Here is a 57,671-nt window from a genome sequence, read left to right on the forward strand (position 1 = left end):
CCCGCTGGCGCGGGGAACACATTGAAATACATTTATATTTACATTGTAAATACGGTTTATCCCCGCTGGCGCGGGGAACACTCCGTCATTTTAGCGGCTTTGCAACCTTTCCGCGGTTTATCCCCGCTGGCGCGGGGAACACTGGTGCGCTCCAGTCGACGCGTTCTGAGGTGGCGGTTTATCCCCGCTGGCGCGGGGAACACCCAGCGCCTCATTTATTCTCGCGCCGGTGTTCCGGTTTATCCCCGCTGGCGCGGGGAACACATTATTGGCTGGCTATGATGTTATGAATAAGTCGGTTTATCCCCGCTGGCGCGGGGAACACTAAATTTCTGGCACCATTGACATCGTATAAGGCGGTTTATCCCCGCTGGCGCGGGGAACACGTAGCCCGCCCGCGCCATCAATTCGATATGGTCGGTTTATCCCCGCTGGCGCGGGGAACACCTATTCAGTGTAGTGATTGATGCCTCTGACTCAGGTTTATCCCCGCTGGCGCGGGGAACACCCCGCGTAGTCGCGCTGTAATACGCCAAGCGGCGGTTTATCCCCGCTGGCGCGGGGAACACCAGCGCCTTTGCCAGCCTGGGAGAAAGGCTGGCGGTTTATCCCCGCTGGCGCGGGGAACACCGATAAAGAGTCAGAATCGAGGAATGGGATAACGGTTTATCCCCGCTGGCGCGGGGAACACGCGGCCAACGCCCATAATTGCAGCGACCGCGCCGGTTTATCCCCGCTGGCGCGGGGAACACCAGTGCATAATTCGCAAAATTCACGCTATATACGGTTTATCCCCGCTGGCGCGGGGAACACCATTGTCACCCCGCCGCCGCTGGTTTATCAAACGGTTTATCCCCGCTGGCGCGGGGAACACTACCGATGACGGGGGTTGAGTGGGCTGATAAACGGTTTATCCCCGCTGGCGCGGGGAACACATTCACATCCGATTTCGTGACATGCGTCAGCCAGGGGTAATCTCCTTTTTCCAGGAACGGAGCTTCTTGCTGACCCTCTGCGCCACGCGCAAAGGCGGCGACGAGTTTGTCGCGCTGCTGTTGGGATAACGTAGCAGAAAGCAAAATGACGCTGTTTCCGCCGCGCGCCTGCCGCTCGATCAACCCTTCAAGAATGCACGACATGTAAGCGTCACAGGCGTGGATCTCATCAGCCAGCAGGATTTTATTACTCAGCCCCAGAAGCCGCAGATTATTATGTTTGAACGGCAGCACCGCCATCATCGCCTGATCCAAAGTGCCGACGCCAATTTCAGCCAGCAACGCCTTCTTGTTACTGTCGGCAAACCAGGCCGCACATCCCTGACTGAACGTTTGTTCGTCCGGTTCTTCTGACCCGACTAAATCACCAGACCAGAGTGATTCATTAAAGCGGTCCATTAATGTGCGGGCACTGTGTGCCAGCACCAGGCTGGGGCGAGATTCTGGCGAATAGAAAGCAAGCCAGGTTTTGACCAACCGATCGTACATGGCATTGGCCGTTGCCATTGTTGGCAGGCCAAAAAACAAACCCTGTGCTTTCCCCGCAGCCATCAACCTGTGCGCCAGGATAAGCGCCGCTTCTGTTTTACCTGCGCCAGTCACATCTTCCAGAATAAATAACTGTGGCCCTGGCTGGCTGATATCCAGATCCAGCACCTTTTGCTGTAACGGTGTCGGGTGCTCAATAAAAGGAAACAGCGTATTAATTCCGGTGAAAGGTGCAGTTTTTGCTTTTGGAGGAAAGACGGTTAATGCGTTTTGAGCCTGAACTAAAGTTTTCTGCCAGTAATCTTCAATATCCATAGCACGTGCGACGCGTGGAAAAAACCGCGTTGACGACCCCGTCCAGTCTGCGAGTACGACGGTTGCAGAGATATACCAGGAAAGTTGTTTTAAAAGTTCAACTCCCTCGTCATCATCCCAGAATGCGGGGATCTCGATGAGCGGAAACAGTACCTTGATTTCAAGGAGAAAATCTCGTGCGGCAGCTTTGTCTTCAGGCAGAAAATTATCCAGTTCATCAATACGGTCAGGGGGCCGACCATGATGCCCGGTAGTCATGGGCATCCACATCTCCAGCACCCGTTTAAGTTTGCGCGGAGAGAGTGAAGAGGCAGGAGGCAATTCTTCGCATTCACTTAAATAATGATGCCACAGCCAGTAGCCCAGCGTTGAATGAGAGATCTTTTCGTAATTCTTTCTTGCGCCTTCCGGAACCTTGAGTTGTGGGTGCCGGTAAAGTTGCTGAAATGAGCGGGCAAATTTTCCAGTATCGTGCCAGCACAACAACCAGGCGAAAAATTGTGCTGCCTGCTCCGTGTCAGCGAAACCTAATTGACGAAAATAGTCAGCCAGCCCGAAGCAGTTGCTTTTAACCATTAAATAGCCCATTGCGGCTACATCAAGCGAATGCCAGCAAAGAAGGTGATAGTCGTCACCACCTTCTTTCTCGCCACGTCGGGTTTTTCCCCAGAAATCAAAGAAAGTCACAATGTTTTTATCCTTCAGTAAAACTTAAAGGATATTTACGCATATATTAAAAATTATCTGTGATATATATCGTTCAATAAAATATTTGCATTATGAATAACTCAATGATTTTCATCTGTACTATATATGAATAATAAACACAGGCATAATATTCACATGAAAAATATAAATTAAAAAAGGGTGCAGGAGACCAAACCATCACAATTCAGTACGCGGGGTTTTACCCCCGCGTGGTGGCTACTTCTTCGATTCGTAAGCGAGAACAGCCTTAAACTCCATACCACGTTCTCTGATACTCAACTCACACAACGAGTCGCCTACCATCAGCGTGAATCCCAGTACTGTACAACACAGTACGATGATTGCCGCAAGGGCATATTTTGTCAGCATGTCTTGCCTCCCTGCAAAGAAGAGACTAACATTCGAATTGTTTGGGTTCGAACGTAAGCCTCAGGTTGATAGAAATATCGCCTGGGGCTTTTGTCCATCTGGAACCTCGCGAATGCTTAACGCCAGACAGCCTCAAGCACCCAACGCCATTCTATACCTGTTAATTCTTCCAGCGGCGTTCACGTTTAAAATCAGGAATGCTGCTCGCAAAATAAAAACGCCCCCATCATTTCTGACAGAGGCGTTTAATTTATCCGGCAATATTTACCCTTCGTGTAACCCACATTCTCTTTTTAAGCCAAAGAAACGCGTTTCTTCTTCCGCCATGCCGGGTTCCCATTTACGGGTTGTATGGGTATCTCCCACCGATAAATATCCTTCGTCCCATAATGGGTGATATTTCAGGCCATGTTTTTGCAGGTACTGATAAATAGTTCGGTTATCCCAGTCGATAATCGGCAGCACTTTAAATACGCCACGCTGAATTGCCAGCACCGGTAAATTGGCGCGGCTGCCGGATTGTTCACGGCGCAGGCCAGCAAACCACGTTTGCGCATTCAGTTCTTTCAGCGCCCGGTTCATCGGTTCGACTTTGTTGATGTCATTGTATTTTTCAATGCCTTCAACGCCCTGCTCCCACAGTTTGCCGTAGCGTGCTTCCTGCCAGGCGGCGCTTTCGGTAGCACGGTACACTTTCAGGTTGAGCTTGAGTTTGTCCGTTAACTCGTCAATAAAGCGGTAAGTTTCCGGGAACAGATAACCGGTATCGGTGAGGATCACCGGAATATCCGGGCGAATCTGGTTCACCAGATGCAGGCTCACCGCCGCCTGAATGCCAAAGCTGGAAGAAAGCACATATTCACCGGGCAGATTATCCAGCGCCCAGGCAACGCGGCCTTCAGCGTCCAGTTTTTCCAGTTCGGCGTTAGTTTGGGCCAGCGCCAGAATCCGGTCTACCTTTGGCAGTTCGTTCAGGGTGTTTAGATCGAGTTTGGACATAAGTTCCTCACTGTTTGCCTTGCCTGATGCGACGCTGTCGCGTCTTATCAGGCCTACAAGACCGGGCTGATGGTTAATCCCACAGATCCCGCGCCGGGTCGAGCACCGGGCGAATGATGCCCGCACGCACCGTAAAGTCGCCGAAGCCTTCACCCGCTTCACGCTCTTTCGCCCAGCGCCCTATCAGTTCATCAAGCGACGCCAGGATTTCCGGCTCGGTGATGTTTTCTTTATACATCCGTGGGATACGTGTCCCCATGCGGTTGCCGCCAAGATGCAGGTTGTAGCGACCCGGCGCTTTACCCACCAGACCCACTTCCGCCAGCATCGCGCGACCACAACCGTTCGGGCAGCCTGTTACACGCATCACGATATGCTCATCGCTGACACCATGTTTCGCCATTAAATTATCGATGTTATCGATAAACGACGGCAGGAAACGCTCCGCTTCCGCCATCGCCAGCGGGCAAGTCGGGAATGACACGCAGGCCATTGAGTTTTCACGCTGCGGCGTGACGGCATTCATTAACCCGCTCTCTTTGGCGATCTTCTCGATCTTCGCTTTCTCGCTTTCCGGTACACCGGCGATGATCAGATTCTGGTTCGCCGTAATGCGGAAATCGCCTTTGTGGATCTTCGCGATCTCCAGCAGGCCAGTTTTCAGCGGACGCCCCGGATAATCAAGGATGCGTCCATTTTCGATAAACAGCGTCAGGTGCCAGTTATCATCAATACCTTTAACCCAGCCAATACGATCGCCTCGTCCGGTGAACTCATATGGACGGATCGGTTCAAATTTGATCCCCGCGCGACGCTCCACTTCCGCTTTAAACGTCTCAACCCCCACGCGCTCCAGCGTGTATTTAGTTTTGGCATTTTTACGATCGGTTCGGTTACCCCAGTCACGCTGAGTTGTCACGACGGCTTCCGCCACCGCCAGCGTATGCTCCAGCGGAAGATAGCCAAACTCGCTCGCAGTGCGGGCGTAGGTTTTCTTGTTGCCGTGTTCGATGGAAAGCCCACCGCCCACCAGCAGGTTGAAGCCCACCAGCTTGCCGTTTTCGGCGATCGCCACGAAGTTCATGTCGTTGGCATGCAGATCGATATCGTTCTGCGGCGGGATCACTACCGTGGTTTTGAATTTACGCGGCAGATAGGTCTGGCCGAGGATCGGTTCTTCATCGGTGGTGGCGACTTTCTCCTGATCGAGCCAGATCTCCGCATAGGCGCGGGTTCGCGGCAGCAGATGTTCAGAAATTTTCTTCGCCCATTCATACGCTTCCGCATGCAGCTGCGACTCGAACGGGTTCGAGGTGCACAGCACGTTACGGTTCATGTCGTTGGCGGTGGCTAACGCATCCAGACCGACCGAGTGCAGCATCTGGTGCGCAGGTTTGACGTTCTTTTTCAGAATACCGTGGAACTGGAACGTCTGACGGTTGGTCAGACGGATGCTACCGTAAATGGTGTTTTCCACCGCAAATTTGTCGATCGCCTGCCACTGTTTGGTGGTGATTACACCACCCGGCAAGCGACAGCGGAGCATCATCGCGTGACGCGGTTCCAGCTTCTGTTCAGCACGTTCGGCGCGGATGTCACGGTCATCCTGCTGATACATACCGTGGAAACGGATCAGCAGGAAGTTATCGCCCTTAAACCCACCGGTCAGGCCGTCATTTAAATCTTCAGCAATCGTGCCGCGCAGATAGTTGCTTTCAAGCTTCATGCGCTCGGCGTCTGCCAGTTTACCTTCGACCACTAAAGGCCCTGGATGTTTTTCGCTCATTAGTAGACATCTCGCTGATAACGGCGCTCTACGCGCAGCTCACTTAAAAATTCATCCGCCGCTTCGGTGTCCATGCCACCAAATTCGGCAATCACTTCCAGAAGTGCCTGTTCAACGTCTTTCGCCATGCGATTAGCGTCGCCGCAGACATAAATGTGGGCACCGTCATTGATCCAGCGCCACAGCTCCGCGCCCTGTTCGCGCAGTTTGTCTTGTACGTAAACTTTTTCTTTTTGATCGCGCGACCAGGCGAGATCGATGCGCGTCAGCACGCCTTCTTTCACGTAACGCTGCCATTCCACCTGGTAGAGGAAATCTTCCGTAAAGTGTGGGTTGCCGAAGAAAAGCCAGTTTTTGCCCGGCGCTTCGTCGGCGGCACGTTGCTGCATAAAGGCGCGGAACGGCGCAATACCAGTACCTGGGCCAATCATAATCACCGGGGTTTCCGGGTTAGCGGGCAGGCGGAAGTTGTCGTTATGTTCGATAAAGACGCGGACTTCGCCCTCTTCTTCCACGCGATCCGCGAGGAAGCTGGAGGCACCACCGGCACGGGCGCGACCTTCCACGTCGTAACGCACCACGCCAACGGTGACGTGTACTTCGTTCTCGACTTCCGCCTGCGAGGAGGCGATGGAATACAGGCGCGGGGTCAGCGGGCGCAGCAGATCAATCAGCGCTTCGGCATCCAGCTGTGCCGGAGAGAAACGCACCATGTCGACAATCGGCGTGGTCGCGGCGTAATGCTGCAACTTCGCTTTATCGCCCACCAGCGGCAGCAGCGTTTCGCTGCGCGTTAAGGTAGCGTAGTTCTCAACGATATTGGCGGTGTTGACGGTCAGTTCGAAGTGCCACTGTAGCGCCTCGTTCAACGGCAGGGTTTTGCCCTCAACGGTGACAGGTTCATCGCCTTTCAGCCACAGCAGTTCGACAAGTTCTTTCACCAGTGCCGGATCGTTCTGATACCAGACGCCCAGCGCGTCACCCGGCTGGTAACGCAGGCCAGAGTCACCTAAGTCAATTTCGATATGGCGAACGTCTTTTTCAGAGTTACGCCCGGTAATTTTCTGGTTAACCGAAAGGCTCGCCACCAGCGGCGCGTCTTTGCTGTACGGGCTGGTGTGGATTTCATTTACCGCGCCAGTAGCGACGGATTGTGAAGGTGCTGCGACAGGCGCGCGCGATTTAAGCGCATCAACCACGCGGGCGCGCCACTCGCTGGCAGCGGCCTGGTATTCAACGTCGGCATCGACACGGTCGAGCAGGCGTTCACCGCCCAGTTCCGCCAGCTTGCTGTCAAAATCTTTCCCGGACTGGCAGAAAAATTCATAAGAGCTATCGCCAAGGCTAAACACGGCAAACGCGGTGTTTTCCAGCTTCGGCGCTTTTTTGGAGAACAGAAACTTATGCAGCGCGACGGCTTCTTCCGGCGGTTCCCCTTCCCCTTGTGTTGACGTCACCACGATAAGCAGTTTTTCACTGGCGATTTGTTTGAATTTATAGTCGCCCGCGTTCACCAGCTTAACGTTCAGTTTTACCGCTAATAAGTCATCGCGTAACGCTTCGGCGACCCGACGCGCATTGCCGGTTTGCGAAGCGGAGATAACAGTAATACCCGGCATTTCTGCGGCGGGCGCTGGCGTCGCTGCAAGCGTAGCAGGCTGCTGATTGAGCACGCCCCAGAAATAGCCAGAAACCCAGGCAAGCTGGGTGGGCGTTAAATCGGTAGTGGCCGCCTGAAGGCGTGCCAGTTGCTCCGGGTTCAACGGAAGCAACGCGGAAGGTGGGACCTGTGTCGTCATGCGTCGTTATGTTCCAGTAAGCAAAGCTGTTTATCGGCCCTGTCAGCGCCCATAAAACAGAAGAGAAGGTAAGGTTAACGGCGCGAAGGGGGTGGATTAAAGACGGGATAGCGATAACTAATAACCAAATCGACTAACCTGTTTTAGCAATAGTCTTTAACAACAAAATAGATTTATTAACTCAATGAAAAATAAATAAATATCGACCGCAATTAAGTTAAATCGGTCATTTTGCGCAACAAACCCGTTTTTAGTAATGCGAAAAAACAGGCTTTCCGGTACTCTACGGCGGTTTTATCGTCCTGTAGAGAAATTATGATGTCCACCACGTTATTTAAAGATTTCACCTTCGAAGCCGCTCACCGTCTGCCGCACGTCCCACAGGGACATAAGTGCGGGCGCTTACACGGGCATTCTTTTATGGTGCGCCTGGAAATCACAGGGGAAGTCGATCCGCATACGGGCTGGATTATCGATTTCGCTGAACTGAAAGCGGCGTTTAAACCGACCTACGATCGCCTCGACCACTATTACCTCAATGATATACCCGGTCTGGAAAACCCAACCAGCGAAGTTTTAGCAAAATGGATTTGGGATCAAGTTAAACCCGTTGTACCGCTATTAAGTGCAGTGATGGTGAAAGAAACCTGCACTGCAGGCTGTATCTATCGCGGCGAATGATAAGAGTGTGTCGGCGGTCAATTTCCCTTAAGTAACGCTATGTTAGGGTGTTGCGCTCAGGATATCTGGAGCACACCATGGAAGATGACTGCGACATTATTATCATCGGTGCGGGTATAGCAGGCACCGCTTGTGCTTTACGCTGCGCGCGGGCAGGTTTGTCCGTTCTGTTACTGGAACGCGCTGAAATTCCCGGCAGTAAAAACCTTTCCGGCGGGCGTTTATATACCCATGCGCTCGCTGAACTCCTCCCGCAATTTCATCTGACCGCGCCCCTTGAGCGTCGCATCACCCACGAAAGTCTTTCTTTATTAACACCAGATGGTGCCACGACATTTTCCAGCTTACTGCCCAGCGGTGAATCATGGAGCGTGTTACGCCCGCGATTCGATCCGTGGCTGGTTGCCGAAGCCGAAAAAGAAGGTGTCGAGTGTATCCCTGGTGCGACGGTAGATGCGCTGTATGAAGAAAACGGCAGAGTGTGTGGCGTTATCTGTGGTGACGATATTCTCCGCGCCCGTTATGTCGTCCTGGCAGAAGGTGCCAATAGCCTCCTGGCAGAACGCCATGGATTAGTTACCCGCCCTGCTGGCGAATCAATGGCGTTAGGAATCAAAGAAGTGCTGGCGCTGGAAACATCCGCTATTGAAGAACGTTTTCATCTGGAGAATAACGAAGGCGCAGCGTTGCTGTTCAGCGGCGGAATCTGTGATGACTTTCCCGGCGGCGCATTTCTTTATACTAATCAACAAACGCTCTCGTTAGGGATTGTTTGCCCGCTCTCTTCCCTTACGCAAAGTCGTGTTCCGGCAAGCGAGCTGCTGGCTCGCTTTAAAACGCATCCGGCAGTACGTCCGCTTATCAAAAACACGGAATCGCTGGAGTATGGTGCGCATCTGGTGCCAGAAGGTGGCTTGCACAGTATGCCGGTGCAATACGCCGGTAACGGCTGGCTGCTGGTGGGCGATGCGTTACGCAGTTGCGTCAATACCGGAATCTCCGTGCGCGGCATGGATATGGCGCTGACTGGCGCACAGGCGGCGGCACAAACGCTGATAAGCGCCTGCCAGCACCGCGAGCCGCAAAATCTGTTTCCGCTTTATCATCAAAACATAGAACGCAGTCAGCTGTGGGATGTTCTACAACGTTATCAGCATGTTCCGGCGCTTTTGCAACGCCCGGGATGGTACCGTGCGTGGCCTGCGTTAATGCAGGATATTTCCCGTGATTTATGGGATCAGGGTGATAAACCTGTTCCACCGCTGCGCCAGTTATTCTGGCGTCATTTACGTCGTCACGGCTTGTGGCATCTGGCGGGCGATGTTATCAGGAGTCTGCGATGTCTGTAGCCCGTAATCTCTGGCGCGTTGCTGATGCGCCGCACATTGTTCCGGCTGACTCCGTTGAGCGTCAGATGGTACAACGGTTGATTAACGCCTGTCCGGCTGGTCTTTTTTCGCTCACACCAGAAGGTGACTTATGTATTGATTATCGCAGTTGCCTTGAGTGCGGAACCTGCCGTTTGCTGTGCGACGAAAAAACACTACAACAGTGGCGCTATCCACCTTCCGGATTCGGCATCACCTACCGTTTTGGATAAATAATAAGGATAATTTATGCCCCTCTTACACCTGCTCCGCCAGAATCCGGTGATTGCTGCCGTTAAAGATAATGCCAGCCTGCAACTGGCCATCGATTCTGAATGCCAGTTTATTTCCGTGTTGTACGGCAATATCTGCACCATCAGTAATATCGTTAAAAAGATTAAGAACGCCGGGAAATATGCTTTTATTCATGTTGATTTGCTGGAAGGCGCGTCAAATAAAGAAGTGGTGATTCAGTTTTTGAAACTGGTGACCGAGGCGGATGGAATTATCAGCACCAAAGCATCGATGCTAAAAGCGGCAAGAGCGGAAGGTTTTTTCTGTATTCATCGCCTGTTTATTGTTGATTCGATTTCGTTTCACAACATTGATAAGCAAGTTGCGCAATCGAATCCGGATTGTATTGAGATCCTGCCAGGCTGCATGCCCAAAGTGCTGGGCTGGGTGACGGAAAAAATCCGCCAACCGCTGATTGCTGGCGGGCTGGTGTGCGATGAAGAAGATGCGCGTAATGCGATTAACGCAGGTGTCGTGGCGCTTTCCACCACGAATACCGGGGTCTGGACGTTAGCGAAAAAATTGCTTTGACGGGATAACCGTAACGAATTGAATTTGTGTGATTTGTAGGCTGCACGCCAAATCTGGCATTCAGCGCCTGATGCGACGCTTGACGCGTCTTATCAGGCCTACAAGCCCGAAACCCGTCTACGCCGCATCCGGCTGTACGTTATTGGCAATCTGCGTGAATGTTTGTCACCAGTGCCTCCAGCACGGCTTTCCAGTCATCTACCACGCCAACATCTGCCTGCGAAAATACCGCCGCGCTGGCGTCATGATTAATCGCCACCACAAACTTACTATTACGTACGCCCGCCATTAACGCTGCCGCACCGGATGCGCCCGCCACAATGCAAACATCTGGCGCCAACAAATGCCCGGAAATACCAATGACCTTTTCGGCTTCAAAGCCACCGTTCATCACTCGCGCCCGACTGTAGCCCACTTCTGCCCCCAGCTTTTCAGCCAGCGTAGCGATTTCCTGGTTATCTGCCTCGCCGCCCTGCCCCACTACCAGTACTCGTCTGGCCTCAGCTAATGGGTCACGGGTAACATTTTTCAGGTTTTCTATGTTAACCAGCCACTCGGGAAGCGCTCCGGGAACAATATTCAGTTGTTGCATACCAGAGGGCAACGTGACGTTTTTCGCCGCTCCAACCTGGCGCGCCAGGGAAAGACATAGCGGGCGTTTTTCTGTTTGCAGCGTCGCCGTTAGCGCATTTCCCCAGTGGGATTTGCGCACGCTTGCGGTCGGTATATCTAATGAAATCACCTGGCAGACACAGGCTCCATGTAAACGCCAGGCCAGCCGGGTCGACAGTTCATCACCAAACGTTCCCGGCGGAAAGAGAACAACGTCCACAGGCGTTCGCTGCCACTGTTCAACCAGCGCATCCAGCACCTGTTCCGCGACCATCGGCTGCGGCTCGATTTGCCAGTGCGTTAGTGTGCTGCCGCTGAAATCCTGCTCCACCAGCCAGCCCGCCATTGCGGCATGTTCCTGATTTATTGTCACAATTGCGATATTCATGGCTGCATCCTTTGGCGTAAATAGTCCTGCCATAGCTTTTGCGCTTTTTCTGCTACCGTTTGCCCATCAATCAGCGTCGCTCTGCGTCGTTGCTCTGGCCTTGCCAGTTGCAGGCACTGCATCGCTGGCGATTCAGCAGCAACAGTTTTGCGAATAATTTCCGCTTTCCCCGCCGCCATACGCTGGCGCATTCCCGGTACTGGCAAGGCCACTTCACCGCACTGGCGCACGGCAATCACCACAGGCAAGCGGACACGACAACAGCGCAGCCCATTTTCAGTACGCTGTTCGAGGGTGATAAACGGCGCGTCGAGTGTGAAACGCTCCACCTGGGTGAAACAGGGCCAGCACAGCATTTCCGCCAGCAAAAATGGCGTTTGTCCATTCTGCCCTTCGCTGCTTTGGCAGCCGGTAATGATCAGATCCAGCGGATTCTGGTACTGCCATTCGGCAATATGGCGAGCGACAAATTCCGGCGCAAAGCGCAGATCTGCCGCCGTCTCCAGCAATATAGCTTCCTCAAACCCAAGAGCCATGAGATAGCGCAGCCAGTGCAATGCCCGTTCATCCCCCATGCTCAACGCGGCTAAACACATCGGCGTACCGTTTTTTCTCTGCGCCAACAGCAGCGCGGCAGCGGCCTGTTCATCAGCACCGAGTAAACTTCGCAGTAGCGAAACATCCGGTCCGCTATTACCCTGAGCCGCCGCCTGCCACTCTTTTTCCGCCAGCATCCCGGCATCCGGTTCGGCTTTAAACGCTAACAGTATGTTCATTCGCACCTCCTACATTTCCCGCCGCCACCAGCGGGAGGGCTTTAGTTTCTGGTGCCCATAGCCAGGTCACGACAAAACCAACTAACAACACTGCCGCCAGGAGCAATAAGGTGACTTGCATTCCCCACTGCGCCAGCACCCACGGCAGCAGGCCAGTACTTACCGCCGCGCCAAGTCGACTCATGGCGGTGGCAAAACCGACGCCCAGCGAGCGAATGTCAGTAGGAAAACTTTCCGCAGGCAAAATGCCCACCAGATTACTGACTGCCGAAATGGTGGTGCTGAAGAGAACAAAAAGCAGCAGCGTTAATGAACTGCCGGAAGGCAAACAGGCCATCACTACCAGCGTTGCCGCCAGCAGCAAAAAACTTCCCAGCAAAAATTTGCGATGTGCCAGCAGGTGCGTCAGAACTAATCCCAGCAGCGCGCCAACAATTAACAACGCATTAAGCATCAGGCTGGCGGTCAGCGCATCTTCCAGACCAATAGTCTGGGCAATGGTCGGCAGCCAGGTATAAATCACAAACCATGGGATTACGAGGCAGACAAAGAAGACGCTGTTAAACGCCGTGCGCCGCCAGTAGCGCGAAGAGAACAAGGTTTTGATGTGTTTATGGGTCGCCGTTGCCACTTCATCGCCCAGTAAAACATGGGGACCAAAATAGCGATGCACGATAGCGTGAGCTTCTGCAAAACGCCCCTGTCGCAGTAGCCAGCGTGGCGATTCTGGCGTTCCCCAGCGTAATAACGTAATCAACAACGCGGGCAGAGCTGCCGATGCCAGCAGCCAACGCCAGGCTTCCGGGTTTTCGGAAATAAAGTGATGTCCGGCAATACTTGCCAGCACATAGCCTACGGTCCACACCACGCTGAACGCGCCCAGCAAAATACCGCGGTGGCGGCGCGGGGAAAATTCAGCCAGCAAGGTGTGACCGACTGAGTAATCGCCTCCCAGACCAATGCCAATCAAAATGCGCAGTCCAATAAGATGCTCTGGCGTGGTGGCAAAAAATTGTAAAAACGAAGCAAGCGTAATCAGCAAAAAGCTGAAGGTGAAGATTTTTTGTCGCCCAATATGGTCGGAGATCCAGCCCAGCACCAGGCTGCCAAGAAACAAACCAAGGAGTGCTGAGCCGCCAATCATTCCCGCCATAAACGGCGTCAGTTGCATGGCTGGAGTAAGCTGAATAATGGCGTAACCAATGACGCCGAGGACATAACCGTCAGTCAGGTGCGCACCGAAAGTGAGCGCAGCAATGCGGCAGTGAAAACGGTTAAGCGGTAAATCATCCATTCGCACCGGTGAAGTGTTCATCTTTACCCCTTCATTGTCCGGTAATAAGAACGGCTTCTCGCCTGAGAAGCCGAAAAGGCAACGTCCCGTCATCGCGGAACGCTGCCTGACACATTATTTTTCAATCGGATAGATAGTACCCGTATTCATAATGCCGTTAGGATCAAACTGCTTTTTCAGCCCTTCCAGCAACGCCCACGCGCTGCCGTGTTCCAGCTTGCTCCAGTGAACGCGATGTTTACCAATGCCGTGGTGGTGCACCATCGAACCACCGAGGCGAATGGTTTCTTCGCAGATGATTTTGTTGAGCGGATTGTGGTACTTGTCGATTTCCTCTTCCGGCTTACAGTCAACGACGTTGTAATCGTAGACGAAGTACATGTTGGTGCCGTTCTGATAGCTATGAGAGGAGTGACCGCCCAGCATGGTGATGTCGTCGGCGTGTGGGAACTCGGTACGAATACGGTTAATAACGCTTTCGTAGATTTCGTGGATGCAGCTCCAGCAGCCGGACACTTCAGTGGTAAAGCCCATGTTGCCGGTTTTGAGGATCTGCACACGTTCGGCAGCCACTTTATCCGGTCCCCAGTTCAGGTGATTAAACCAGGTTTCGATCAGTTTGCTGTCCACGCGCTGGCATTGCGGGTAGCGGGCAACGATTTCCGCAATCCCTTCGCCCGTCGCCTTCGCAATGCGAGGGTTACCTTCAGCCATAAAGATCAGCACGCATTTTCCGTCGGCAAAATGGGTGAAGTGTTGGGTGCCATCTTCGGCGTCATACAAACGAGCGATCGACGGACGATACCCTTCCACCATGATTTCACGCAGGATGTTGAAGCCGGTTTTCATGTCTTCCAGGATATAGCCGTAGAAGAGGTTGTTTTCTGGGGTGAATTTAAAGATTTTCACTGTTACTTCAGTGATATAGCACAATGCACCTTCGTTGCCGATGATGATGTGACGAATGTCCGGGCCAGCCGCGCGACGTGGCACGTTTTTAATGCGTGTGACGGTACCATCTGCCAGTACCGCTTCCAGACCAACGACCATATCTTCGATTGCGCCGTAGAGTGTGGAGAACTGCCCGATACTGCGGGTTGCTACCAGGCCGCCCATCTGCGCCAGCGGCTTTGACTGCGGAGAATGCCCTGTGGTGTAACCTTTTTCACGCAACGCGTTTTCCAGCACCTCCAGCGGAACGCCACATTGCGCCGTCGCCTGCATATTCTCAATATCAATATTAATGATTTGATTCATGGCGGAGCCGTCGAGCACCACCGAGTTTTCCACAACGGTTTCCAGCCCACCTTCAGTGGCGGAAGCGCCGGTACGCGGCACACCGTTAATTTTGTGCGCATTCATAAAATTCAGCACACGGGAGACCTGTTCTGTGGAACCGAGTTTTACGACCGCTGCCGGAATCGGCAAAGTATAAATGCCATGAATATCCGGAAATTTACGAAAACGGTCAATACTGTTTTTCTTTAATACTGTTTCATCGGTAATTACGCGATCTGCACCAACAATTTCCTTTAGCTGGTCAACAATCGCTGCGCGAGATAAAGACATAGTAATTCCTTCCTGATAATAAAAATGGAATAATCATTAATAAGAGAAAACAGAAACCACCGTTATGGATTAGCGCACTAAATAACCGCCATCAACCACTAATAAATGTCCGTTGACATAATTCGATGCCGGACTTGCGAGGAATACGGCTGCGCCCATTAAATCCTGAGTATCGCCCCAACGGTTTGCCGGAATATGATCAAGAACGCGCTGGTTAGTTTCTGGATTACTACGGGTCGCCAGAGTGATATCGGTAGCGTAATATCCCGGGGCAATACCATTCACCTGAATATTATATTGACCTAATTCATCGCAATAGGCTTTGGTGAATCCGGCAAGAGCATGTTTAGTGGCAGAATAAGCAGGTGACCATTGTCCACCTAAGTAAGAGAACAATGAACAGATATTAATAATTTTACCGCTTTTCTGCGGGATCATAATTTTTGCCGCTTCGTAGCTTAACTCGAATGCGGCGGTCAGGTTCACATCAATCATTGGATCCCAGTCGGCACGACCGAAATCCAGCACCTTATTCAGCTTACAAATACCGGCATTGTTAACCAGAATATCGACGGTACCGAAGCGCTCACAGCAGGCAGCGATAATCTTCTGCGGTGCGCCTTCTGCGGTGATATCCACCTGCATGAAGTCCACTTCAACACCCTGTTTTTCAATCATTTCCTTTGTTTCGCCGTTATCTTTGACAAAACTTGGAATAAAAATATTTGCGCCAGCTTTGGCCAACGCCATTGCAAATGCCTGACCTAAACCGCTATTCCCGCCGGTAACAATTGCTGTTTTACCTTTCAGGGAGAAAAAATCCATTGAGAACGCATTGAGAGATTCGATTGACATAGTTAGCTCCAATTTCCGTAAGGCAAAAAAAAAGAAAGGTAACTTCCCCCGCGAGAGGGAAGTTACCTTTCTCATTATCTCTGGTAACTGGAGATAATTTTTAGCATAAGGGCATAACTGCTAATGTGATCGTAATCACAGAGTGATGTTCGTATTATCAAATAGTTTTAAAAAGCAGAAGCGTGATTACTCTCACACAACACCTTTTCTTTCCATGTTATTTCTTATTGCAATTACTAGAGAGCTGAGAAAAGTAATCCACCTGAAAGGGCGGCTTACTTTTCTCTTTTTTTTGTCTATTACAAATGGGAATACGATATGCAACACAACTCATATCGCCGTTGGATAACCCTCGCGATAATTAGTTTTAGCGGCGGCGTTAGTTTTGACCTGGCTTATTTACGTTATATTTATCAAATTCCCATGGCGAAATTTATGGGATTCAGCAATACCGAGATAGGTTTAATAATGAGTACATTTGGTATTGCGGCCATTATTCTTTATGCCCCCAGCGGCGTTATTGCCGATAAATTTTCACACCGCAAAATGATTACTTCCGCGATGATTATTACCGGATTGCTGGGCCTGATAATGGCAACATATCCACCACTGTGGGTAATGCTCTGTATTCAGGTCGCCTTTGCGATAACCACTATTTTAATGCTGTGGTCGGTGTCGATTAAAGCCGCCTCATTGCTGGGCGATCATAGTGAGCAAGGGAAAATTATGGGCTGGATGGAAGGGCTGCGCGGCGTCGGTGTAATGTCGCTGGCGGTGTTTACCATGTGGGTCTTTTCTCGCTTTGCACCGGATGACAGCGCCAGCCTGAAAACGGTCATTATCATCTATAGTGTGGTTTACATCTTGTTGGGTATTCTGTGCTGGTTTTTTGTTAGCGATAACAACAACCTGTGCAGTGCCTATAACGAAGAAAAACAATCATTCCAGCTTAGCGACATCCTGGCCGTTTTGCGTATCAGCACCACCTGGTATTGCAGCATGGTGATTTTTGGTGTCTTCACCATCTACGCCATTCTGAGTTACTCCACCAACTATCTCACCGAAATGTACGGCATGTCGCTGGTGGCGGCGAGCTACATGGGGATTGTGATCAACAAAATCTTCCGCGCACTGTGCGGCCCACTTGGCGGCATTATCACCACCTACAGTAAAGTGAAATCCCCTACCCGCGTGATTCAAATCCTTTCCATCATCGGCCTGCTGGCACTGACTGCCCTGCTTGTTACCAACTCTAACCCGCAATCGGTCGCGATGGGGATTGGCCTGATTTTACTGCTGGGATTCACCTGCTACGCCTCACGTGGACTGTACTGGGCCTGCCCCGGCGAAGCGAGAACACCGTCTTACATTATGGGCACCACGGTAGGTATTTGTTCGGTGATTGGATTCCTGCCGGATGTCTTCGTTTACCCGATTATCGGCCACTGGCAGGACACCCTGCCCGCAGCAGAAGCCTATCGCAACATGTGGCTGATGGGCATGGCGGCACTCGGCATGGTGATCGTCTTTACCTTTTTGCTGTTCCAAAAAATTCGTACTGCTGATAGCGCCCCCGCAATGGCTAGCAGCAAGTAAGCCAGGAAAATTACAGGAGAAAAATCATGTCGAAAAAATACATCATAGGGATTGATGGCGGAAGTCAGAGCACAAAAGTGGTGATGTACGATCTGGAAGGTAACGTGGTTTGCGAAGGCAAAGGTTTATTGCAGCCGATGCACACGCCGGATGCCGATACCGCAGAACATCCTGACGACGATTTATGGGCATCATTATGTTTTGCCGGTCACGATTTGATGAGTCAGTTTGCCGGGAATAAAGAAGATATTGTCGGTATTGGTCTGGGATCCATCCGTTGCTGCCGTGCGTTATTGAAAGCCGATGGCACGCCTGCTGCGCCGTTGATTAGCTGGCAGGATGCTCGCGTTACACGCCCTTACGAACATACGAACCCTGACGTGGCGTATGTCACCTCTTTTTCGGGTTATCTGACGCACCGTTTAACGGGCGAATTTAAAGATAATATCGCCAACTATTTTGGTCAGTGGCCAGTGGATTATAAGACCTGGGCATGGAGTGAAGATGCCGCAGTCATGGAGAAGTTTAATATCCCCCGTCATATGCTGTTTGATGTACAAATGCCAGGCACTGTTCTTGGGCATATCACACCACAAGCCGCGCTGGCGACGCATTTCCCGGCAGGACTGCCGGTTGTTTGTACCACCAGTGATAAACCGGTAGAAGCTCTGGGAGCCGGGTTACTGGATGATGAAACGGCAGTAATTTCTCTTGGCACTTACATCGCATTGATGATGAACGGTAAAGCACTGCCGAAAGATCCGGTAGCGTACTGGCCGATTATGTCTTCTATTCCGGAAACATTGCTGTATGAAGGTTACGGTATCCGAAAAGGCATGTGGACGGTGAGCTGGCTGCGCGACATGTTAGGCGAGTCGCTAATTCAGGATGCCAGGGCACAGGATCTTTCACCGGAAGATTTGCTCAACAAAAAAGCTTCTTGTGTGCCGCCTGGCTGTAATGGTCTGATGACGGTGCTGGACTGGCTGACCAATCCGTGGGAACCGTACAAACGCGGGATTATGATCGGTTTTGATTCCAGCATGGATTACGCATGGATATACCGTTCGATACTGGAAAGCGTGGCGCTGACGCTGAAGAACAATTACGACAATATGTGTAATGAAATGAATCACTTTGCGAAGCATGTAATCATTACTGGCGGTGGTTCGAACAGCGATCTGTTTATGCAAATTTTTGCCGACGTGTTCAACCTTCCGGCACGCCGTAACGCCATTAACGGTTGTGCAAGCCTGGGGGCAGCGATTAATACGGCGGTAGGTCTGGGGTTGTATCCGGATTACGCAACGGCTGTCGACAAAATGGTTCGCGTGAAAGATATCTTTATGCCTGTTGAGGGCAATGCCAAACGCTACGACGCGATGAATAAAGGCATTTTCAAAGATTTAACCAAACACACTGATGTGATTCTGAAAAAATCGTATGAAGTGATGCATGGTGAATTGGGGAATGCGGATTCTATCCAGAGCTGGTCGAATGCGTAAGTGAGGAAGGCCGGGCGGGAAACTGCCCGGCCTGAACATACCTGAATGATTGTCCCCGCTAACGCGGGGAACTCTTCATCAATTGCGAATCAAGAAAATCACCGAGCGGTTTATCCCCGCTGGCACGGGGAACTCTCTATGCAGACCGTTAAGGTTGTCACCCTCTACGGTTTATCCCCGCTCGCGCGGGGAACTCCAGAATTTCGCAGATATGGCATCGCTTCACAACGGTTTATCCCCGCTCGCGCGGGGAACTCTATTTCGATTACGCAGCATTCGCGCGTGATCTCGGTTTATCCCCGCTCGCGCGGGGAACTCGCACCGGACTGCCCTCCTGCTTACTGATACTCAGGTTTATCCCCGCTCGCGCGGGGAACTCTTCTGTGCCGTCTCGTTATCTGTAGCAATTTTCGGTTTATCCCCGCTCGCGCGGGGAACTCTACCTCCCCGATTTCAGCACTGTCCATCATTGCGGTTTATCCCCGCTCGCGCGGGGAACTCGGACCAGATCCACACGCACCCACTGAATTCGGCGGTTTATCCCCGCTCGCGCGGGGAACTCCCGCTTTTACTGGAAAACGTGCGCGGTGCCCGCGGTTTATCCCCGCTCGCGCGGGGAACTCCTTTGTGAAGCGCGCGACAAGCCGCCTGAAAACGGTTTATCCCCGCTCGCGCGGGGAACTCGCAGGAACAATATTTATTCTAATCATTGCAACCGGTTTATCCCCGCTCGCGCGGGGAACTCAGATTGAGGTAGTAGTTTCCACCCGCTGGCGTCGGTTTATCCCCGCTGGCGCGGGGAACTCGAAATGTGGTCTGACACGGCAGGAATATAACAAGGTTTATCCCCGCTGGCGCGGGGAACTCCGCAACGGACACGGCCGAGGCAGCAGCGATAGCGGTTTATCCCCGCTGGCGCGGGGAACTCTTCCGGCAGCAATATCGAGACCTATGAGATCGAGGTTTATCCCCGCTGGCGCGGGGAACTCCCACGTGCAGCTTTTCTCAGGTCGATTTTTTTCGGTTTATCCCCGCTGGCGCGGGGAACTCTCTAAACATAACCTATTATTAATTAATGATTTTTTAAGCCAGTCACAATCTACCAACTTTACAGTATCACACAAACAACACATCCATTATGTTAAAGAGCACTTAATCCGTTGATTGAAAAGGTAAATATTTAAAATAACTCTATACAAACTAAAATCTACCAAACTCCGACGTAATAATTTTCATCCCAGAGAAAAATTAACGCCACAGAATTTGTAGAGAATGACAATGATTAGTCCGGAATGGGCAAAATGGATGAGTTTTCAGAGGCGACAAAAAATATAAATGGGTGGAAGTCTTTACAGGTTCCACCCATTTATAACGCTTATAAATGGGTAATCAGGCAATATTTAAATATTTATGTGTTTGCATCGACAAACGCCAGTTACGCGCAATGCAAGTTTCAATGCACAAACGTGTGGCATCATCCTTTTGGCTAATCGGCTGCAGTGCAATGACTCGCGGTTTATCATCGGTCAGCGTCGCAAGCAATTCATCCAGTGCTTCGATATCACGTACGCGTCCAACTGGGTGTTTGATTTCGTTAGCTCGCTCCAGGGCTTGCGACAATACTTCATAACCGCCACGCATATTTAGCTTTGGCGACACGGTGACCCAGGTATTCGGCGTACAACGCACTTCATGAGTACCGCTGGTTTCTATCTGGCAACTGAAACCGTTCTTTTCGAGCAGGTCAGTTAGTGGCATCAAGTCATGAATACAAGGTTCACCACCCGTAATCACCACGTGACGCGCGGTGTATCCCTGACGACCGATGACTGCGAGCAAGTCTTCACTGCTTGCGGCTCCCCACTTATCACTCTCTTTCGTTTTACCCAGAATGCTGAAAAGGGAAACTTCCCGATCCTCAAGCTTTTCCCATGTGTGTTTGGTGTCGCACCAGGCACAGCCGACCGGGCATCCCTGTAAACGAATAAAAATAGCAGGGACGCCGGTAAAGTAACCCTCACCTTGCAGGGTCTGGAACATCTCGTTAATCGGGTACTGCATAGCATTCTCTGTAAAGTGGATAATTGTTAATTATTGCAGATCTCGCCGCAATATTCATGCTTTATTAACATTCTGTTACAGGCAGGTTTGACGCAAAAAGTGGCTCAGATCATTAAGAATAAAATGAAGCGGCGTATTATGTTTTAAAGGATTAAATAAAAGGAATTTAAACATGTTTAGAATATTCATCGTATTTATATTTATTTTCAATTTATCAGGTTGCGGTTATAACGATATTCAAACCTATGATGAACAAGTTAATGCCTCCTGGTCAGAAGTATTGAATCAGTATCAACGCCGTGCCGATCTTATTCCTAATCTTGTCGCAAGTATTAAAGGTTATTCCAGCCATGAAAAAGAGGTACTGGAGGCCGTTACGTTAGCTCGTAGTCAAGCTAATCGTGCCAGCAGCGATCTTCAGCAAGCTCCGGGAGATGAGCAAAAATTACAAGCCTGGCAACAAGCTCAGGCGCAGGTGACTCGCACTCTCGGGCAGTTAACGATTATTAGTGAACGTTATCCAGAATTAAAGGCTCAGGAACTCTATCAAAATTTAATGGTACAACTCGAAGGAAGCGAAAATCGAATTGCTGTCGCGCGAGGAAGATATATTAAAGCCATTGAACAATATAATGTCACTATCCGCAAATTTCCCGCAGTGTTAACCGCAAAGGTCATGGATTACACACCAAAGAAAAATTATTTGCCGGATGATGTCGCCGCAGTAAGCAAAGCCCCAACAATAGATTTTAGCCAGAATGCGAGTGCTCATTAGGCGAGTTAATTATATGAAAAATTTTATCTTACTTCTTGTTCTGGTCTGTTCATCTGCGTTTGCAGTACAAGTTCCAGTACCTGAATTACCTAAATATATGAATGATTTAACAGGGACATTAACCAGAGGGGAAGTAAGTACGCTGACCAGCCAGATTAAAGCCCTGACGCAAAAAGAACAGACGCAGCTTGTGGTATTGGTGGTTGAAACCACAGGCGAAGAAACCATCGAGCAATATGCAACACGTGTGTTCGAGAGTTGGCAGCCCGGCCATAAAGGTCGTGATGACGGTATTTTACTGGTAGTTGCCTGGCAAGATCATACAGTACATATTGAAATCGGTTACGGGCTTGAGGGTATTCTGACGGATGCACAGTCCGGGCAAATTATTCGCAACAGTATTATTCCCGCGTTTAAAAAAGGCGACCTTACTGGCGGCTTGCAACAGGGTATCAGTGATATTGAAACCCGACTATCAGGAAATGATTTAGTCAATAACACATCGCCCGATCACCCTTTACCCTTTAGCGGTTGGTGGGCTTTGTTAGTCTGGGCGATAGTACTGACGTTTATTTCTGCCAGAGGATATGTCAAAACGCTGGGAGTGATTTGCTTTGCTGCCATAGTGCTGGCCTTTATACTTCCCATCGCTGGATATAGCGGGAGCTGGGGAGTTCTTATCACATTTTTATGTTTCGCCACACCATTCCTGGCCGTAGCTATCGCTTTCACACCTTTCGGCAGAAAGGTGCGTGATTCAATGCGTAGTGCCAACCGACCGTCACGTTACGAAAGAAGCAACTCGGCTTCCTGGCATTCTTCATCATCGTCGTCATCTTCCTCTTCATCGTCTTTCGACAATGACAATTTCAGCGGTGGCGGCGGTTCATCTGGTGGCGGTGGCGCTTCCGGGCGTTGGTGATCGTAATGCGCTTAATCTTTATTTTACTCGCTTTGTGGTGCCTTCCGGTGCTTGCCCAGCAAATTGCTGTGCCGGAGCTGCGCCACCAGGTGACCGATATTACTGGTACGTTAAGCTCGTCTGAACAACAATCACTGACACAGCAGCTGCAGGATATTACACAAAAAACACGAGCCCAGGTCGCCGTATTAATTGTGCCATCCACCGGGGACGATACCATTGAACAATATGCAACTCGCGTTTTTGATAGCTGGAAACTGGGGGATGAGCGGCGTGACGATGGTATTCTGATCCTGGTCGTCTGGGAAGATCGTAAAGTTCGCATTGAAGTGGGCTACGGGCTGGAAGGGGTGGTTACCGACCTGCAAGCGGCGAAGATTATCCGTGATATATTAATCCCTGCCTTCAAAAGTGATGACCTTATGGGTGGGTTAACACTGGCAAGCGAAAATATTGGCGCGCTTCTGTTGAATGGTGAATTACCGGAAAACAGGGGGAATTACTACAGTATCAATCCCCCTATTCCATTATCGCTTGCTGTAATTATATTACTGGCGGTGCTTTCATATTTTATTGTTTTTACCGATCCGTCAAATCTCCCCTGGATAGCACTCACTGGCGCAATTTACGGGATGGTATTCCTTTATGTTGCAGAGCCAGGACCATGGACGAATTTAATCGTTGCCTGCGGCATGTTAACGCCTTTTGCGATCGTAGTGCTGCTTATCTTTTGGCTTATCGTTAGTAAAAAACTACGCGCCAGATATAAGAAACTCGGTAAAGAAAGAGCTTCAAGAAAAGGTTCTTCGTCATCCTCTTCCGGTGGCGGCTCAAGTGGTGGTGGGTTTAGCGGCGGCGGCGGATTTAGCGGAGGTGGCGGTTCTTCTGGCGGTGGAGGCGCGTCCGGCCGCTGGTAACTCGACCATAAAAAATGCCAGCCCGAAGGCTGGCATTTTTAAATCAGATAAAGTCAGACTTATGCCTGGCCTTTGATCTCTTTACGACCGTTGTACGGTGCTTTTTCGCCCAGAGCTTCTTCGATACGAATCAGCTGGTTGTATTTAGCAACACGGTCAGAACGGCTCATAGAACCAGTTTTGATCTGGCCTGCAGCAGTACCAACAGCCAGGTCAGCGATGGTAGCGTCTTCAGTTTCGCCAGAACGGTGAGAGATCACTGCAGTGTAGCCAGCGTCTTTCGCCATCTTGATTGCAGCCAGAGTTTCGGTCAGAGAACCGATCTGGTTGAATTTGATCAGGATGGAGTTTGCGATACCTTTTTCGATACCTTCTTTCAGGATCTTGGTGTTGGTTACGAACAGGTCGTCACCAACCAGCTGGATTTTGTCGCCCAGAACTTTGGTCTGGTATGCGAAACCGTCCCAGTCAGATTCGTCCAGACCGTCTTCGATAGAAACGATCGGGTACTGTTTGGTCAGTTCTTCCAGGAAGTGAGTGAATTCTTCAGAGGTGAAAGCTTTGTTGCCTTCGCCAGCCAGAACGTATTTACCGTCTTTGTAGAATTCAGAAGCTGCGCAGTCCATCGCCAGAGTGATGTCTTTGCCCAGTTCATAACCAGCAGCTTTAACAGCTTCAGCGATAACAGCCAGAGCTTCAGCGTTGGAACCCAGGTTCGGCGCATAGCCACCTTCGTCACCAACTGCAGTGTTCATGCCTTTCGCTTTCAGAACTTTTGCCAGGTGATGGAAAACTTCAGAACCCATGCGGATGGCTTCTTTCACAGTTTTCGCGCCAACCGGCTGAATCATGAATTCCTGGATATCAACGTTGTTGTCAGCGTGCTCACCACCGTTGATGATGTTCATCATCGGAACCGGCATAGAGTATTTGCCCGGAGTGCCGTTCAGTTCAGCGATGTGCTCATACAGAGGCATCCCTTTAGCAGCAGCAGCAGCTTTGGCGTTAGCCAGAGATACAGCCAGGATTGCGTTCGCGCCGAAGTTAGATTTGTTTTCGGTGCCGTCCAGGTCGATCATGATCTTGTCAATGCCAGCCTGATCTTTGGCATCTTTGCCAATCAGCGCCTGAGCGATCGGGCCGTTAACCGCAGCAACAGCTTTGGTTACGCCTTTGCCCAGGAAACGGGATTTGTCGCCATCGCGCAGTTCCAGTGCTTCACGGGAACCAGTAGAAGCACCTGATGGAGCAGCTGCCATACCGACGAAACCACCCTCCAGATGTACTTCGGCTTCAACAGTCGGGTTACCACGGGAGTCGATGATTTCACGACCGATGATTTTTACGATTTTGGACATTAGGTTTTCCTCAAGTCACTAGTTAAACTGAAACTCCAGACAAACAACGCGTACCCAGGGTACGCGTTGCCGTTCTAACTTTTTTACTTACTTCGCCTGACGTTTCTGGAACTCGCTGGCGGCTTTTACAAAGCCAGCAAACAGCGGGTGTCCATCACGTGGAGTAGAAGTAAACTCCGGATGGAACTGACAAGCCACGAACCACGGGTGATTCGGAACTTCGATGATCTCGACCAACTGATCATCCCCGGAACGGCCCGCAACGCGCAGACCTGCATCTTCAATCTGTTTCAGCAGCATGTTGTTGACTTCGTAGCGGTGACGATGACGCTCAACAATTGTCGGCGCATTGTACAGCTGGCGAACCAGGCTATTGTCAACCAGCTGGCACTGCTGTGCGCCGAGACGCATGGTGCCGCCGAGATCGCTCTTCTCGCTACGAACTTCAACGTTGCCGTTTTCATCGCGCCACTCGGTAATCAGCGCCACAACCGGGTACTTACAGTCTGGCACAAATTCCGTTGAGTTGGCGTTCTCCATGTTGGCAACATGGCGAGCGTAATCAATTAACGCCACCTGCATACCCAGGCAAATGCCCAGATAAGGAATATTGTTCTCACGCGCAAAGCGCGCGGTAGTAATCATGCCTTCTACGCCACGATAGCCGAAACCGCCAGGTACGAGGATCGCGTCCAGACCTTTAAGGATTTCAACACCGCGCGTTTCAACATCTTGTGAATCGATCAGTTTGATGTTGACGCTGACACGATTCTTCAGCCCACCATGTTTCAGTGCTTCGATCACGGATTTGTAAGCGTCCGGCAGTTCAATGTACTTGCCGACCATACCGATAGTGACTTCACTCACCGGATTCGCTTCTTCGAAGATAACCTGTTCCCATTCGGACAGATTCGCTTCCGGGCAGTTTAAGCTGAATCGTTTACAAATATAATCGTCCAGCCCCTGAGATTTCAACAGGCCCGGAATTTTATAGATGGAATCGACGTCTTTCAGAGAAATAACCGCTTTTTCCGGAACATTACAGAACAATGCAATCTTCGCACGTTCGTTAGCCGGAACGGCGCGATCTGAACGACAAATCAGGATGTCAGGCTGGATACCGATGGAGAGCAGCTCTTTTACAGAGTGCTGGGTCGGTTTGGTTTTGACTTCACCAGACGCTGCCATGTACGGCACCAGCGTCAGGTGCATAAACAGAGTGTGCTCACGGCCAATTTCAACAGCCAACTGGCGAATCGCTTCGAGGAACGGCAGGGATTCGATGTCACCTACAGTACCGCCGATTTCGACCAGAACCACGTCGTGGCCTTCACCACCTGCAAGAACGCGTTCTTTGATAGCGTTAGTGATGTGTGGAATAACCTGTACGGTTGCGCCGAGGTAGTCACCGCGGCGTTCTTTACGCAGAACGTCTGAGTAGATACGACCCGTGGTGAAGTTGTTACGGCGGCTCATTTTGGTACGAATGAAACGCTCGTAGTGACCCAGGTCCAGGTCGGTTTCAGCGCCGTCTTCAGTAACGAACACTTCCCCGTGTTGGATTGGGCTCATAGTACCTGGATCGACGTTAATGTACGGATCCAGTTTCATGATGGTCACATTGAGGCCACGGGCTTCAAGAATGGCTGCGAGGGAGGCTGCGGCAATGCCTTTACCCAGAGAGGATACGACCCCGCCGGTCACAAAAATATAGTTCGTTGTCATGCTGAACCTGAGAAGTTAGGTTGAAAAGACGATGGAATAACCAGGACGGGAAAGCAGTATACCCGAACATGACCTGTGCCACAAACTTTCATTATCCCTCCTCTTCGCCAGCGCACTATTGAAATCAGGAGTGAGAAAATAGCCCCTTTGGGGTAAATGTTTTTGACGCAAATCAAGCGCTTGTCATTTAAAAAATGACACAAATGGCGCTTGACCGCGTAATTCCCTTAGAGATCAATTTCCTGCCGTTTTACCTGTTGCCAGACTTCTTCCATTGTTTCGAGGTCAACACCTGTCATTTCCAGTCCACGCGCGGCAACAATACGCTCCACTTCGCGAAAACGACGCTCGAATTTTTCATTCGCTTTTTGCAATGCGATTTCTGCTTTCGTCCCTAAATGGCGAGCCAGATTAACCGTTGCAAACAGCAGGTCGCCCATTTCCTCCTCCAGTTTAGCCTGGTCGACAACAGCCTGCCGCGCCTCGTACATCACCTCATCGATCTCTTCGTAGACTTTATCGACCACCGGGCCAAGCGTCGTCCAGTCAAAACCAACGTTGGCGCAACGTTTCTGGATTTTTTGCGCACGCATTAAAGCCGGTAAACTACGAGGAATATCATCCAGCGCCGAATGCTGTGCTTTCTGCGCGCGCTCTTCAGTTTTGATTTGCTCCCAACGGGCGAGCACTTCACTACTATTTTCGGCAGAACTGTCAGCAAAAACATGCGGATGGCGACGCTCTAATTTATCGCTGATCGCAGCACAAATATCATTAAAGTCAAAGCGCCCTTCTTCCTGGGCCATTTGCGCGTAAAACACCACCTGGAACAACAGATCGCCGAGCTCACCGCGCAGATCGTCAAAGTCTTCGCGGGCAATGGCATCCAGCACTTCGTAGGTTTCTTCAAGTGTGTAAGGTGCTATAGAAGCAAATGTCTGCTCTTTATCCCACGGGCAGCCGTTTTCCGGATCGCGCAGGCGCTGCATGATAGTGAGCAAACGGTCGATTTGATTCATTAGAATGTCCTGAAAATTGCGGGTCTGTCAGGTGGAAACCTGTGACCAGAATAGAAGTGAGTTAGTAACACTACCCAATCAGCACGTTAATTTTGGCTTTAATGAGTTGTAATTCCTCTGGGGCAACCGTTCCTTTCTTCGTTACTCCTCTTGCCCGCCAGGCGATACTTTTTACCTGATCAGCTAACGCTACGCCATCACGTTCCTGACCGGATAGAACAACTTCGAACGGATATCCTTTTGATTGCGTTGTACAAGGAACACACAGACACATACCTGTTTTGTTGTTGTACATGAACGGACTCAGGACAACAGCCGGATGATGTCCGGCTTGCTCGCTACCTTTTGTCGGGTCAAAATCAACCCAAATCAGATCGCCCGTATCGGGTACGTATCGGCTTACCATTACCAGACTTCCTTATCTTTCGGCTCCCCCCAGTCGATATTCTCGTGGAGGTTTTCCGGCGTGATGTCGTTGACCAGTTCAGCAAGCGTAAATACGGGCTCTTTACGCACTGGCTCAATAATTAATTTGCCATCCACCAGGTCAATCTTCACTTCATCATCAATATTCAGATTGAGCGCCTGCATTAACGTAGCCGGGATCCGCACCGCCGGTGAATTTCCCCAACGCTTTACGCTACTGTGGATCATAACCCTTTCCTCAAACCGCTATCATATGTAGATACAGTATATATCAATCTACATTGTAGATACGAGCAAATTTCGGCCTAACTCCCGTGAAGTCGACGCGCGTCGATAACATCCGGCACCTGGTTGAGTTTACCCAGCACGCGGCCCAGCACTTGCAGGTTATAAATCTCAATGGTCATGTCGATGGTTGCCAGTTGCTGTTTGGTGTCGCTACGGCTGGCAACGCCAAGCACGTTCACTTTCTCATTGGCGAGAATGGTCGTGATATCACGTAACAACCCACTACGATCATTAGCCAGCACGCGGACCACCAGCGAATATCCGGCGGAGTAGCTCTCGCCCCATACAGCATCAACAATGCGTTCTGGCGCATGGGAGCGCAGTTCCGCCAGTTGTTCGCAATCGGCGCGGTGTACTGAAATACCGCGCCCCTGGGTAATGAAGCCGACAATCTCATCTCCAGGAATCGGCTGGCAGCAACGCGCGATGTGGTGCATCAGGTTGCCAACACCCTCAACCACCACGCGACCGTTATCTTTACTGCGGTTTTGCGGCGTGTAGCTTTTTTGCTGAAGCTGTTTCAGCGCGGCGGCGTCCTGCTCTTCGGCACTCGGCTTATTAAATTGCGATTGCAGGAAATTCACCATCTGATTGAGCCGGATATCCCCGCCCCCAATCGCCGCCAGCAACTCGTCGACATCATTGAAGTTGTAACGCGGCAGCAGGTGTTTTTCTGCTTCTTTCAGGCTGATCCCAAGATGTTCCAACTCGTCATCAAGGATTTGTCGTCCAGCCAGAATGTTTTTGTCACGATCCTGTTTACGGAACCAGGCATGAATTTTCGAACGCCCACGGCTGGTTGTGACATAGCCCAGGTTTGGGTTTAACCAGTCACGGCTGGGATTGGGCTGTTTCTGGGTGATAATTTCAATCTGGTCACCCATCTGTAACTGGTAGGTGAATGGCACAATCCGCCCGCCAATTTTTGCCCCGATGCAGCGGTGTCCGACATCGCTGTGGATGTGATAAGCGAAGTCCAGCGGCGTTGATCCCGCAGGTAAATCAACAACATCCCCTTTCGGCGTAAAGACGTATACCCGGTCGTCAAACACCTGACTGCGTACTTCGTCGAGCATTTCACCGGAGTCGGCCATCTCTTCCTGCCACGCAATCAGTTTACGCAGCCAGGCAATCCGGTCTTCATGTCCCGAACGTGCGCCGCCAGCTACCGCGCCTTCTTTGTATTTCCAGTGCGCAGCAACGCCCAGTTCTGCATCTTCATGCATCTGTTTAGTGCGGATTTGGATCTCAACGGTTTTGCCACCCGGCCCCAGTACCACAGTATGAATAGACTGATAGCCGTTTGGTTTCGGATTTGCGACGTAATCATCAAATTCATCCGGCAAGTGGCGATAGTGAGTGTGCACTATCCCCAGCGCGGCGTAGCAGTCTTGTAAACGCTCGGCAACAATACGTACTGCACGGACATCAAACAGCTCATCGAAGGCGAGGTTCTTTTTCTGCATTTTGCGCCAGATGCTGTAGATGTGTTTCGGACGACCATACACTTCAGCTTTAACGCCTTCAGCTTTCATCTCAGCGCGCAGATGACCGACAAACTCTTCGATATAGTGTTCGCGGTCGAGACGGCGTTCATGCAGCAATTTGGCGATGCGCTTGTATTCGGTCGGGTGGAGATAACGGAAGCAGTAATCTTCCAGTTCCCATTTCAGTTGCCCGATCCCGAGACGGTTCGCCAGCGGCGCGTAGATATTGGTGCACTCTTTTGCTGCAAGTACGCGTTCATCTTCTGGCGCGTCTTTCACTTCGCGCAGATGGGCAATTCGCTCCGCCAGTTTGATGACCACGCAACGGAAGTCATCGACCATCGCCAGCAACATCCGGCGAACATTATCGACCTGCTCGGAGGAAACAGAATCGGTGTGTGTGGCTTTAAGCTGGCGGATTGCCGCCATATCGCGCACACCGTGAATAAGATTAACGACCGACTTACCGACGCTCTCGCGCAGTACGTCTTCGCTGACTACGTTGGCATCGGCCAGAGGGAACAGTAGTGCCGCCCGCAGCGTGTCAATGTCCATACTTAATGTCGAGAGGATCTCCACCATCTCGACACCACGCCACAACAGCAAACTGGCATCCGGATGCCCCTGCGTCTGCTGCAGACAATACGCCCAGGTTTCGGCTAAGCACTCACACGACTTCTGGCTGGCAATCCCCAGACTTGCGATCCATTTGTCCGGATCAAATTCACCAGCCTTATTGATATGTGCACTTCTTACCGCAACCATTGTCCTCTCCTTTAGGGACCTGACCTGCCGAAATCAGCAAATCGTAACTATTTAACGCGCGAAAAAAGCACCATCGATTCCAGATGCCCCGTGTGTGGGAACATATCCAGCATCGCCAGTCGCGCAATGGTATATCCTGCTTTTAATAACGCCTCGCTATCCCGAGCCAGCGTCGCAGGGTTACAGGATACATAAACTATACGAATGGGTTCCAGTTTTATAATTTGCTGCATGACGCCAGCAGCACCTGCTCGCGCCGGGTCCAGCAACACTTTGTCAAAGCCGTTTTTAGCCCACGGCTGCTTTGTGACATCATCTTCAAGATTTTCATGATAAAACGTCACATTTTGTAAACCATTAAGTCGCGCATTTTCCTGACCTTTCTCCACCAGCGCAGCAACACCTTCTACCCCTACGACGCTAGCCGCTCGTGTCGCTAATGGCAGTGTGAAATTGCCCATACCGCAGAACAGATCAAGCACGCTGTCTTCAGCCTGCACATCCAACCACTCCAGCGCGCGCGCCACCATTTTCTGGTTCACACCCGCGTTGACCTGAATAAAATCACGCGGGCTAAAAGTTAAACGCAACCCATTTGAGTCATACCAGGGCATCTCGCCAGAGACGGTTTCGAGTATCTCACTATCGGGGGCGAGAAACAGATCCAGGCCTTCAGAATGCGAAAAGCGTTCCAGTTTTTCACGATCAGCCGAACTTAGCGGTGCGGTATGGCGTAAAATCATCAGCGTGCCGCTGGTTGCCTGCACCAGTTCAACGTGACCAAGATGGCGCATGGCTTGTAAGCTGCCCAGGCATGCCCTGACTTTGGGCAGCAATGCTTCAAGTTGGGGCGCTAAAATGGGGCATTGCTTAACATCGACAATGTCACTGGAACCCGCTTTGCGAAATCCCATCTGTAATTGTTGTTTTTTCGGCTGATAGTTCAGGCTTAAGCGCGCGCGGCGACGGTATCCCCAGGGAACATCGGCGATCACTTCAGAGACGTCATGCTTCATTAACCGGGCGAGCGCCGCACTTTTGCTTCGCTGCTGTAGTTCGATGCTGGCGTGTTGTTGCTGACAGCCGCCGCATACGCCAAAATGAGGGCAGCGTGGCGTTTCGCGTTCCGGGCTGTCGCTTAACCTGCGAACGACTTTAGCGCGAGAATACTGTTTTTTATCTTCAGTAACAGTGACTTCCGCATCTTCCTGCGGCAATAGCCCGGGGATAAATAACGCTTTTCCGTTATGTCGTGCCACGCCCTGACCAAAAGAGTCGAGGTCGTTGACTGAAACGGTTATGATCTGACGCGTCGTCACGCGTCGTTTTGCAGAGTAGAATTGCGCCATTGGCGAGACTTTCTCAATTTAACAGTGTGACCTTAATTGTCCCATAACGGAACTCCATGACCAACTACAGCCTGCGCGCACGCATGATGATTCTGATCCTGGCGCCGACCGTCCTTATTGGTTTATTGCTCAGTATCTTTTTCGTCGTGCATCGCTATAACGACTTGCAGCGTCAACTGGAAGATGCCGGTGCCAGCATTATTGAGCCGCTTGCAGTTTCTACTGAATATGGCATGAGCCTGCAAAATCGCGAATCTATCGGTCAGTTGATAAGCGTTTTGCATCGTCGCCATTCTGATATTGTTCGCGCCATTTCAGTTTACGATGAAAATAACCGACTCTTTGTCACTTCCAATTTTCATCTCGACCCTTCAGCAATGCAGCTCGGTAGTAACGTGCCATTTCCGCGCCAGCTCACTGTCACACGTGATGGCGATATTATGATTTTGCGTACGCCGATTATCTCCGAGAGTTATTCTCCCGACGAATCGCCCATTAGCGATGCCAAAAATAGTCAGAATATGCTGGGATATATTGCCCTTGAGCTGGACCTTAAATCGGTGCGCTTACAGCAATATAAAGAGATTTTTATTTCCAGCGTGATGATGCTGTTTTGTATTGGTATTGCGCTTATTTTTGGCTGGCGACTCATGCGCGATGTAACCGGCCCGATTCGCAACATGGTGAATACTGTCGACCGCATCCGCCGAGGACAACTCGACAGCCGGGTGGAAGGATTTATGCTCGGCGAGTTGGATATGCTGAAAAACGGCATTAACTCGATGGCAATGTCTCTGGCGGCTTATCACGAAGAGATGCAGCACAATATCGACCAGGCGACATCAGATCTGCGTGAAACGCTGGAGCAGATGGAAATTCAGAACGTTGAGTTGGACCTGGCGAAAAAGCGCGCCCAGGAAGCTGCGCGTATTAAGTCCGAGTTTCTGGCGAATATGTCACATGAGCTGCGTACACCGCTGAATGGAGTTATTGGCTTTACCCGCCTGACGCTGAAAACAGAATTAACGCCAACGCAGCGCGATCACCTGAACACGATTGAACGCTCGGCAAATAATTTGCTGGCAATTATTAATGATGTTCTCGACTTCTCGAAACTGGAAGCGGGCAAGCTGATCCTGGAAAGTATTCCGTTCCCGCTGCGCAGCACGCTGGATGAAGTGGTTACTCTTCTGGCGCATTCTTCTCACGATAAAGGGCTGGAATTGACGCTCAATATTAAGAGCGACGTGCCAGATAACGTGATAGGCGATCCGCTGCGCTTACAGCAAATCATCACTAACCTGGTGGGGAATGCGATTAAATTCACCGAGAATGGCAACATCGATATTCTGGTGGAAAAACGAGCGCTGAGTAATACCAAAGTTCAGATTGAAGTGCAGATCCGCGATACCGGTATTGGTATTCCTGAACGCGATCAATCGCGCCTGTTCCAGGCCTTCAGGCAGGCAGATGCCAGTATTTCACGCCGTCATGGCGGCACCGGGCTGGGGCTGGTAATTACGCAAAAACTGGTTAATGAGATGGGCGGAGATATCTCGTTCCATAGCCAGCCGAATCGTGGCTCAACCTTCTGGTTCCATATTAATCTCGATCTGAACCCGAATATTATTATTGAAGGACCATCCACCCAGTGCCTCACAGGCAAACGCCTGGCTTATGTCGAACCGAACTCGGCAGCCGCGCAGTGCACGCTGGATATTTTAAGCGAAACACCGCTTGAGGTGGTCTACAGCCCAAGCTTCTCGGCCCTCCCTCCCGCGCATTACGACATGATGTTGTTAGGGATTGCGGTGACTTTCCGCGAACCGCTAACGATGCAACATGAGCGGTTAGCGAAAGCAGTGTCGATGACCGATTTTCTGATGCTCGCCCTTCCGTGCCATGCACAGGTCAATGCCGAAAAACTCAAGCAAGATGGTATCGGCGCGTGTCTGCTGAAACCCCTGACGCCTACACGTCTGTTGCCTGTACTGACCGAGTTTTGTCATCAAACACAAAATACGCTGCTGCCTGTCACCGACGAAAGTAAGCTGGTAATGACGGTTATGGCTGTTGATGATAACCCAGCAAACTTGAAACTTATCGGCGCATTGCTGGAAGACATGGTTCAGCATGTGGAGTTGTGCGATAGCGGACATCAGGCGGTTGAACGAGCAAAACAGATGCCGTTCGATTTAATCTTAATGGATATTCAAATGCCGGACATGGACGGCATTCGTGCATGCGAACTTATCCACCAGCTTCCGCACCAGCAACAAACGCCAGTCATCGCGGTGACTGCACATGCGATGGCTGGGCAAAAAGAGAAATTACTTGGCGCGGGGATGAGCGATTATCTGGCGAAACCGATTGAAGAAGAGCGATTGCATAATTTGCTGCTGCGCTACAAACCCGGCAGCGGCATTTCTTCCCGCGTTGTGACGCCAGAAGTGAACGAAATTGTGGTGAACCAGAATGCGACTCTGGACTGGCAACTGGCGCTACGCCAGGCCGCTGGCAAAACCGATCTGGCCCGCGATATGCTGCAAATGTTGCTCGATTTCCTGCCAGAAGTTCGCAACAAAGTTGAGGAACAACTGGTTGGGGAAAATCCGGAAGGCCTGGTTGATTTGATTCATAAACTGCATGGCAGTTGCGGCTATAGCGGTGTGCCGCGTATGAAGAATCTCTGTCAACTTATCGAACAACAGCTACGAAGCGGTACTAAAGAAGAAGATTTGGAGCCGGAGCTACTGGAATTGTTGGACGAGATGGATAATGTGGCACGCGAAGCCAGTAAAATTCTTGGGTAATGGACGTCTTGTCGAGTAGCAATCGGCTTTTTATGAAGCTGGTTTCAGATTGGTGACAAAGTGCCTGTGTTTATGCCGGATGCGGCGTTAACGCCTTATCCGGCATACAAAACCAATTAAATTCAATGAATAAAAAAATGATGTAGACCTGATACGTAGCGCAACAGGCAATTTTGCGTTTGGCATCAGTCTCAAACCGGCTCCTGACAGAGCCGGTTTTTGTTTTCTGTCTTAACGCACCATGCACGGACGCTTGTTATCGAACGTCCAGCCAGGAATCAGGTACTGCATCCCCATCGCATCATCACGCGCGCCAAGCCCGTATTTCTGATACAGCTCGTGGGCTTTCATCACCTGATCCATATCGATTTCCACACCCAGCCCCGGTTTTTCCGGTACCTGAACCAGACCGCCTTTGATCTCAAAAGGCTCTTTGGTCAGGCGCTGATTACCTTCCTGCCAGATCCAGTGCGTATCAATCGCGGTGATTTTACCCGGTGCAGCTGCGGCAACATGGGTAAACATCGCCAGGGAAATATCGAAGTGGTTGTTAGAGTGTGATCCCCAGGTCAGGCCAAATTCATGGCACATTTGCGCCACACGTACCGAACCCTGCATCGTCCAGAAATGCGGGTCCGCCAGCGGGATATCAACGGATTGTAACGAGAGCGTATGGCCCATCTGCCGCCAGTCGGTGGCGATCATATTGGTTGCAGTCGGCAGCCCAGTTGCGCGACGGAACTCTGCCATCACCTCACGCCCGGAGAAACCTTGCTCCGCACCACACGGATCTTCGGCATAAGCCAACGAACCTTTCAGGTATTTACCAATTTTAATCGCTTCGTTCAGCGACCAGGCACCGTTAGGATCGAGCGTAATACGCGCCTGCGGGAAGCGTTGCGCCAGTGCCACAATAGATTCGGCTTCTTCTTCCCCGGCCAGTACACCGCCCTTCAGTTTGAAATCGTTGAAGCCATATTTTTCATACGCCGCTTCCGCCAGGCGCACCACCGCATCCGGCGTCATCGCTTCTTCGTGACGAAGACGATACCAGTCGCATTTGTCATCCGGCTGGCTTTGATACGGTAACGGTGTGGCTTTGCGATTGCCGACGAAGAACAGATAACCCAGCATTTCGACTTCGCTACGCTGTTGACCATCGCCCAGCAGGGATGCCACGTTAACCCCAAGGTGTTGCCCAAGCAGATCCAGCATTGCCGCTTCTATCCCGGTTACCACGTGGATAGTGGTACGCAGATCAAAAGTCTGTAAACCGCGCCCGCCAGAATCACGATCGGCAAAAGTATTACGCACCAGCGTCAGAACGTTTTTGTATTCACCCAGCGTTTTACCCACCACCAGCGGAGTCGCATCTTCCAGCGTTTTACGGATTTTCTCGCCGCCGGGAATTTCCCCTACGCCGGTGTGACCAGAATTATCTTTGATGATCACAATATTACGCGTGAAGAACGGTGCGTGTGCGCCACTCAGATTCATCAGCATACTGTCATGACCCGCCACCGGGATAACCTGCATTTCAGTAACAACAGGCGTCGTAAATTGAGAATTCATATTTATATCCTTATTCAAAATCAATGACGGCCGAAAACGGGACGTTTACGGTCAAAGGTCCAGCCGGGGATCAGGTACTGCATCGGGCCTGCGTCGTTACGCGCGCCGCCAGGCAGACGTTTATAGGCCTCATGTGCCTTTTGTACCTGTTCCCAGTCCAGTTCCACGCCCAGGCCGGGCGCATCAGGAACGACAATTTTTCCGTTTTTAATCTCCAGCGGATTTTTGGTCAGGCGACAATCGCCCTCCTGCCAAATCCAGTGGGTATCGATAGCGGTGGGATTACCCGGTGCCGCCGCGCCCACATGGGTAAACATCGCCAGAGAGATATCGAAGTGGTTGTTGGAATGACAGCCCCAGGTCAGCCCCCAGTCGTCGCAAAGCTGCGCCACGCGGACTGCACCGAAAAGCGTCCAGAAGTGCGGATCGGCAAGTGGAATATCTACCGCGTTGAGCATTACCGCATGACCCATTTCGCGCCAGTTGGTGGCGATCATGTTAGTCGCGACGGGCAAACCGGTCGCCCGCCGAAACTCCGCCATCACTTCACGACCGGAGAAACCCTGTTCTGCGCCGCATGGATCTTCGGCATAGGTAAGAACATCATTCAGCCCTTTGCATAGAGAAATGGCTTCATCAAGTAGCCAGGCACCGTTGGGATCAACGGTAATCCGCGCATCAGGGAAGCGTTTCTTCAATGCACGAACAGTGTCGATTTCTTGCTCGCCAGGTAATACGCCACCTTTGAGTTTGAAATCTTTAAAGCCATAGCGATCCTGTGAGGCTTCTGCCAGACGCACAACGGCTTCGCTGTTCATCGCTTTCTGGTGACGCAACTGATACCACTCATGGTTACCTGGTGTACTGTCCAGATAAGCAAGATCGGTTTTAGTCCGATCACCGATATAAAACAGATAACCGAGGACGGTAATAGCATCGCGTTGCTTGCCTGGGCCAAGCAGTTCACAGACCGGAACATTCAGCGCCTTACCTAGCAGGTCAAGCAAGGCGGCTTCCAGCGCCGCCACGGCGTTAACGCGCAATTCAAAGGTCCAGGCACCTTTGCCGAAGGTATCAAAATCGGCGGCCTGATTACCTTTATGCACCTGCTGGACCACTTTATTCAGTCGCGCGACTTCCTGGCCCAGCACCATCGGAATAGCATCGACCAGTGTTTGATAAATCACCTCTCCGCCCGGCGCTTCACCAATGCCGGTATTTCCGGCATTATCGGTGAGTACCACAATGTTGCGGGTGAAATATGCGTTATGTGCACCACCAATATTGAGCAACATGCTGTCATGTCCGGCGACCGGAATGACTTTCATATCAGTAATGACTGGACTGGATTGTGTCGTCATCTTATTGCCCCGCGACAGGTTTCAGCTCGATACGCTTAATATCGCCCACCAGCACCAGGTAGCTCAGCACCGCGATTAAGGCATGAACCCCGACATAAATCAGCGCACCATTAAAGGAGCCAGTCGTGCCAACGATATAACCAATTGCGATTGGCGTGACGATACCGGAAATGTTACCGAACATATTGAACAGGCCGCCGGAAAGACCGCTAATCTCTTTCGGCGCAGTATCTGCCATTACCGCCCAACCCAGCGCCCCGATGCCTTTACCGAAGAAGGCCAACGCCATGAAACCGATGATCATCCACTCAACATCGACGTAGTTACAGAACACCATCACCATCGACAGCAACATGCCCATCACGATCGGTGTTTTACGCGCAATGTTCAGCGAGCCCGTGCGGCGCATCAGCCAGTCGGAAATAATCCCCCCCAGCACGCCGCCGATAAAACCGCAAACAGCAGGAACGGAAGCCACAAAGCCCGCTTTCAGAATCGACATCCCGCGCGCCTGCACCAGATAAACCGGGAACCAGGTAATAAAGAAGTAAGTCAGGGCGTTGATACAATACTGACCGATATAAACACCGATCATCATCCGCGAACCGAGCAGCTGTTTGATCTGCCCCCACTTCACGCTGAACGGCACTTTAACTTTGGTGTTTTGCTGATCCATATTGATCAGCGCGCCGCCAGCGGCGATGTACTCCAGCTCTTTCTGATTTACGCCCGGATGTTGATTTGGCTCGTGGATGACTTTCAGCCAGAAAAAACTGATGACAATGCCCAGACCGCCCATAAAGAAGAAGACGTGTGACCAACCCACTTCATGAGTCAGCCAGCCCATAATCGGCGCGAAGATCACCGTTGCGAAGTATTGGGCGGAGTTAAAAATCGACACCGCCGTTCCCCTTTCCTGCGCCGGGAACCAGGCTGCCACGATTCGGCTGTTGCCGGGAAAAGAAGGTGCTTCGGCAAGCCCTACCAGGAAGCGGAGAGTAAACAAGGCAACGATAATGCCGAATCCACTAAAGATATCGACGAAACCTTGCAGCAAGGTAAACATCGACCAGATAAAGATTGACCAGAAGTAGACGCGTTTTGAACCAAAGCGATCCAGCAACCAGCCGCCAGGGATCTGCCCAATAACATAAGCCCATGAGAAAGCAGAGAACACATAGCCCATACCCACTGGATCAAGGCCGATATCTTTGGCCATTTCCGAACCGGCGATCGAGAGCGTAGCGCGATCGCCGTAGTTGAAAGATGTGACGATAAACAGCATCACCACTATCCAGTAACGAGCATTCGTGCGTTTTTCCACACTGCTCGCAGCCTGACTTAAAGAACTCATTGTTGCACTCCTGAAAATTCGCGTTAGCCACGCTCACTCTGGACTGCGACATCGCCAGGAAATCAGAGGTGACGTAGGGTGTTTTTGCCGTTTTTATAGGTCGTTCGCCGAATGCGGCGCGTGTTTATATCTGGCAATAGCAGTATAAAAAGCGCGCCATAGCGGCTCACCGTGCAACAACACAACATTAATGCGTTCAATGAGGCTCGATTTTGGCATTAGCCCTGGACGGTGGAATCCACTTCACGGAAATGAAAACAAGAACAAGAAAGGAAGGGTTAAATCGGAGAAATAAAGAAGAGTATGAAATGGATCGCTTGACTCCAGGCAAACGCCAGTAAAAATCCGCGCTAAGAAGCAGTTTTTACAGGCATTTGCCTGAAAAGATTCGATTCAGCACCGCTAAAACGGTATTTTGCCGATCGCTGAACAAATCAGGGCAACAGCGTCCCCCACTGTTCAACCCACGGATTGGATTCCGTTTCTGGTTCCGGGTTTTCACTGGCATCGATCAGCAGCATTTCCCCTACCCGCTGCGCGCTCTGTTCCTGTAACAAAGCATCAAACTGTTTGCCACCGTTGCAGAAATTCACATAACTACTGTCGCCGAGCGCAATCACGCCGTAGCGCAGGTTCGGCTGGAAACCGAGGTTATCCTTTATGCCCAGAAAGAGCGGCACAATGCTGTCAGGAAGGTCGCCCTGCCCGGTCGTGGACGTAACTACCAGAACATACTTGTCCTGATAGGGTAACCAGTCGCTTAATTCTGGGTCTTCAAACACCGTTGCTTTGTGGCCCTGTGCGGTCAGAATCGCTTCCGCTTCTTCGGCCACTAGCAGTGAATTCCCGTACATGGTGCCTACAAAAATACCAATTTCCGCCATACCGTTTTCTCCCTGGATTAGGAACTTATCTCATCATCCTGACCCGATGGCGCGCTGAACTCAACCCTTTCATTTTCAGGAAGCAGACCGCGCCAGCCAAATTGTGATAATGCCTGCATCCAGGTGTCGTCCAGACCGGCGTGGATAGTCAGCGGCTCGCCAGTAAAAGGATGCGTCAATGACAACTTGCTGGCGTGCAACATCAACCGCTGGAGGCCAAAATGTTCAGCCGCGCTGCGATTCTGGCGCAAATCGCCATGTTTGCTGTCGCCAATAATCGGATGGCGCAAATGGGCGAGATGGCGACGAAGCTGATGTTTGCGTCCGGTTTTCGGCTCCAGTTCCACCAGACCGTAGCGTGTCGTCGGGTAACGCCCGGTCGCGACTGGCATTTCAACCGTCGCCAGACCGCGATAATGCGTCACTGCTGGCTGCGGGCCTTTATCTTCGCGGGCATACTTATCGGCGATTTTATCCAGTTCTTCCACCAGCGGATAATCCAGCACCGCTTCTTCCATCAGCCAGCCACGCACAATCGCATGGTAACGTTTCTGGATTTGGTGCTGTTCAAACTGTTGCGCTAACAGCCGTCCGGCCTCGCTGGATAATCCCATCAGCAATACGCCGGAAGTCGGTCGGTCCAGCCGATGCGCGGTAAACACGTGCTGACCAATCTGGTCACGTACGGTTTGCATGACCACCACTTTTTCGTCGCGATCCAGCCAGCTGCGGTGAACCAGCCAGCCAGACGGTTTGTTAACCGCAACCAGCCATTCATCCTGGTAGAGTATTTCCAGCATCAGTTTGTATCATCCGCAAAAAGCGCATCCAGTTTTTCCAGCTCCGCCAGAATAAGCGTGCGCTGGGGGTGGTCCGTCGCCAGCGCCATTTCATAATACGGCGCCACGGCGAAAGCCCCTGGCAATGGCTGATTATTATCTAAGAGATCGTGCATTCGTGGGATCAGTACCCATTGCAACCACTCCAGTGGCTCCATCGTATCCATAAAGAAAGGCTGGGTACTGTTAAATTGATGCGGCTGCGGTTCATCGCTCCGCCAGTGCTGATGTTCACGCAGTAATGTTTCAAGTGCCTGCAACTGAAGACGAACGCGGTCATGAGTGGTCATAAAACAACCTCAAGAAGAAAAAACTGCCGCGAAGGATAGCAGGAATAAAAAAAGGGAGCACTGTATTAACAGTGCTCCCGGTTCGTTTCGCAGCATTCCAGCTACTTTTGTTGCTCCCTGCTCATCCTTGACAACTTTTCCTGTGGCCTTGCGACCAATCGTTCATCCTGAACTAATGCTTCCTGCTCACACCACCCCGATGTGATACTTCATCCTGAAGTGTCCCTGGCCTTCCTGACCCACCGAATCATCCTGATCGGTTCTCATTCTCCGTCCTGGAGGTGTCCTTTAACGCATCCAGCGTTTTCCTCTTCGCTTCATCCAGAAGCCTTTCCCTGAAACACCATCCTGGCGTGTCCTTTAGAAGTGTCATCATCCTGATGTTCACTTCGTTGTCTGACTCCCTGTCGACGAAGATAGAATCGTCTTTTTCACTGAGTCTTACAAGGCGCTTACAGATAATGCCTTAAGGAAAATTTCATATGAAAGTTAAGGATATTAAGTCAACACATTGATTTAAAATAGAAATATGATTCTTATCTTTTTAAGTATTCACTTATTTCCTGGCGATCTCCTACAGGGTCTGTAAGAGATCTCTCACAACCAGACGGGGTAATTGGATTACAGAAGAGGCTTAAGCTGCATAAGGAATTCCGCAAGATTTGAGGCTAAATGGGTACGATTCCGCGTACCCAGCGTCTCTTTGCATACTTCACCAGAGAGATTACACACTGAAATCACTTCCAGCTCTTCTTCCAGTGTGGCGATAAATAACGTGGGGGGCAGTTTCAGACGTTTCTGGGTAACCAGATGTCCAATCAGGTTTTCCTGCACCCGGCGGAAGTCGTCTTCGCTCCAGGTTTGCAGTAATGTCAGTTTGATATCGCCAAACTGCGCATGCATATCCCCGGCAAGCTGGGTCGTATAGAAGGTATGAATTGCGGGTTGTATCACAATATCAAACGCACGCTCAACCGCGTTTACATTTTGCTCACCGCTAAACGGCTGCGGTTGCCAGAACACAGCATCATTAGTGGTTGAAATAATGCACGGTGAAGGAACGCCATACAGCTCCTCGCTTAACGGCCAACTATTGTGCTGTTCGTGCCAGGCATCGCAGTAACGCGTGGTAAAATCTCTCAAGGCTTGTGCGGTCAATTCGTCCACTAATTTCTCTCTTCACTTAAACCAGATACACTTGTCGTTTAGTTTATCTGGTTTATGACGGTGAAACATGTCTTCTTATGCAAACCATCAGGCACTTGCGGGCCTGACTCTTGGAAAATCAACCGATTACCGGGATACCTATGACGCCAGCCTGCTACAAGGCGTTCCACGTAGTTTGAATCGCGATCCGCTGGGCCTGAAAGCAGATAATCTGCCTTTCCACGGTACGGATATCTGGACGCTATATGAACTCTCCTGGCTGAATGCGAAAGGTTTGCCGCAGGTTGCCGTGGGTCATGTTGAACTTGATTACACCAGCGTAAATCTCATTGAGTCGAAGAGTTTTAAGCTCTATCTCAACAGCTTTAACCAGACACGCTTTAACAATTGGGAGGAAGTGCGCCAGACGCTGGAGCGCGACTTAAGCACTTGCGCCCAGGGTAACGTTAGCGTGGCGTTATATCGTCTTGATGAACTGGAAGGTCAGCCGGTGGGGCATTTCAATGGCACCTGCATTGATGACCAGGATATCGCTATCGATAACTATGAATTCACCACTGACTATCTTGAGAATGCCACCAGCGGCGAGAAAGTGGTGGAAGAAACACTCGTTAGCCACCTGCTGAAATCAAACTGCCTGATTACTCATCAACCAGACTGGGGATCTATCCAGATTCAGTATCGTGGACGCAAGATTGACAGGGAAAAACTGCTGCGTTATCTGGTTTCTTTCCGTCATCATAACGAGTTCCATGAACAGTGCGTAGAGCGCATTTTTAATGACCTGTTACGCTTCTGCCAGCCAGAGAAATTAAGCGTTTACGCACGTTATACCCGTCGTGGCGGTCTGGACATTAACCCATGGCGCAGTAACTGTGATTTTGTCCCATCGACAACCCGTCTGGCACGGCAATAAAATTTTTCTCAATTTTGCGTGCTGGATTCACGCATAAGGTTGTGAAAGGTCATCAGGCAGGGCTATTGTAATCAAAGGGAATGACGATAATCGTCCCATAAGGAGTTTTTCTTGATTACACATATTAGCCCGCTTGGCTCCATGGATATGTTGTCGCAGTTGGAAGTGGACATGCTTAAACGCACCGCCAGCAGCGACCTCTATCAACTATTTCGCAACTGTTCACTCGCTGTTCTGAACTCCGGTAGCCTCACCGATAACAGCAAAGAATTGCTGTCCCGTTTTGAAAATTTCGACATTAACGTGCTACGCCGTGAACGCGGCGTTAAGTTAGAACTGATCAATCCCCCGGAAGAAGCTTTTGTCGATGGGCGTATAATTCGCGCCTTGCAGGCCAACTTGTTCGCTGTCCTGCGCGACATTCTCTTCGTCTATGGGCAAATCCATAACACCGTTCGTTTTCCAAATCTGAATCTCGACAACTCTGTTCACATTACCAACCTGGTTTTTTCTATCTTGCGCAATGCTCGCGCGCTGCACGTGGGCGAAGCGCCCAATATGGTGGTGTGCTGGGGTGGTCACTCCATCAACGAAAACGAGTATTTGTATGCCCGTCGCGTTGGTAATCAGTTGGGGCTGCGTGAGTTGAATATCTGCACTGGCTGTGGTCCAGGCGCGATGGAAGCACCGATGAAAGGCGCGGCGGTCGGACACGCCCAACAGCGTTACAAAGACAGCCGTTTTATTGGTATGACTGAACCATCGATTATCGCTGCTGAACCGCCTAACCCGCTGGTTAACGAACTGATCATCATGCCGGATATCGAAAAACGTCTGGAAGCGTTTGTCCGTATCGCCCACGGCATCATTATCTTCCCAGGCGGTGTGGGTACAGCGGAAGAGCTACTGTATTTGCTGGGAATTTTAATGAATCCGGCCAACAAAGATCAGGTCTTGCCATTGATCCTCACCGGCCCGAAAGAGAGTGCTGATTACTTCCGCGTACTGGACGAGTTTGTCGTGCATACGTTGGGAGAAAACGCGCGCCGCCATTATCGCATCATCATTGATGACGCTGCAGAAGTAGCCCGTCAGATGAAAAAAGCGATGGCGCAGGTGAAAGAAAACCGTCGCGATACGGGCGATGCCTACAGCTTTAACTGGTCAATGCGTATTACGCCAGATTTGCAAATGCCGTTTGAGCCGTCTCACGAGAATATGGCTAATCTGAAGCTTTACCCGGATCAGCCCGTTGAAGTGCTGGCTGCCGACCTGCGCCGTGCATTTTCTGGCATTGTGGCGGGGAACGTAAAAGAAGTCGGCATTCGCGCCATTGAAGAGTTTGGGCCATACAAAATCAACGGTGATAAAGAGATCATGCGCCGTATGGACGACCTGCTTCAGGGGTTTGTTGCCCAACATCGTATGAAGTTACCAGGCTCTGCCTACATCCCTTGCTACGAAATCTGCACTTAATCCCCTTCCCCCGGTAACGTTTGTTGCCGGGTTTTTCTCTTTTTTGGTCGCTCACTAATCAATCTATTTCATTTGTTATATGAATGTTTCAGCGCGTCATCATGTCATTAATATCACCATCTGTAATATGTCATACAATTTATGTTGTAGCGCAAACGTTTCCCTTCATTTGAAGACCGCATTTTATCTCCGCAAAAAAGAAAATATTGCAATCATTAACTAAAAGTATTGATTTTTGCAGTTCAACCTACATATATTGCGCGCCCCGGAAGAGGTCAGATGTCGTTAATCTGCCAAATATTGCCCTTAAATTCTCTTTTACTTTTGATTTACAGAGTAAAGCGTTGGGATTATCTATCTTCCAAGTAGATTATTGTATTTGAGATCAAGATCACTGATAGATACATAACTTGTGTGTATCTTTCCGCCCTCAAATTATTACGGCGAAAAATGATTAAGCCATCGCCGATAGACAGATTTCATTTTTACGGCCAGGCACCTTCCCGGGCTGAACTGGCTAAAAGCTGAATTATTTGCATTCCTCCAGGAGAAATAGATGGAAACGACTCAAACCAGCACGATTGCGTCGAAAGACTCTCGCAGTGCCTGGCGCAAGACAGATACCATGTGGATGCTGGGCCTTTACGGCACGGCGATCGGCGCGGGCGTGCTGTTCCTGCCAATCAACGCCGGTGTTGGCGGTATGATCCCGCTGATCATCATGGCTATCCTTGCGTTCCCGATGACGTACTTTGCGCATCGTGGCCTGACTCGCTTCGTGCTGTCTGGTAAAAACCCAGGCGAAGACATCACCGAGGTAGTAGAAGAACACTTTGGTATTGGCGCAGGTAAACTGATTACCCTGCTCTACTTCTTCGCTATCTACCCGATTCTGCTGGTTTACAGCGTGGCAATCACCAACACGGTTGAAAGCTTCATGTCTCACCAGCTGGGTATGACACCGCCGCCGCGTGCGATTCTGTCACTGATCCTGATCGTGGGTATGATGACCATCGTTCGCTTCGGTGAGCAGATGATCGTTAAGGCGATGAGTATTCTGGTATTCCCGTTTGTTGGCGTACTGATGCTGCTGGCTCTGTACCTGATCCCGCAGTGGAACGGCGCAGCACTGGAAACTCTGTCTCTGGACACTGCATCTGCAACCGGAAACGGTCTGTGGATGACCCTGTGGCTGGCAATTCCGGTAATGGTGTTCTCGTTCAACCACTCTCCGATCATCTCTTCTTTCGCCGTTGCGAAGCGTGAAGAGTACGGCGATATGGCAGAACAGAAATGCTCGAAGATCCTGGCATTCGCTCACATCATGATGGTGCTGACCGTAATGTTCTTCGTATTCAGCTGCGTACTGAGCCTGACTCCGGCAGACCTGGCTGCGGCTAAAGAGCAGAACATCTCGATTCTGTCTTACCTGGCTAACCACTTTAACGCGCCGATCATCGCGTGGATGGCTCCGATTATCGCGATTATCGCTATCACCAAATCCTTCCTGGGCCACTACCTGGGCGCACGTGAAGGCTTCAACGGTATGGTGATCAAATCACTGCGTGGTAAAGGTAAGTCTATCGAAATCAACAAGCTGAACCGTATCACTGCACTGTTCATGCTGGTAACGACCTGGATTGTTGCCACCCTGAACCCGAGCATCCTGGGTATGATTGAAACCCTGGGCGGCCCAATCATCGCGATGATCCTGTTCCTGATGCCGATGTACGCCATTCAGAAAGTACCGGCAATGCGTAAGTACAGCGGTCACATCAGCAACGTATTCGTTGTCGTGATGGGTCTGATTGCAATCTCCGCAATCTTCTACTCTCTGTTCAGCTAATTCCTTTCGCGCCGCTTTCGGGCGGCGCTTCCTCCGTTTTAACGCGATGTATTTCCTATGATTAGCGTATTCGATATTTTCAAAATCGGCATTGGCCCTTCCAGTTCTCATACCGTTGGACCAATGAAAGCGGGTAAACAATTTACCGACGATCTGATTGCCCGTAACCTGCTTAAAGACGTGACCCGCGTGGTGGTTGACGTGTACGGCTCGCTCTCTCTGACCGGTAAAGGCCACCACACTGATATCGCCATTATTATGGGCCTGGCGGGTAACCTGCCGGATACCGTGGATATCGATTCCATCCCTGGTTTTATTCAGGATGTGAATACTCATGGTCGCCTGATGCTGGCAAACGGTCAGCACGAAGTCGAGTTTCCGGTTGATGAATGCATGAACTTCCATGCCGATAACCTTTCTCTGCATGAGAACGGCATGCGCATTACCGCGCTGGCGGGCGATAAAGTTGTTTACAGCCAGACGTATTACTCCATCGGCGGTGGCTTTATCGTTGATGAAGAGCATTTTGGCCAGCAGGATAGCGCACCGGTTGAAGTTCCATATCCGTACAGTTCTGCTGCCGATCTGCAAAAACATTGTCAGGAAACCGGGCTGTCACTCTCTGGTCTGATGATGAAAAACGAGCTGGCGCTGCACAGCAAAGAAGAGCTGGAACAGCACCTGGCGAACGTCTGGGAAGTGATGCGTGGCGGTATTGAACGCGGTATTTCCACCGAAGGTGTGCTGCCGGGCAAACTGCGTGTTCCACGTCGTGCCGCGGCACTGCGCCGGATGCTGGTCAGCCAGGATAAAACCACCACTGACCCGATGGCGGTTGTTGACTGGATCAACATGTTCGCACTGGCAGTGAACGAAGAGAACGCTGCGGGCGGTCGTGTGGTGACTGCGCCGACTAACGGTGCGTGCGGGATTATCCCGGCAGTGCTGGCGTACTACGACAAGTTTATCCGCGAAGTGAACGCTAACTCACTGGCTCGTTACCTGCTGGTAGCCAGCGCGATTGGTTCTCTTTATAAGATGAACGCGTCGATTTCTGGTGCCGAAGTGGGTTGCCAGGGTGAAGTTGGCGTGGCGTGCTCAATGGCGGCGGCGGGTCTGGCAGAACTGTTAGGCGCAAGCCCGGCGCAGGTGTGCATCGCGGCGGAAATCGCTATGGAGCATAACCTCGGCCTGACGTGTGACCCGGTTGCTGGACAGGTACAGGTACCGTGCATCGAGCGTAACGCCATTGCGGCAGTAAAAGCGGTGAACGCCGCGCGTATGGCACTGCGCCGTACCAGCGAACCGCGCGTCTGCCTCGATAAAGTTATCGAAACCATGTACGAAACAGGTAAAGACATGAACGCCAAGTACCGCGAAACCTCTCGCGGCGGCCTGGCGATGAAGATCGTTGCCTGCGATTAATCGCTCTCCAGAGGCCTCGTTTTGCGAGGCCTCACATTGTTGAGAATGTGCCTGTTGTTTATGTCGGATGCGGCGTAAATGCCTCATCCGACCTACAAAACAGCGCAAATTCAATAGATTGCGATTCTTTTGTAGGCATGATAAGCGTAGCGCATCAGGCAATTTGGCGTTGTCATCAATATCAGATCTCGTTTTGCGAGCCCTCTTCCTGTTTTCTCATCCAGTCGTAGCCTGTTCCGGTGACCAATGTTACCCTTATCGCCTGATCTTTAAGGGGGAATATTGTGGCTGTTCATTTGCTTATTGTCGATGCACTGAATCTTATTCGTCGCATTCATGCCGTGCAGGGTTCACCCTGCGTCGAAACCTGCCAGCACGCCCTTGATCAACTTATTATGCACAGCCAGCCAACTCATGCGGTTGCCGTATTCGATGATGAAAACCGCAGTAGCGGCTGGCGTCATCAGCGCCTGCCTGATTACAAAGCGGGTCGCCCGCCAATGCCGGAAGAGTTGCACAACGAAATGCCCGCGTTACGCGCCGCCTTTGAGCAACGCGGTGTCCCGTGCTGGTCAGCCAGCGGCAACGAAGCCGATGACTTAGCCGCCACGCTGGCGGTCAAAGTGACACAGGCCGGGCATCAGGCAACCATCGTTTCGACAGATAAAGGCTACTGTCAGCTACTTTCACCTACATTACGTATTCGCGATTACTTCCAGAAACGCTGGCTGGATGCACCGTTTATCGATAAAGAATTTGGCGTTCAACCGCAGCAATTACCCGATTACTGGGGGCTGGCGGGGATCAGCAGTTCAAAGGTGCCAGGCGTTGCGGGAATTGGGCCAAAAAGCGCCACGCAGCTGCTGGTCGAGTTTCAGAGTCTGGAAGGGATCTATGAAAATCTGGATGCGATTGCCGAAAAGTGGCGCAAGAAATTAGAAGCCCATAAAGAGATGGCGTTCCTGTGCCGCGATATTGCCCGCTTACAGACTGATTTGCATATCGACGGCAATTTACAGCAATTGCGGTTGGTACGGTAACGGCGTGCCGGATGCAAACGATTATCAACACATTGAATTTAATGCACTTATATGCCGGATAAGACGCGGCTAGCGTCGCATCCGGCATTATCACATCAGCGCATTTACCAGGCGGTATGGTAAAGCTCTACAATATCCTCAAGCGTTGCTTCACGCGGGTTGCCACCGGTACAAACATCATCCAGTGCCGCCTGCGCCAGTGCCGGAATGTCTTCCTTGCATACACCAACATCACGCAAATGTGGCGGAATACCGACATCACAGTTGAGAGCAAACACCGCTTCAACAGCGGCATTACGCGCCTCTTCCAGGCTCATACCTTCCACTTTCACGCCCATAACGCGCGCGATATCGCGGTACTTCTCACCGGTAAAGTCAGCGTTATAGCGCATGACATGCGGTAACAGGATGGCGTTCGCAACACCGTGTGGAGTGTTGTAAAACGCGCCCAGTGGATGCGCCATACCATGCACCAACCCTAACCCAACATTCGAGAAACCCATACCCGCAACATACTGCCCGAGCGCCATTTCTTCTCCGGCATCCTTATCACCAGCAACCGATCCTCGCAGCGCCCCAGCAATGATTTCAATCGCTTTAATGTGCAGCGCATCGGTTAACGCCCACGCGCCACGGGTAATATACCCCTCAATAGCATGAGTGAGCGCATCGACACCCGTCGCAGCTTTCAGCGCTGGAGGCATACCATCCATCATGTCAGCATCAATAAACGCCACCTGCGGGATATCATGCGGATCAACGCAAACAAACTTGCGCCGTTTTTCTTCGTCAGTGATCACGTAGTTAATGGTCACTTCTGCCGCAGTGCCTGCTGTGGTGGGGATTGCCAGAATCGGTACACTGGGTTTATTGGTCGGGGAAAGCCCTTCCAGGCTACGCACATCGGCAAACTCCGGGTTGTTGCTGATAATGCCAATCGCTTTACAAGTATCCTGTGGAGAACCACCACCAATAGCGATCAGGTAATCCGCGCCGCTATTCTGGAATACACCGAGCCCTTCGTTGACGACAGTAATTGTTGGGTTGGGCACTACGCCGTCGTAAATCGCCCATGCCAGCCCTGCAGCATCCATCTTATCGGTCACTTTCGCCACCACGCCGCATTGCACCAGCGTTTTATCGGTGACGATCAGCGCCTTCTGATAACCACGGCGTTTCACCTCATCGGTTAAAGCCCCAACAGCACCCCGACCAAACCATGCCGTTTCGTTCAGAATCATTCTGTTAGCCATCATCCTTCTCCTTGTTGCTTTACGAAATTACTCTTCAATCCGTAACCCATAGGTTTTGAATTTCTCCAGCACTACGGCAATCTCTTCATCGCTCAGCGCTGGCACCGGGTCCGTAATCGCCAGGGTCGTCAGGTAAAGTTGCGCCAGCACTTCAACTTCATGCGCCAGCCATAACGCTTTTTCCAGATTCACCTCACAAGCGATAAGCCCATGATGTTGTAACAAAGTTGCCTTACGATTTTTGAGAGCCAGCGCAACATGTTCAGAAAGTTCGCGTGTTCCAAAGGTCGCATAAGGCGCGCAAGGAATAGAATTACCGCCAGCCGCCGCAATCATGTAGTGAATAGCGGGGATCGGTCGGTTAAGAATGGAAACTGCCGTGCAGTGAACGGCATGATTGTGAACAACCGCGTTGGCATCTGGTCTGCTTTGATAGGCCGCCATATGGAAACGCCATTCGCTGGAAGGAATCTTACCTTCTTCGTATTTGCCGTTGCCATCAACATAGACAATCATATTCTCCGTCATTCTTTCATAAGGAATACCGCTGGGAGTAATCAACATGCCGTTTTCAAAACGTGTGCTGACATTCCCCGCAGTCCCCTGATTTAACCCAAGGCGCGTCATTTCCAGACAGGTTTCAATTATTTCACGGGATAAACGTGTTCTTTCCATCTTTATTCTCCAGATACAGTTCCAGCTCGCCTTGTTGCGTAAAACAGCACCGCAAATGAAGACGGGGTTATTTTTAGTAAGGGGAGGCCACTGAATATCATTGTTCAATAGCCTGATTATCTTTTGCCGATTATTATTTTTTTCTTATGCGCTTAATTAATTTCATTTCTACTTTGACTGTTTTTTTGACTGGTCTTTCTTCGATAGCGCTTAACATCATTTCGAACGCTTTTTCTGCCCAGGCATTTTCATCCTGCTGCATTGACCAGACATTGTTGGCGAGAAATCCCAGCATGGGATGTTCATCGAAAGTGCCAATATTGATTTCTGGCGGTACAGCGCCAAGACGGTCGCGAATCGCGCGGACAGCGCCTTCAAGCACAGGTAAAGACGAGGCGATAAATGCCTGCGGGCATCCCTGCTCTTCAATGAGTTTTTCCATAATGACATAGCCGCCTTCCGGAGTATTTACCGGGCCTTCCCGCACCCAATCGCGATGGGTAATCCCTTTTTTTGCCAACGCATTCAAATAACCTGCCAGACGATCGCTGATACTCGGCAAACCGGCATCTCCCAGCAAAAACCATACTGGAGCCTGCCCGGCCTCAAGAATATTTTGCGTCAGCTTTTCTCCGCCAGAAATATTATTACTCTCTACCAATGCGTTATCGGTATATTTAAAATCACGATCGAGTAAAACCATTGGCTTACGAATTTTACGTAAATGATGCTGCTGATTTTCCAGCGTCGAAGGAACAATAAAAAGACCATCTACATTTCGTGCGATAAATGCTTTTGTCAATTTATTTTCATAGTCAACATCATCATAAGTACAACTGATCGTAAGTTGATATCCGGAACGTCGACAGCGTTGTTCGAGTTTTTCTGCCAGCGTAGCAAAAAAGACGTTGGATATGTTGGGAACAATCAACCCTAATGTATCAGTTTTGTTAAGCTTAAGGCTGCGAGCGGAATGATTAATGATATAACCATAGCGTTCAACATATTCATTGATACGCGTTTGGGTTTTGACGCTGATTCGATATTGTTCCGCTTTTCCATTTAGCACCAGTCGCACGGTCGTAACCGATAAATTCAGGTCGCTGGCTATCTGCTCTACTGTTTTAGCCATAGGTATTTCCCAGTTAACATCCAGACGTCAAATCACAATCATAAAAGTATTTTCAACTTTTGTCTTATTGCATCAGTTGGTTAACCGCCTGTTGTTGCTCCCAAAGCGTCAGGTAAACCCGGTATTTACGCTCTAAAAATTCACGGCGTTGTGGATTTACCTGAATAACCTCTCCGGCTTCAACCATTGCTTTACACGCAGATGTAAAATCCCCCCATGCGCCGCTGGCAACAGCGCCGCTAATTGCTGCGCCCAACGTAACGGCATCTTCTTCTTGCATCAGGTGGATATCGCAGCCTGTCACGTCTGCATATTCGCGTAGCCATAAAGGGTTGTGCGTTGCACCACCACATAATGTTAATCGGGTAATGGTATGCCCATTTTCCCTGAGAGTTTCAATAATATGTCTGGTGCCAAAGGCTATTGCCTGTAAAGTCGCAAGATAAAGCCGCGCGAGCTGATTTTCACCACGCTCCAGTGTTAAACCATAAACACTGCCTCTGGCATCGGGCCGCGCTCGTGGCGAACGGTTGCCGTGATGATCGGCAAGCACATGTAAATTTCGTGTGGGTTCTGACTCGTTAGCTTCCAGGGCGGCTACCCATTCATTAATCAGTTGAATCGGATGACACCCGCGTTGCTGCGCCTTGTTAAAAAGATTTGCGCTTGCCCCGGACTCCTGAAGCGTCCACTCCACCAGCGCCCCTGCGGCGCTTTGCCCGCCTTCAGTTAGCCAGTAATTTGGCAACATGGCCGACCAGTATGGCCCCCAGACGCCAGGGGTGAATATTTCTTTTTCACTGCACAACATATGGCAATTCGACGTTCCGCTTATCAATGCCAGCGTTCCTGATGGCTGCGCGCCAGCCAGCGCCATGCCACCGGCATGGGCATCAATCAAACCACTGGCCACAATAACATTGGTCGTTAATCCTAATTCTTCAGCAGCTGTGGCAGTTAACGTTCCCACGGCAGCGCCAGGCGGAAGAATTTCGGCGGGAATTCTTTCGAGCATGTCGGTCAGGTCTACCGATTCCAGTAAGCTATGGCTAAAGCGTTGTTCATGAGCCAAATAATTCCATTTACACGTTAGCGTGCACAATCCCGCGACGTCTCGCCCTGTTGCTTTCCAGACCAGAAAATCCGCCAGATCGAAAAAGCGATGAGCGGCCTGCCAGGTTTGCGGTAGATGCGTCTTCAACCAACGTAACTTTGGTAACTCCATCTCGACGCTCACTTCGCCGCCAACGTAGCGCAATGCGGGATCCTTCGTTGCGTTAATCTGCACCGTCTCGACAGTTGCACGATGATCCATCCACATAATAATGTCGTGATTCGCAGATCCACCGGGCGAAACCGCTAAACCCTGGCCTTGTTCATCAAGAACAACCAGCGAGCAGGTAGCGTCAAAACCCAGTGAGCGAATTGCGGAAATGGGGATGCCTGCTAAAGCTGTCGCCTCTTTCACCGTTTTACAGACTTGTTGCCAGATCTCCGCCGAAGACTGTTCGACACGCTGGCCACCAGGGCGAAACTGGGAGACGGGCGCAGTAGCGAATGCCAGCCTGTGGCCACTGGCACTGTAAACGCCTGCCCTGACACTGGCCGATCCGACATCGACACCGAGAAAATAACCGTTGTGCATAAAGCCTCCCTGACGCTGGAGATAACGGGGATGAAAATTCATCCCCAATTTTTTTATTTCTTACCGAATGGGTGCAGGAGTTTGTCGATTTCTGGCGTATTAATATTCTCGGCATTAACAAATTTCACGGGAATATCGATCTCTTTTTCAACGGCTTGCCCCGAAAGGGCCGCGTTCAACGTTTTGATCCCCTGATAACCAATCTGGTATGCATCCTGAACAACAAAGCCCTGAATGACGCCGTTCTTCAGGAAGTTAATAATCGCTTCCGTACTATCAAAACCAATGACCTTCACCTTACCTTTCAGATTCTGGCTATCAATGGCATTCGCCACCCCGAGCGTTGAACCTTCATTGGTGCCATAGATCCCAGCAAGATCGGGATTGGCCTGAATCATATCGATAGTTTTATCCATCGCTTTTTGCGGGTCACCATCGCTGTACTGAACGGGTAATACTTTGATGTCAGGATATTTTTCTTTCATACGCTCCATGAAGCCTTCCGAGCGTTCAATAGCGGAAGATGTTCCTGCAACGTGCGCGATAATCCCAACTTTCCCTTTATTATTTACCTGCGCGGCTAAGGCATCAGCTGCCTGAGCGCCTGCTTTACGGTTATTGGTGGCGACAAAACTCACCGGAATGTCTGAATTGATGCCTGAATCAAAGGTCACCACTTTAATACCGCGTGAATTTGCCGTTTCTACCAGTGGGGCGAGGGCATTCGCGTCGAGGGCGGCCAGAAGCAAACCATTCGGTTTCTGCGCCATCGCATTTTCGACTAACTGAATTTGCTCGGCTATTTGCGTTTCATCCGCCGGGCCAACATAGCTGGTTTTATCCCCCAACTCTTTAGCCGCAGCTTCAGTTCCCATTTTTACGGTTTGCCAGAATTCATGTTGGAAACCTTTACTAACAACCGGAAGATTTAAATCCTTAGCCAGTGCGCTGGAACTTACGCAAGCCAGCAGAGATAACGCATAGATAAAATGCCTGGTTTTCATTGTTGTACTCCGTTCTGAGTGAATCACCCTTAACGTCAGGGCAGTTGTTTCCCGATAAAACAGGGAGCCTAAGTCAACGAATCTTTTTGCGTAATGTATCGAGGTAAACGGCAGCGACCACAACTACGCCCATCGCGACCATTTGCCAGAACTGGGAGACGCCCATTAAATTGAGGCCATTTTTCAGTACACTCATAATGAAAGCGCCAATGATTGTGCCGCCAATAGTGCCAATACCGCCCATTAAGCTGGTTCCGCCGATCACTACCGCGGCAATAGCTTCCAGTTCATAACCCACACCTACCGTCGGTTGTCCGGAGTTGAGACGAGATGCCAGAATGACACCTGCAATCCCCGTTAATAATCCACAGAAGGCATAGACGAAAATTTTCACACGCTGAACTTTAATACCAGAAAGATGAGCAGCAACTTCATTACTGCCTACGGCATAGACATAGCGACCAATGACGGTTTTCTTCAGGATGTAAGCGCCGACAAGCGCTACAATGACAAGGTAGAAAACAGGATAAGGCAGCACATCAAATAAGCGTCCCTGAGCGAGCGTTTTGAACATCGGGTAATCGGCAAAATAGATGGCGCGCCCGTCAGTCATCACCATATTTATACCTCTGACGGACATCATCAGGCCCAACGTAGCGATAAACGGTGGAATGGTCATTTTAGTGACCAACAAACCATTCACATAGCCGCACAATCCACCGGCCAAAACACCAGCAATAATACACACAGGCAGCGGCAGGCCCAGCGTGGCGCAAATACCTACGGCGACACCAGAAAAAGCCACCACGGAGCCCAATGAAAGATCGATGCCAGCGGTAATAATGACGAAAGTTACCCCAATGGCCATAATGCCGATTACCGACGTTTGTAGAGCAATCGTCATGATATTTTCGGTATTAAAGAAAAAGGGAGAGCTGAAACTAAAAAACAGCACTAATATAATTAAACTAAAAAGAGGCGCAAGGCGCATCAAAAGTTCTTTATTTATCTTTATTCTCTTATTATTACTGTCTGGAGAGGTTACAGAGATAGTCATAATTTAATCCTCTAACGTCGCGTATTGCATGATTTTTTCTTGTGTCGCTTCTTTTGCGCTAATTTCGCCGGTAATTCGACCACTGCGCATCACTAAAATACGGTCGCACATTCCTAACACCTCTGGCAATTCAGAAGAGATCATGATGATTGATTTCCCTTTTGCCACAAGGCGATTCATTAACTCATAGATTTCCAGTTTGGCGCCAACATCAATGCCGCGAGTGGGTTCATCGAAGATTAAAATATCAGTATCTTTACACACCCAACGTGCAATTATAATTTTCTGCTGGTTTCCTCCACTTAGATTTAATGCCGCCTGTTCAAGATTTGGCGTTTTAATCCTTAACGCTTTTACCTGTTCCTCACTGGTTTGTTGGCAACGACGCGAATCGACATTCCCAAAACGATCGGAATACTCAGGGTAGTTTCCTAACATAATATTTCGTTCAACAGATAAATTCAGCGCCAGCCCTTCTTTTTTGCGGTCTTCCGTCAGGTAACTAATGCCCTGCTGAATAGCATCCGAAATATCTTTAATAACGGTTTCCTTACCATTTAATTTTAGCGTTCCGCTGTCAATGGAGTCCGCACCAAAAATCGCACGCGCAAGTTCAGTACGACCCGCGCCCATCAGTCCGGCAAAGCCGAGGATCTCGCCACGATAAAGCGTAAAATTAATATCGTTCAGTACGCCTTTGCGCGTCAGTCCGTTTGCCTCCAGAACCGGAATCCGCTGCTGCAAGGCCTCGCGGCGGGGATAGATATTTCCTAAATCGCGACCAACCATCATGGCAATCAGATCGCTGATTTTTACGCACTCATAATCCACCGTGCTGATGTACTGACCATCACGCATTACAGTCGCGCGGTCGGCAATTAGCGCCAACTCTTCCAGACGGTGGGAGATATACACAATGCCGGTCCCCTGCTCTTTCAATAACCGGGTGACTCGAAATAAGCTTTCAATTTCAGTTTCTGTTAACGCCGCAGTAGGTTCATCCATAATGAGAATCCTGGCGTTAACTGAAATGGCCTTGGCAATTTCTACCATCTGCTGCTGAGCTACCGTCAGGTCGGCAACCAGAGTATCTGGTTTGATCGCCAAATTTAATTTTTGCAAAATTTCAATCGTCGCCTGGCGTTGCTGTTTTTCATCCAGACGCCAGCGATTTTTTTTACAAAACTCCCTGCCGATAAAAATATTTTCTTCTACTGTAAGCTCGGGGAATAAATTAAATTCCTGGTGAATAATAGTAATACCTACGTTTTGCGCACTTAACGGATCAGAAAATGAGACTGTTTTATCTTCAAAAATTATTTCACCTTCATCAGGTTGATAAACCCCCGACAAAATTTTCATTAAGGTGGATTTTCCTGCACCATTTTCACCTAATAATGCATGAACCTCGCCCCGGCGTAGGGTAAATTGCACGTCATTAAGCGCCAACACTCCAGGAAAGCGTTTGGTGATATGCTTCATTTGCAAAAATGTTTCAGACATTGCAGCTTTCCTCAATAATCAGAAACTGAAAATGTGAAGTACGGCATAAACGTCGCTACTAAGCCATCTCCACTATGATACGAATAACGCTCGAATAGACATTCATCGCATCAATTTATTCTTCGCATTTTGCTAACTCGAGTTAGCGATCGCCTTTTAAAGCTATTTTAGGTATACAAATTAGCCAAATCATTTGAGCTAAAACTGTGATGCATAACCATTAAAATCTTATAACTTAATGATTAATAAGAATATTATTTTTCACACTGACAAATAACAATTTGACAGAGATCGAATTTTAACCACTTCTCGTGAACCCCCTCACATTTCAACAACAAAAAAGTTGTGTATAAAAAGCCTATAAACCTAAGCTAACTCGAGTTAGCAAATAATGACAAA

The 57,671-nt window shown here is 50.4% G+C and carries 45 protein-coding genes, 2 pseudogenes and 2 CRISPR repeat arrays; of the genes and pseudogenes, 15 read left to right on the forward strand and 32 right to left on the reverse strand.

What is annotated here, in order from left to right:
* Positions 1 to 935: direct repeats of the CRISPR family, unit length 20 nt; unit sequence CCCGCTGGCGCGGGGAACAC.
* From FEK47_RS19140 to cysJ, 5 genes and pseudogenes are all read right to left on the reverse strand, one after another.
* Positions 936 to 2,529, reverse strand: a pseudogene (locus FEK47_RS19140) (CRISPR-associated endonuclease Cas3''); the annotation flags it as partial.
* A gap of 194 nt (positions 2,530 to 2,723) precedes the next feature.
* A complete protein-coding gene (locus FEK47_RS19145; RefSeq protein ID WP_130214493.1) occupies positions 2,724 to 2,876 on the reverse strand; it encodes a Hok/Gef family protein in 153 nt (50 codons plus the stop codon).
* 264 nt (positions 2,877 to 3,140) lie between these two features.
* Positions 3,141 to 3,875, reverse strand: a complete 735-nt coding sequence (gene cysH / locus FEK47_RS19155; protein WP_032222508.1) for a phosphoadenosine phosphosulfate reductase — start codon at positions 3,873 to 3,875, stop codon at positions 3,141 to 3,143.
* Positions 3,876 to 3,948: 73 nt separating this feature from the next.
* Complete coding sequence (cysI, locus tag FEK47_RS19160; RefSeq protein ID WP_135403770.1) at positions 3,949 to 5,661, reverse strand: assimilatory sulfite reductase (NADPH) hemoprotein subunit; 1,713 nt, start codon at positions 5,659 to 5,661, stop codon at positions 3,949 to 3,951.
* Positions 5,661 to 7,460, reverse strand: coding sequence for an NADPH-dependent assimilatory sulfite reductase flavoprotein subunit (gene cysJ / locus FEK47_RS19165; RefSeq protein WP_135487370.1), 1,800 nt, complete (start codon positions 7,458 to 7,460; stop codon positions 5,661 to 5,663). Before cysJ ends, cysI begins: the two co-directional genes overlap by 1 nt.
* Before the next feature lie 315 nt (positions 7,461 to 7,775).
* Between cysJ and queD the strand changes: the two genes are divergently transcribed.
* From queD to FEK47_RS19185, 4 genes are all read left to right on the forward strand, one after another.
* Complete coding sequence (queD, locus tag FEK47_RS19170) at positions 7,776 to 8,141, forward strand: 6-carboxytetrahydropterin synthase QueD (protein WP_016159619.1); 366 nt, start codon at positions 7,776 to 7,778, stop codon at positions 8,139 to 8,141.
* Positions 8,142 to 8,218: 77 nt separating this feature from the next.
* Entirely contained in the window at positions 8,219 to 9,490 is a 1,272-nt protein-coding gene (locus FEK47_RS19175) for an FAD-dependent oxidoreductase (RefSeq protein ID WP_135487369.1), read from the forward strand.
* A complete protein-coding gene (locus tag FEK47_RS19180) occupies positions 9,481 to 9,741 on the forward strand; it encodes a ferredoxin family protein (protein WP_135487368.1) in 261 nt (86 codons plus the stop codon). Before FEK47_RS19175 ends, FEK47_RS19180 begins: the two co-directional genes overlap by 10 nt.
* A gap of 16 nt (positions 9,742 to 9,757) precedes the next feature.
* Positions 9,758 to 10,333: a glycerol-3-phosphate responsive antiterminator gene (locus tag FEK47_RS19185; RefSeq protein WP_001130266.1), complete on the forward strand. Its 576-nt coding sequence runs from the start codon at positions 9,758 to 9,760 to the stop codon at positions 10,331 to 10,333.
* 139 nt (positions 10,334 to 10,472) lie between these two features.
* On the opposite strand, the gene FEK47_RS19190 is transcribed toward FEK47_RS19185, so the two are convergent.
* The 5 genes from FEK47_RS19190 to FEK47_RS19210 form a co-directional block, all read right to left on the reverse strand.
* Positions 10,473 to 11,333 carry an electron transfer flavoprotein subunit alpha/FixB family protein gene (locus FEK47_RS19190; RefSeq protein ID WP_135487367.1) on the reverse strand — a complete coding sequence of 287 codons (861 nt, stop codon included), beginning with the start codon at positions 11,331 to 11,333 and terminating at the stop codon, positions 10,473 to 10,475.
* Positions 11,330 to 12,109 (reverse strand): electron transfer flavoprotein subunit beta/FixA family protein, encoded by a 780-nt coding sequence (locus tag FEK47_RS19195; protein ID WP_135487366.1) that lies wholly within the window; start codon positions 12,107 to 12,109, stop codon positions 11,330 to 11,332. Before FEK47_RS19195 ends, FEK47_RS19190 begins: the two co-directional genes overlap by 4 nt.
* Complete coding sequence (locus FEK47_RS19200; protein WP_167854660.1) at positions 12,087 to 13,496, reverse strand: MFS transporter; 1,410 nt, start codon at positions 13,494 to 13,496, stop codon at positions 12,087 to 12,089. The genes FEK47_RS19195 and FEK47_RS19200 overlap by 23 nt, the downstream gene beginning before the upstream one ends.
* A gap of 21 nt (positions 13,497 to 13,517) precedes the next feature.
* Complete coding sequence (locus FEK47_RS19205; RefSeq protein WP_000059295.1) at positions 13,518 to 14,972, reverse strand: FAD-binding oxidoreductase; 1,455 nt, start codon at positions 14,970 to 14,972, stop codon at positions 13,518 to 13,520.
* A gap of 69 nt (positions 14,973 to 15,041) precedes the next feature.
* Complete coding sequence (locus FEK47_RS19210) at positions 15,042 to 15,827, reverse strand: SDR family oxidoreductase (protein WP_000021321.1); 786 nt, start codon at positions 15,825 to 15,827, stop codon at positions 15,042 to 15,044.
* Positions 15,828 to 16,145: 318 nt separating this feature from the next.
* On the opposite strand from FEK47_RS19210, the gene FEK47_RS19215 reads away from it, so the two are divergent.
* Positions 16,146 to 17,423 (forward strand): MFS transporter, encoded by a 1,278-nt coding sequence (locus FEK47_RS19215; RefSeq protein ID WP_135487365.1) that lies wholly within the window; start codon positions 16,146 to 16,148, stop codon positions 17,421 to 17,423.
* Between the two features lie 26 nt (positions 17,424 to 17,449).
* A complete protein-coding gene (locus FEK47_RS19220) occupies positions 17,450 to 18,928 on the forward strand; it encodes an FGGY-family carbohydrate kinase (RefSeq protein ID WP_135487364.1) in 1,479 nt (492 codons plus the stop codon).
* A 45-nt stretch (positions 18,929 to 18,973) separates the two neighbouring features.
* Positions 18,974 to 19,978: a CRISPR direct-repeat array (repeat unit 28 nt; unit sequence GGTTTATCCCCGCTCGCGCGGGGAACTC).
* Between the two features lie 339 nt (positions 19,979 to 20,317).
* Here the strand turns inward: FEK47_RS19220 and queE are convergent.
* A complete protein-coding gene (gene queE / locus FEK47_RS19225) occupies positions 20,318 to 20,989 on the reverse strand; it encodes a 7-carboxy-7-deazaguanine synthase QueE (RefSeq protein WP_065227519.1) in 672 nt (223 codons plus the stop codon).
* Between the two features lie 172 nt (positions 20,990 to 21,161).
* On the opposite strand from queE, the gene FEK47_RS19230 reads away from it, so the two are divergent.
* The 3 genes and pseudogenes from FEK47_RS19230 (at position 21,162) to FEK47_RS19240 (ending at position 23,603) form a co-directional block, all read left to right on the forward strand.
* On the forward strand, positions 21,162 to 21,764 hold the full coding sequence (locus FEK47_RS19230; RefSeq protein WP_135487363.1) for a LemA family protein: 603 nt from the start codon (positions 21,162 to 21,164) through the stop codon (positions 21,762 to 21,764).
* Positions 21,765 to 21,777: 13 nt separating this feature from the next.
* A pseudogene (locus FEK47_RS19235) lies at positions 21,778 to 22,449 on the forward strand (YgcG family protein); the annotation flags it as partial.
* A 233-nt stretch (positions 22,450 to 22,682) separates the two neighbouring features.
* Positions 22,683 to 23,603, forward strand: a complete 921-nt coding sequence (locus FEK47_RS19240) for a YgcG family protein (RefSeq protein WP_138183322.1) — start codon at positions 22,683 to 22,685, stop codon at positions 23,601 to 23,603.
* Positions 23,604 to 23,662: 59 nt separating this feature from the next.
* On the opposite strand, the gene eno is transcribed toward FEK47_RS19240, so the two are convergent.
* The 7 genes from eno to rlmD form a co-directional block, all read right to left on the reverse strand.
* Positions 23,663 to 24,961, reverse strand: a complete 1,299-nt coding sequence (eno, locus tag FEK47_RS19245) for a phosphopyruvate hydratase (protein WP_064528183.1) — start codon at positions 24,959 to 24,961, stop codon at positions 23,663 to 23,665.
* A gap of 87 nt (positions 24,962 to 25,048) precedes the next feature.
* Positions 25,049 to 26,686 carry a CTP synthase (glutamine hydrolyzing) gene (pyrG, locus tag FEK47_RS19250; RefSeq protein WP_130207680.1) on the reverse strand — a complete coding sequence of 546 codons (1,638 nt, stop codon included), beginning with the start codon at positions 26,684 to 26,686 and terminating at the stop codon, positions 25,049 to 25,051.
* A gap of 227 nt (positions 26,687 to 26,913) precedes the next feature.
* A complete protein-coding gene (gene mazG, locus FEK47_RS19255) occupies positions 26,914 to 27,705 on the reverse strand; it encodes a nucleoside triphosphate pyrophosphohydrolase (protein WP_112912024.1) in 792 nt (263 codons plus the stop codon).
* Between the two features lie 70 nt (positions 27,706 to 27,775).
* Positions 27,776 to 28,111, reverse strand: a complete 336-nt coding sequence (gene mazF / locus FEK47_RS19260; protein WP_135487361.1) for an endoribonuclease MazF — start codon at positions 28,109 to 28,111, stop codon at positions 27,776 to 27,778.
* Complete coding sequence (gene mazE / locus FEK47_RS19265) at positions 28,111 to 28,359, reverse strand: type II toxin-antitoxin system antitoxin MazE (protein WP_000581937.1); 249 nt, start codon at positions 28,357 to 28,359, stop codon at positions 28,111 to 28,113. Before mazE ends, mazF begins: the two co-directional genes overlap by 1 nt.
* A gap of 77 nt (positions 28,360 to 28,436) precedes the next feature.
* Complete coding sequence (gene relA / locus FEK47_RS19270) at positions 28,437 to 30,671, reverse strand: GTP diphosphokinase (RefSeq protein ID WP_138183323.1); 2,235 nt, start codon at positions 30,669 to 30,671, stop codon at positions 28,437 to 28,439.
* Positions 30,672 to 30,718: 47 nt separating this feature from the next.
* Positions 30,719 to 32,020, reverse strand: a complete 1,302-nt coding sequence (gene rlmD, locus FEK47_RS19275) for a 23S rRNA (uracil(1939)-C(5))-methyltransferase RlmD (RefSeq protein ID WP_130214539.1) — start codon at positions 32,018 to 32,020, stop codon at positions 30,719 to 30,721.
* A 56-nt stretch (positions 32,021 to 32,076) separates the two neighbouring features.
* Between rlmD and barA the strand changes: the two genes are divergently transcribed.
* Positions 32,077 to 34,833: a two-component sensor histidine kinase BarA gene (barA, locus tag FEK47_RS19280; RefSeq protein ID WP_130207684.1), complete on the forward strand. Its 2,757-nt coding sequence runs from the start codon at positions 32,077 to 32,079 to the stop codon at positions 34,831 to 34,833.
* Between the two features lie 231 nt (positions 34,834 to 35,064).
* Here barA and gudD read toward each other — a convergent pair whose 3' ends face one another.
* From gudD to syd, 7 genes are all read right to left on the reverse strand, one after another.
* Positions 35,065 to 36,405 carry a glucarate dehydratase gene (gudD, locus tag FEK47_RS19285; protein WP_135487360.1) on the reverse strand — a complete coding sequence of 447 codons (1,341 nt, stop codon included), beginning with the start codon at positions 36,403 to 36,405 and terminating at the stop codon, positions 35,065 to 35,067.
* A 20-nt stretch (positions 36,406 to 36,425) separates the two neighbouring features.
* A complete protein-coding gene (locus FEK47_RS19290; protein ID WP_135487359.1) occupies positions 36,426 to 37,766 on the reverse strand; it encodes an enolase C-terminal domain-like protein in 1,341 nt (446 codons plus the stop codon).
* Position 37,767: 1 nt separating this feature from the next.
* Positions 37,768 to 39,120, reverse strand: a complete 1,353-nt coding sequence (gene gudP, locus FEK47_RS19295) for a galactarate/glucarate/glycerate transporter GudP (RefSeq protein ID WP_135407692.1) — start codon at positions 39,118 to 39,120, stop codon at positions 37,768 to 37,770.
* A gap of 434 nt (positions 39,121 to 39,554) precedes the next feature.
* Positions 39,555 to 40,004: a flavodoxin gene (locus FEK47_RS19300; protein ID WP_138183324.1), complete on the reverse strand. Its 450-nt coding sequence runs from the start codon at positions 40,002 to 40,004 to the stop codon at positions 39,555 to 39,557.
* Positions 40,005 to 40,021: 17 nt separating this feature from the next.
* The gene (gene truC / locus FEK47_RS19305) at positions 40,022 to 40,804 is read right to left on the reverse strand and encodes a tRNA pseudouridine(65) synthase TruC (protein ID WP_130214547.1); all 783 of its coding nucleotides are present in this window, start codon (positions 40,802 to 40,804) and stop codon (positions 40,022 to 40,024) included.
* On the reverse strand, positions 40,804 to 41,133 hold the full coding sequence (locus FEK47_RS19310; RefSeq protein ID WP_135487358.1) for a YqcC family protein: 330 nt from the start codon (positions 41,131 to 41,133) through the stop codon (positions 40,804 to 40,806). Before FEK47_RS19310 ends, truC begins: the two co-directional genes overlap by 1 nt.
* A gap of 621 nt (positions 41,134 to 41,754) precedes the next feature.
* Complete coding sequence (gene syd / locus FEK47_RS19315; protein WP_135487357.1) at positions 41,755 to 42,300, reverse strand: SecY-interacting protein; 546 nt, start codon at positions 42,298 to 42,300, stop codon at positions 41,755 to 41,757.
* Positions 42,301 to 42,367: 67 nt separating this feature from the next.
* Between syd and queF the strand changes: the two genes are divergently transcribed.
* The 5 genes from queF (at position 42,368) to xni (ending at position 49,003) form a co-directional block, all read left to right on the forward strand.
* Complete coding sequence (gene queF, locus FEK47_RS19320; protein WP_130221507.1) at positions 42,368 to 43,216, forward strand: NADPH-dependent 7-cyano-7-deazaguanine reductase QueF; 849 nt, start codon at positions 42,368 to 42,370, stop codon at positions 43,214 to 43,216.
* A 111-nt stretch (positions 43,217 to 43,327) separates the two neighbouring features.
* A complete protein-coding gene (gene ppnN, locus FEK47_RS19325) occupies positions 43,328 to 44,692 on the forward strand; it encodes a nucleotide 5'-monophosphate nucleosidase PpnN (RefSeq protein ID WP_130214553.1) in 1,365 nt (454 codons plus the stop codon).
* Between the two features lie 556 nt (positions 44,693 to 45,248).
* The gene (sdaC, locus tag FEK47_RS19330; protein WP_064528228.1) at positions 45,249 to 46,538 is read left to right on the forward strand and encodes an HAAAP family serine/threonine permease SdaC; all 1,290 of its coding nucleotides are present in this window, start codon (positions 45,249 to 45,251) and stop codon (positions 46,536 to 46,538) included.
* Positions 46,539 to 46,595: 57 nt separating this feature from the next.
* Positions 46,596 to 47,963, forward strand: coding sequence for an L-serine ammonia-lyase II (sdaB, locus tag FEK47_RS19335; RefSeq protein WP_130207700.1), 1,368 nt, complete (start codon positions 46,596 to 46,598; stop codon positions 47,961 to 47,963).
* 284 nt (positions 47,964 to 48,247) lie between these two features.
* Positions 48,248 to 49,003, forward strand: a complete 756-nt coding sequence (gene xni / locus FEK47_RS19340; RefSeq protein WP_135487356.1) for a flap endonuclease Xni — start codon at positions 48,248 to 48,250, stop codon at positions 49,001 to 49,003.
* Between the two features lie 104 nt (positions 49,004 to 49,107).
* On the opposite strand, the gene fucO is transcribed toward xni, so the two are convergent.
* The 7 genes from fucO to FEK47_RS19375 form a co-directional block, all read right to left on the reverse strand.
* The gene (fucO, locus tag FEK47_RS19345) at positions 49,108 to 50,256 is read right to left on the reverse strand and encodes a lactaldehyde reductase (protein WP_138183327.1); all 1,149 of its coding nucleotides are present in this window, start codon (positions 50,254 to 50,256) and stop codon (positions 49,108 to 49,110) included.
* Between the two features lie 27 nt (positions 50,257 to 50,283).
* Positions 50,284 to 50,931: an L-fuculose-phosphate aldolase gene (gene fucA / locus FEK47_RS19350; protein ID WP_130221505.1), complete on the reverse strand. Its 648-nt coding sequence runs from the start codon at positions 50,929 to 50,931 to the stop codon at positions 50,284 to 50,286.
* A 133-nt stretch (positions 50,932 to 51,064) separates the two neighbouring features.
* Positions 51,065 to 52,063, reverse strand: a complete 999-nt coding sequence (locus FEK47_RS19355; protein ID WP_130221504.1) for a LacI family DNA-binding transcriptional regulator — start codon at positions 52,061 to 52,063, stop codon at positions 51,065 to 51,067.
* A gap of 64 nt (positions 52,064 to 52,127) precedes the next feature.
* A complete protein-coding gene (locus FEK47_RS19360; protein ID WP_135487355.1) occupies positions 52,128 to 53,708 on the reverse strand; it encodes an FGGY-family carbohydrate kinase in 1,581 nt (526 codons plus the stop codon).
* A 53-nt stretch (positions 53,709 to 53,761) separates the two neighbouring features.
* Positions 53,762 to 54,712, reverse strand: coding sequence for an ABC transporter substrate-binding protein (locus FEK47_RS19365; RefSeq protein WP_105271794.1), 951 nt, complete (start codon positions 54,710 to 54,712; stop codon positions 53,762 to 53,764).
* 73 nt (positions 54,713 to 54,785) lie between these two features.
* Complete coding sequence (locus FEK47_RS19370) at positions 54,786 to 55,769, reverse strand: ABC transporter permease (protein WP_135488847.1); 984 nt, start codon at positions 55,767 to 55,769, stop codon at positions 54,786 to 54,788.
* 3 nt (positions 55,770 to 55,772) lie between these two features.
* Positions 55,773 to 57,272: a sugar ABC transporter ATP-binding protein gene (locus FEK47_RS19375; protein WP_138183325.1), complete on the reverse strand. Its 1,500-nt coding sequence runs from the start codon at positions 57,270 to 57,272 to the stop codon at positions 55,773 to 55,775.
* Between the last annotated feature and the right edge of the window lie 399 nt (positions 57,273 to 57,671).

The organism is Escherichia sp. E3659, from assembly GCF_005781135.1.
Classification (GTDB): Bacteria; Pseudomonadota; Gammaproteobacteria; order Enterobacterales; family Enterobacteriaceae; genus Escherichia.

Bases quoted from the DNA above. Each gene is read 5' to 3' on its own strand.
- FEK47_RS19145 (WP_130214493.1), bottom strand. From the start codon at position 2,876: ATGCTGACAAAATATGCCCTTGCGGCAATCATCGTACTGTGTTGTACA.
- cysH (WP_032222508.1), bottom strand. From the start codon at position 3,875: ATGTCCAAACTCGATCTAAACACCCTGAACGAACTGCCAAAGGTAGAC.
- cysI (WP_135403770.1), bottom strand. From the start codon at position 5,661: ATGAGCGAAAAACATCCAGGGCCTTTAGTGGTCGAAGGTAAACTGGCA.
- cysJ (WP_135487370.1), bottom strand. From the start codon at position 7,460: ATGACGACACAGGTCCCACCTTCCGCGTTGCTTCCGTTGAACCCGGAG.
- queD (WP_016159619.1), top strand. From the start codon at position 7,776: ATGATGTCCACCACGTTATTTAAAGATTTCACCTTCGAAGCCGCTCAC.
- FEK47_RS19175 (WP_135487369.1), top strand. From the start codon at position 8,219: ATGGAAGATGACTGCGACATTATTATCATCGGTGCGGGTATAGCAGGC.
- FEK47_RS19180 (WP_135487368.1), top strand. From the start codon at position 9,481: ATGTCTGTAGCCCGTAATCTCTGGCGCGTTGCTGATGCGCCGCACATT.
- FEK47_RS19185 (WP_001130266.1), top strand. From the start codon at position 9,758: ATGCCCCTCTTACACCTGCTCCGCCAGAATCCGGTGATTGCTGCCGTT.
- FEK47_RS19190 (WP_135487367.1), bottom strand. From the start codon at position 11,333: ATGAATATCGCAATTGTGACAATAAATCAGGAACATGCCGCAATGGCG.
- FEK47_RS19195 (WP_135487366.1), bottom strand. From the start codon at position 12,109: ATGAACATACTGTTAGCGTTTAAAGCCGAACCGGATGCCGGGATGCTG.
- FEK47_RS19200 (WP_167854660.1), bottom strand. From the start codon at position 13,496: ATGACGGGACGTTGCCTTTTCGGCTTCTCAGGCGAGAAGCCGTTCTTA.
- FEK47_RS19205 (WP_000059295.1), bottom strand. From the start codon at position 14,972: ATGTCTTTATCTCGCGCAGCGATTGTTGACCAGCTAAAGGAAATTGTT.
- FEK47_RS19210 (WP_000021321.1), bottom strand. From the start codon at position 15,827: ATGTCAATCGAATCTCTCAATGCGTTCTCAATGGATTTTTTCTCCCTG.
- FEK47_RS19215 (WP_135487365.1), top strand. From the start codon at position 16,146: ATGCAACACAACTCATATCGCCGTTGGATAACCCTCGCGATAATTAGT.
- FEK47_RS19220 (WP_135487364.1), top strand. From the start codon at position 17,450: ATGTCGAAAAAATACATCATAGGGATTGATGGCGGAAGTCAGAGCACA.
- queE (WP_065227519.1), bottom strand. From the start codon at position 20,989: ATGCAGTACCCGATTAACGAGATGTTCCAGACCCTGCAAGGTGAGGGT.
- FEK47_RS19230 (WP_135487363.1), top strand. From the start codon at position 21,162: ATGTTTAGAATATTCATCGTATTTATATTTATTTTCAATTTATCAGGT.
- eno (WP_064528183.1), bottom strand. From the start codon at position 24,961: ATGTCCAAAATCGTAAAAATCATCGGTCGTGAAATCATCGACTCCCGT.
- pyrG (WP_130207680.1), bottom strand. From the start codon at position 26,686: ATGACAACGAACTATATTTTTGTGACCGGCGGGGTCGTATCCTCTCTG.
- mazG (WP_112912024.1), bottom strand. From the start codon at position 27,705: ATGAATCAAATCGACCGTTTGCTCACTATCATGCAGCGCCTGCGCGAT.
- mazF (WP_135487361.1), bottom strand. From the start codon at position 28,111: ATGGTAAGCCGATACGTACCCGATACGGGCGATCTGATTTGGGTTGAT.
- mazE (WP_000581937.1), bottom strand. From the start codon at position 28,359: ATGATCCACAGTAGCGTAAAGCGTTGGGGAAATTCACCGGCGGTGCGG.
- relA (WP_138183323.1), bottom strand. From the start codon at position 30,671: ATGGTTGCGGTAAGAAGTGCACATATCAATAAGGCTGGTGAATTTGAT.
- rlmD (WP_130214539.1), bottom strand. From the start codon at position 32,020: ATGGCGCAATTCTACTCTGCAAAACGACGCGTGACGACGCGTCAGATC.
- barA (WP_130207684.1), top strand. From the start codon at position 32,077: ATGACCAACTACAGCCTGCGCGCACGCATGATGATTCTGATCCTGGCG.
- gudD (WP_135487360.1), bottom strand. From the start codon at position 36,405: ATGAATTCTCAATTTACGACGCCTGTTGTTACTGAAATGCAGGTTATC.
- FEK47_RS19290 (WP_135487359.1), bottom strand. From the start codon at position 37,766: ATGACGACACAATCCAGTCCAGTCATTACTGATATGAAAGTCATTCCG.
- gudP (WP_135407692.1), bottom strand. From the start codon at position 39,120: ATGAGTTCTTTAAGTCAGGCTGCGAGCAGTGTGGAAAAACGCACGAAT.
- FEK47_RS19300 (WP_138183324.1), bottom strand. From the start codon at position 40,004: ATGGCGGAAATTGGTATTTTTGTAGGCACCATGTACGGGAATTCACTG.
- truC (WP_130214547.1), bottom strand. From the start codon at position 40,804: ATGCTGGAAATACTCTACCAGGATGAATGGCTGGTTGCGGTTAACAAA.
- FEK47_RS19310 (WP_135487358.1), bottom strand. From the start codon at position 41,133: ATGACCACTCATGACCGCGTTCGTCTTCAGTTGCAGGCACTTGAAACA.
- queF (WP_130221507.1), top strand. From the start codon at position 42,368: ATGTCTTCTTATGCAAACCATCAGGCACTTGCGGGCCTGACTCTTGGA.
- sdaC (WP_064528228.1), top strand. From the start codon at position 45,249: ATGGAAACGACTCAAACCAGCACGATTGCGTCGAAAGACTCTCGCAGT.
- sdaB (WP_130207700.1), top strand. From the start codon at position 46,596: ATGATTAGCGTATTCGATATTTTCAAAATCGGCATTGGCCCTTCCAGT.
- fucO (WP_138183327.1), bottom strand. From the start codon at position 50,256: ATGGCTAACAGAATGATTCTGAACGAAACGGCATGGTTTGGTCGGGGT.
- fucA (WP_130221505.1), bottom strand. From the start codon at position 50,931: ATGGAAAGAACACGTTTATCCCGTGAAATAATTGAAACCTGTCTGGAA.
- FEK47_RS19355 (WP_130221504.1), bottom strand. From the start codon at position 52,063: ATGGCTAAAACAGTAGAGCAGATAGCCAGCGACCTGAATTTATCGGTT.
- FEK47_RS19360 (WP_135487355.1), bottom strand. From the start codon at position 53,708: ATGCACAACGGTTATTTTCTCGGTGTCGATGTCGGATCGGCCAGTGTC.
- FEK47_RS19365 (WP_105271794.1), bottom strand. From the start codon at position 54,712: ATGAAAACCAGGCATTTTATCTATGCGTTATCTCTGCTGGCTTGCGTA.
- FEK47_RS19370 (WP_135488847.1), bottom strand. From the start codon at position 55,769: ATGACTATCTCTGTAACCTCTCCAGACAGTAATAATAAGAGAATAAAG.
- FEK47_RS19375 (WP_138183325.1), bottom strand. From the start codon at position 57,272: ATGTCTGAAACATTTTTGCAAATGAAGCATATCACCAAACGCTTTCCT.